The sequence below is a fragment of the Lysobacter sp. S4-A87 genome, assembly GCF_022637455.1.
Classification (GTDB): Bacteria; Pseudomonadota; Gammaproteobacteria; order Xanthomonadales; family Xanthomonadaceae; genus Lysobacter_J.
Genome location: NZ_CP093341.1, coordinates 399,945 through 455,969 on the forward strand (window position 1 = coordinate 399,945; position 56,025 = coordinate 455,969).

The 56,025-nt window shown below is 63.7% G+C and carries 57 protein-coding genes (2 of these 57 running past the window's edge); 29 read left to right on the forward strand and 28 right to left on the reverse strand.

The genetic code is table 11. The features are described 5' to 3' along the window. The 9 genes from MNR01_RS01800 to MNR01_RS01835 all read right to left on the reverse strand — a co-directional run. Positions 1-591, reverse strand: partial view of a hypothetical protein gene (locus MNR01_RS01800; protein WP_241919281.1) — the 5' portion only. 153 nt of this gene lie to the left of the window's left edge; the window shows 591 of its 744 coding nt (coding positions 1-591); the start codon lies at positions 589-591; the stop codon falls past the left edge of the window. Positions 592-749: 158 nt separating this feature from the next. Next, entirely contained in the window at positions 750-2,075 is a 1,326-nt protein-coding gene (locus MNR01_RS01805; protein WP_241919282.1) for a HAMP domain-containing sensor histidine kinase, read from the reverse strand. Continuing rightward, complete coding sequence (locus tag MNR01_RS01810) at positions 2,072-2,812, reverse strand: response regulator (protein WP_241919283.1); 741 nt, start codon at positions 2,810-2,812, stop codon at positions 2,072-2,074. Before MNR01_RS01810 ends, MNR01_RS01805 begins: the two co-directional genes overlap by 4 nt. A 77-nt stretch (positions 2,813-2,889) precedes the next feature. Continuing rightward, a complete protein-coding gene (locus MNR01_RS01815; RefSeq protein ID WP_241919284.1) occupies positions 2,890-3,438 on the reverse strand; it encodes a thioredoxin family protein in 549 nt (182 codons plus the stop codon). 2 nt (positions 3,439-3,440) lie between these two features. Then, positions 3,441-4,163 (reverse strand): cytochrome c biogenesis CcdA family protein, encoded by a 723-nt coding sequence (locus MNR01_RS01820; RefSeq protein WP_241919285.1) that lies wholly within the window; start codon positions 4,161-4,163, stop codon positions 3,441-3,443. Positions 4,164-4,166: 3 nt separating this feature from the next. After that, the gene (locus tag MNR01_RS17450) at positions 4,167-4,298 is read right to left on the reverse strand and encodes a hypothetical protein (protein ID WP_256451857.1); all 132 of its coding nucleotides are present in this window, start codon (positions 4,296-4,298) and stop codon (positions 4,167-4,169) included. A gap of 274 nt (positions 4,299-4,572) precedes the next feature. Beyond that, positions 4,573-4,992, reverse strand: coding sequence for an organic hydroperoxide resistance protein (locus tag MNR01_RS01825; protein WP_241919286.1), 420 nt, complete (start codon positions 4,990-4,992; stop codon positions 4,573-4,575). Positions 4,993-5,176: 184 nt separating this feature from the next. Next, the gene (locus MNR01_RS01830) at positions 5,177-5,509 is read right to left on the reverse strand and encodes a hypothetical protein (protein ID WP_241919287.1); all 333 of its coding nucleotides are present in this window, start codon (positions 5,507-5,509) and stop codon (positions 5,177-5,179) included. A gap of 72 nt (positions 5,510-5,581) precedes the next feature. After that, positions 5,582-6,154 (reverse strand): TetR/AcrR family transcriptional regulator, encoded by a 573-nt coding sequence (locus MNR01_RS01835; RefSeq protein ID WP_241919288.1) that lies wholly within the window; start codon positions 6,152-6,154, stop codon positions 5,582-5,584. Positions 6,155-6,332: 178 nt separating this feature from the next. Between MNR01_RS01835 and MNR01_RS01840 the strand changes: the two genes are divergently transcribed. The 12 genes from MNR01_RS01840 (at position 6,333) to MNR01_RS01895 (ending at position 17,000) form a co-directional block, all read left to right on the forward strand. After that, on the forward strand, positions 6,333-6,851 hold the full coding sequence (locus tag MNR01_RS01840) for a DUF2975 domain-containing protein (protein WP_241919289.1): 519 nt from the start codon (positions 6,333-6,335) through the stop codon (positions 6,849-6,851). 1 nt (position 6,852) lies between these two features. Then, a complete protein-coding gene (locus MNR01_RS01845; RefSeq protein WP_241919290.1) occupies positions 6,853-7,107 on the forward strand; it encodes a helix-turn-helix transcriptional regulator in 255 nt (84 codons plus the stop codon). 91 nt (positions 7,108-7,198) lie between these two features. Continuing rightward, complete coding sequence (locus MNR01_RS01850) at positions 7,199-8,086, forward strand: hypothetical protein (protein ID WP_241919291.1); 888 nt, start codon at positions 7,199-7,201, stop codon at positions 8,084-8,086. A 171-nt stretch (positions 8,087-8,257) separates the two neighbouring features. Then, positions 8,258-8,674, forward strand: coding sequence for a DUF4124 domain-containing protein (locus tag MNR01_RS01855; protein WP_241919292.1), 417 nt, complete (start codon positions 8,258-8,260; stop codon positions 8,672-8,674). Between the two features lie 425 nt (positions 8,675-9,099). Further along, positions 9,100-9,750 carry a thermostable hemolysin gene (locus MNR01_RS01860; RefSeq protein WP_345779022.1) on the forward strand — a complete coding sequence of 217 codons (651 nt, stop codon included), beginning with the start codon at positions 9,100-9,102 and terminating at the stop codon, positions 9,748-9,750. Next, positions 9,747-11,234, forward strand: coding sequence for an AMP-binding protein (locus tag MNR01_RS01865; protein WP_256451858.1), 1,488 nt, complete (start codon positions 9,747-9,749; stop codon positions 11,232-11,234). The genes MNR01_RS01860 and MNR01_RS01865 overlap by 4 nt, the downstream gene beginning before the upstream one ends. Next, complete coding sequence (locus tag MNR01_RS01870; RefSeq protein WP_241919293.1) at positions 11,231-11,905, forward strand: iron-containing redox enzyme family protein; 675 nt, start codon at positions 11,231-11,233, stop codon at positions 11,903-11,905. The genes MNR01_RS01865 and MNR01_RS01870 overlap by 4 nt, the downstream gene beginning before the upstream one ends. Then, a complete protein-coding gene (locus tag MNR01_RS01875) occupies positions 11,902-12,735 on the forward strand; it encodes an SDR family oxidoreductase (protein WP_241919294.1) in 834 nt (277 codons plus the stop codon). Before MNR01_RS01870 ends, MNR01_RS01875 begins: the two co-directional genes overlap by 4 nt. Beyond that, the gene (locus MNR01_RS01880; RefSeq protein ID WP_241919295.1) at positions 12,722-13,378 is read left to right on the forward strand and encodes a hypothetical protein; all 657 of its coding nucleotides are present in this window, start codon (positions 12,722-12,724) and stop codon (positions 13,376-13,378) included. The genes MNR01_RS01875 and MNR01_RS01880 overlap by 14 nt, the downstream gene beginning before the upstream one ends. A gap of 21 nt (positions 13,379-13,399) precedes the next feature. Continuing rightward, on the forward strand, positions 13,400-14,080 hold the full coding sequence (locus MNR01_RS01885; protein ID WP_241919296.1) for a response regulator transcription factor: 681 nt from the start codon (positions 13,400-13,402) through the stop codon (positions 14,078-14,080). A gap of 29 nt (positions 14,081-14,109) precedes the next feature. Next, on the forward strand, positions 14,110-15,477 hold the full coding sequence (locus MNR01_RS01890) for an ATP-binding protein (protein WP_241919297.1): 1,368 nt from the start codon (positions 14,110-14,112) through the stop codon (positions 15,475-15,477). After that, complete coding sequence (locus tag MNR01_RS01895; protein ID WP_241919298.1) at positions 15,474-17,000, forward strand: glycosyltransferase family 39 protein; 1,527 nt, start codon at positions 15,474-15,476, stop codon at positions 16,998-17,000. Before MNR01_RS01890 ends, MNR01_RS01895 begins: the two co-directional genes overlap by 4 nt. 27 nt (positions 17,001-17,027) lie before the next feature. Here MNR01_RS01895 and MNR01_RS01900 read toward each other — a convergent pair whose 3' ends face one another. Beyond that, on the reverse strand, positions 17,028-17,678 hold the full coding sequence (locus tag MNR01_RS01900; RefSeq protein WP_241919299.1) for a BON domain-containing protein: 651 nt from the start codon (positions 17,676-17,678) through the stop codon (positions 17,028-17,030). A gap of 171 nt (positions 17,679-17,849) precedes the next feature. Here MNR01_RS01900 and MNR01_RS01905 point away from each other — a divergent pair, with 171 nt between their 5' ends. The 4 genes from MNR01_RS01905 to MNR01_RS01920 all read left to right on the forward strand — a co-directional run bounded on the left by MNR01_RS01905 (position 17,850) and on the right by MNR01_RS01920 (position 19,977). Then, complete coding sequence (locus MNR01_RS01905; protein WP_241919300.1) at positions 17,850-18,635, forward strand: hypothetical protein; 786 nt, start codon at positions 17,850-17,852, stop codon at positions 18,633-18,635. Between the two features lie 50 nt (positions 18,636-18,685). Next, positions 18,686-18,928 (forward strand): DUF6868 family protein, encoded by a 243-nt coding sequence (locus tag MNR01_RS01910; protein ID WP_241919301.1) that lies wholly within the window; start codon positions 18,686-18,688, stop codon positions 18,926-18,928. A 98-nt stretch (positions 18,929-19,026) separates the two neighbouring features. Further along, entirely contained in the window at positions 19,027-19,491 is a 465-nt protein-coding gene (locus MNR01_RS01915) for a CBS domain-containing protein (protein WP_241919302.1), read from the forward strand. Positions 19,492-19,494: 3 nt separating this feature from the next. After that, complete coding sequence (locus MNR01_RS01920) at positions 19,495-19,977, forward strand: hypothetical protein (protein ID WP_241919303.1); 483 nt, start codon at positions 19,495-19,497, stop codon at positions 19,975-19,977. Positions 19,978-19,981: 4 nt separating this feature from the next. On the opposite strand, the gene MNR01_RS01925 is transcribed toward MNR01_RS01920, so the two are convergent. Then, positions 19,982-20,806: a universal stress protein gene (locus tag MNR01_RS01925; RefSeq protein WP_241919304.1), complete on the reverse strand. Its 825-nt coding sequence runs from the start codon at positions 20,804-20,806 to the stop codon at positions 19,982-19,984. Between the two features lie 192 nt (positions 20,807-20,998). Here MNR01_RS01925 and MNR01_RS01930 point away from each other — a divergent pair, with 192 nt between their 5' ends. Beyond that, positions 20,999-21,685, forward strand: coding sequence for a response regulator (locus tag MNR01_RS01930; protein ID WP_256451885.1), 687 nt, complete (start codon positions 20,999-21,001; stop codon positions 21,683-21,685). Continuing rightward, positions 21,682-23,661: an ATP-binding protein gene (locus MNR01_RS01935; protein WP_241919306.1), complete on the forward strand. Its 1,980-nt coding sequence runs from the start codon at positions 21,682-21,684 to the stop codon at positions 23,659-23,661. Before MNR01_RS01930 ends, MNR01_RS01935 begins: the two co-directional genes overlap by 4 nt. 6 nt (positions 23,662-23,667) lie before the next feature. On the opposite strand, the gene MNR01_RS01940 is transcribed toward MNR01_RS01935, so the two are convergent. Further along, complete coding sequence (locus MNR01_RS01940; protein WP_241919307.1) at positions 23,668-24,396, reverse strand: helix-turn-helix domain-containing protein; 729 nt, start codon at positions 24,394-24,396, stop codon at positions 23,668-23,670. A gap of 185 nt (positions 24,397-24,581) precedes the next feature. Here MNR01_RS01940 and MNR01_RS01945 point away from each other — a divergent pair, with 185 nt between their 5' ends. Then, on the forward strand, positions 24,582-25,355 hold the full coding sequence (locus MNR01_RS01945) for a glucose 1-dehydrogenase (RefSeq protein ID WP_241919308.1): 774 nt from the start codon (positions 24,582-24,584) through the stop codon (positions 25,353-25,355). A gap of 68 nt (positions 25,356-25,423) precedes the next feature. Beyond that, positions 25,424-26,791 (forward strand): divalent metal cation transporter, encoded by a 1,368-nt coding sequence (locus tag MNR01_RS01950; protein WP_241919309.1) that lies wholly within the window; start codon positions 25,424-25,426, stop codon positions 26,789-26,791. 7 nt (positions 26,792-26,798) lie between these two features. Here the strand turns inward: MNR01_RS01950 and MNR01_RS01955 are convergent, their stop codons facing one another. Next, positions 26,799-27,647, reverse strand: coding sequence for a universal stress protein (locus tag MNR01_RS01955; RefSeq protein WP_241919310.1), 849 nt, complete (start codon positions 27,645-27,647; stop codon positions 26,799-26,801). Positions 27,648-27,762: 115 nt separating this feature from the next. Continuing rightward, entirely contained in the window at positions 27,763-28,593 is an 831-nt protein-coding gene (locus MNR01_RS01960) for a universal stress protein (RefSeq protein WP_241919311.1), read from the reverse strand. A 165-nt stretch (positions 28,594-28,758) separates the two neighbouring features. Here MNR01_RS01960 and MNR01_RS01965 point away from each other — a divergent pair, with 165 nt between their 5' ends. Then, a complete protein-coding gene (locus tag MNR01_RS01965) occupies positions 28,759-29,331 on the forward strand; it encodes a GNAT family N-acetyltransferase (RefSeq protein ID WP_241919312.1) in 573 nt (190 codons plus the stop codon). A gap of 60 nt (positions 29,332-29,391) precedes the next feature. Here MNR01_RS01965 and MNR01_RS01970 read toward each other — a convergent pair whose 3' ends face one another. Next, on the reverse strand, positions 29,392-30,234 hold the full coding sequence (locus MNR01_RS01970) for a universal stress protein (RefSeq protein ID WP_241919313.1): 843 nt from the start codon (positions 30,232-30,234) through the stop codon (positions 29,392-29,394). Between MNR01_RS01970 and MNR01_RS01975 the strand changes: the two genes are divergently transcribed. After that, on the forward strand, positions 30,227-30,844 hold the full coding sequence (locus tag MNR01_RS01975) for a universal stress protein (RefSeq protein WP_241919314.1): 618 nt from the start codon (positions 30,227-30,229) through the stop codon (positions 30,842-30,844). The two genes, MNR01_RS01970 and MNR01_RS01975, sit on opposite strands and share 8 nt — an antisense overlap. A gap of 61 nt (positions 30,845-30,905) precedes the next feature. On the opposite strand, the gene MNR01_RS01980 is transcribed toward MNR01_RS01975, so the two are convergent. Next, positions 30,906-31,601, reverse strand: coding sequence for a VIT family protein (locus tag MNR01_RS01980; protein WP_241919315.1), 696 nt, complete (start codon positions 31,599-31,601; stop codon positions 30,906-30,908). A gap of 404 nt (positions 31,602-32,005) precedes the next feature. On the opposite strand from MNR01_RS01980, the gene MNR01_RS01985 reads away from it, so the two are divergent. Beyond that, a complete protein-coding gene (locus tag MNR01_RS01985; RefSeq protein WP_241919316.1) occupies positions 32,006-33,310 on the forward strand; it encodes a BamA/TamA family outer membrane protein in 1,305 nt (434 codons plus the stop codon). Positions 33,311-33,369: 59 nt separating this feature from the next. Here MNR01_RS01985 and MNR01_RS01990 read toward each other — a convergent pair whose 3' ends face one another. Then, positions 33,370-34,257: a cobalamin B12-binding domain-containing protein gene (locus MNR01_RS01990; protein ID WP_241919317.1), complete on the reverse strand. Its 888-nt coding sequence runs from the start codon at positions 34,255-34,257 to the stop codon at positions 33,370-33,372. Positions 34,258-34,375: 118 nt separating this feature from the next. Between MNR01_RS01990 and MNR01_RS01995 the strand changes: the two genes are divergently transcribed. The 3 genes from MNR01_RS01995 (at position 34,376) to MNR01_RS02005 (ending at position 39,095) form a co-directional block, all read left to right on the forward strand. Beyond that, complete coding sequence (locus tag MNR01_RS01995; RefSeq protein ID WP_241919318.1) at positions 34,376-34,924, forward strand: fasciclin domain-containing protein; 549 nt, start codon at positions 34,376-34,378, stop codon at positions 34,922-34,924. Between the two features lie 32 nt (positions 34,925-34,956). Then, entirely contained in the window at positions 34,957-35,178 is a 222-nt protein-coding gene (locus MNR01_RS02000; protein ID WP_241919319.1) for a DUF378 domain-containing protein, read from the forward strand. Positions 35,179-36,251: 1,073 nt separating this feature from the next. Continuing rightward, positions 36,252-39,095 (forward strand): winged helix-turn-helix domain-containing protein, encoded by a 2,844-nt coding sequence (locus MNR01_RS02005; protein ID WP_241919320.1) that lies wholly within the window; start codon positions 36,252-36,254, stop codon positions 39,093-39,095. 3 nt (positions 39,096-39,098) lie between these two features. Here the strand turns inward: MNR01_RS02005 and MNR01_RS02010 are convergent, their stop codons facing one another. Further along, positions 39,099-39,974 (reverse strand): alpha/beta hydrolase, encoded by an 876-nt coding sequence (locus MNR01_RS02010; RefSeq protein ID WP_241919321.1) that lies wholly within the window; start codon positions 39,972-39,974, stop codon positions 39,099-39,101. Positions 39,975-39,984: 10 nt separating this feature from the next. Then, a complete protein-coding gene (locus tag MNR01_RS02015; protein ID WP_256451859.1) occupies positions 39,985-41,049 on the reverse strand; it encodes an oxidoreductase in 1,065 nt (354 codons plus the stop codon). A 320-nt stretch (positions 41,050-41,369) separates the two neighbouring features. Here MNR01_RS02015 and MNR01_RS02020 point away from each other — a divergent pair, with 320 nt between their 5' ends. Continuing rightward, positions 41,370-44,210, forward strand: coding sequence for a winged helix-turn-helix domain-containing protein (locus MNR01_RS02020; RefSeq protein ID WP_241919322.1), 2,841 nt, complete (start codon positions 41,370-41,372; stop codon positions 44,208-44,210). A gap of 41 nt (positions 44,211-44,251) precedes the next feature. On the opposite strand, the gene MNR01_RS02025 is transcribed toward MNR01_RS02020, so the two are convergent. From MNR01_RS02025 to MNR01_RS02050, 6 genes are all read right to left on the reverse strand, one after another. Further along, on the reverse strand, positions 44,252-44,779 hold the full coding sequence (locus MNR01_RS02025) for a type 1 glutamine amidotransferase domain-containing protein (RefSeq protein WP_241919323.1): 528 nt from the start codon (positions 44,777-44,779) through the stop codon (positions 44,252-44,254). 73 nt (positions 44,780-44,852) lie between these two features. Further along, complete coding sequence (locus tag MNR01_RS02030; RefSeq protein WP_241919324.1) at positions 44,853-45,908, reverse strand: NAD(P)-dependent alcohol dehydrogenase; 1,056 nt, start codon at positions 45,906-45,908, stop codon at positions 44,853-44,855. A 142-nt stretch (positions 45,909-46,050) separates the two neighbouring features. Next, positions 46,051-46,533, reverse strand: a complete 483-nt coding sequence (locus tag MNR01_RS02035; protein ID WP_241919325.1) for a heme-binding protein — start codon at positions 46,531-46,533, stop codon at positions 46,051-46,053. 124 nt (positions 46,534-46,657) lie between these two features. Continuing rightward, positions 46,658-48,487: a monovalent cation:proton antiporter-2 (CPA2) family protein gene (locus MNR01_RS02040; RefSeq protein WP_241919326.1), complete on the reverse strand. Its 1,830-nt coding sequence runs from the start codon at positions 48,485-48,487 to the stop codon at positions 46,658-46,660. Positions 48,488-48,550: 63 nt separating this feature from the next. After that, the gene (locus tag MNR01_RS02045) at positions 48,551-49,717 is read right to left on the reverse strand and encodes an L-dopachrome tautomerase-related protein (protein ID WP_241919327.1); all 1,167 of its coding nucleotides are present in this window, start codon (positions 49,715-49,717) and stop codon (positions 48,551-48,553) included. Positions 49,718-49,728: 11 nt separating this feature from the next. After that, positions 49,729-50,634: a glycine betaine ABC transporter substrate-binding protein gene (locus MNR01_RS02050; RefSeq protein WP_241919328.1), complete on the reverse strand. Its 906-nt coding sequence runs from the start codon at positions 50,632-50,634 to the stop codon at positions 49,729-49,731. A 223-nt stretch (positions 50,635-50,857) separates the two neighbouring features. On the opposite strand from MNR01_RS02050, the gene MNR01_RS02055 reads away from it, so the two are divergent. Both MNR01_RS02055 and MNR01_RS02060 read left to right on the forward strand, forming a co-directional pair. Further along, positions 50,858-51,178: a putative quinol monooxygenase gene (locus MNR01_RS02055; RefSeq protein ID WP_241919329.1), complete on the forward strand. Its 321-nt coding sequence runs from the start codon at positions 50,858-50,860 to the stop codon at positions 51,176-51,178. Positions 51,179-51,205: 27 nt separating this feature from the next. Continuing rightward, entirely contained in the window at positions 51,206-52,060 is an 855-nt protein-coding gene (locus MNR01_RS02060) for a VOC family protein (protein ID WP_241919330.1), read from the forward strand. A gap of 333 nt (positions 52,061-52,393) precedes the next feature. On the opposite strand, the gene MNR01_RS02065 is transcribed toward MNR01_RS02060, so the two are convergent. The 3 genes from MNR01_RS02065 to MNR01_RS02075 all read right to left on the reverse strand — a co-directional run. Then, a complete protein-coding gene (locus MNR01_RS02065) occupies positions 52,394-54,094 on the reverse strand; it encodes an alpha/beta hydrolase (protein WP_241919331.1) in 1,701 nt (566 codons plus the stop codon). A 160-nt stretch (positions 54,095-54,254) separates the two neighbouring features. Continuing rightward, the gene (locus MNR01_RS02070; protein WP_241919332.1) at positions 54,255-54,929 is read right to left on the reverse strand and encodes a type 1 glutamine amidotransferase domain-containing protein; all 675 of its coding nucleotides are present in this window, start codon (positions 54,927-54,929) and stop codon (positions 54,255-54,257) included. Positions 54,930-55,265: 336 nt separating this feature from the next. Further along, positions 55,266-56,025: the 3' portion of an aldehyde dehydrogenase family protein gene (locus tag MNR01_RS02075; protein ID WP_241919333.1), read on the reverse strand. It continues 617 nt past the right edge of the window; the window shows 760 of its 1,377 coding nt (coding positions 618-1,377); its start codon lies beyond the right edge, outside the window — the gene reads right to left on this strand; the stop codon is at positions 55,266-55,268.

The following is a 56,025-nucleotide window of genomic DNA, read 5'->3' on the forward strand; positions in this document are numbered from 1 at the left end:
ACCGTCGGTGTCACCGAACGACCCATCTCCTCGCAGGGTCAGCCGCCAGCGCTCCGCGAACGCCCACGTATAGCGGGCACCGAGCATCAGGTCGCTGTATGAATCGTTGGGGTTGAGCACGAGCGGCCCCAGCTGCACGTCATGCGGCTGGAAGGCGACGCTCAGGTCCACGTCGATGTAGCGCAGCCCACCGAACAGCTCGATGCCCTTGAGCCGGCCCTCGCCGGGGCTCCATACCGCCGCCGCTTCGAACAGATAGGAGTCCAGTTGCGAGTCGGTGCTGAGCCGCTCGAAGTCCTTGTTGTCGCCCAGCCCGATGTAGGTGAAGTCGGCGAACATGCCGAACGAATCGTTCTGCACTTCCAGATGCGCCTGGAACGCGCCGTCGATGTCGTCGATCAGGTCCGGAAACCGTGTGCCCCCGGTGCTCACCGGGAACCGCGTGGTCAGGTCCGTGCCGACGCTGGCCGCCCACAGGTAGGGGGCTACCATCCATTCCCATTCACCGTCGTCCTGCGCATGCGAGGGCAGGGGAATGGCAGCCAGGAGCGCCGAGGTTGCGGCGAGAGTCGTGAGGTGGGTCCGCTTCATCTGCGCTCGTCCTCATGGGTGAAGACTCCGACACGCAGGTCCGCGTCGATGCCTGCGTCGCGCTTCTGCCAGCGCCCACGCCGGCAAATTCGACGCAGCTTGCGGTCAGCGGCATTCAGCAGGAGTGAAGGCGCCTGATCGAAGGCGCCTGGGCTGCATCAGGCCGCCGGCAGCGTGATCGTGGCGACGAGTCCACCGCCATCGCGACCACGCAGCTGCAGGCGGGCGCCAATGGCGATGGCCAACTGCTGGGCGATGGCCAGGCCGAGTCCGGCGCCGCCGGTATCGCGGTTGCGCGACGCCTCCAGGCGGTAGAACGGCTCCATGACCGATTCAAGTTCGGCATCGGCAATACCCGGTCCGCGGTCGAGCACGCTGATGGCGACCGTGCCGTCTGCGTCAACCGTCGCGGCCACTTCCGCGGCACCGGCGTACTTCACGGCGTTGTCGATGAGGTTGCCGACGACCCGGCGCAAGGCGCGAGGTCGCGTAGTCACGGGCACGCCGGCGTGCGCGGTGACGCTGACCGACTTGCCGGTGTCCTGGTAGTCCCAGACCAGGCTGTCGAGGAACGCATCGAGGTCAACCTTGAGTGCCGGCTCGACGCCGCCGTGCGCGCTGCGCGCATAGGCGACGCCGTCGCGGACCAGGTGCTGCATCTCGTCGATATCGGCGACCAGTTTGGCGGTCGTGGGTGATTCGTCCATGGCCTCCACTCGCAGCTTCAGTCGCGTGATCGGCGTCTGCAGGTCGTGGGAGATCGCCGACAGGATCTGCAGGCGTTCCTTGAGATGCAGGGCGATCCGGTCCTGCATCGCATTGAAGGCCGACACGGCCTTGGCCACTTCGGTCGGGCCTCCTGTGGGCAGTGGCGGCCCACCGCCGGTCGGGCTCAGCGAATCGGCGGCATCCGCCAGCTGTGCCAGCGGGCGGGTGATCTGGCGCACCGCCAGCCAGGCACATGCCAGCAACAGGATCAGCTGCGCGGCCAGCACGTAGGGCAGCCAACGCGCGACCGGCATCACCGACGGCGTGAGTTCGATGGTGACGGGCGCGCCGTCGCTCAGCGCGAGGTGAACCTGCAGGCGTTCGGGGAGCATGGATGTCGTATTGCCGCGCACCGGATAGCGATCGCCCAGGACGCGGCCGATGAGGCGCGTGATTTCCCGCGCCTGCTCGGTCTCAAGTTCGCCGCCTTGCTGGCCCGGGCCGAGGATGTAGCGGTAGGTCCTGCGCTCGAACTTGGGAATCCAGGGCGGTCGCTCGGCTGCCGGCAGACGGTCGAGCATGGCGATCGACGTGGACACGTCCTTCTCGAGGTTGCCCATCATCATCGACGTCGCAGATTCGTAGCGCTCGTAGAACAGCATTCCGAACGAGAGGCCGTGGGCCACCAGCAGCCCCGTGAACAGGATCAGGTACAACCGCGACGAAATCGTCCGCGGCAACAGGCGCGACCACCCTGTAGGTTCGCTTGCGCTCATGCGCCCTCATCCAGCAGCGTGACGGGCATGCTGAAAACATAGCCCTCGCTGCGCACGGTCTTGATGTAGGCCGGTTCACGCGGATCATCCTTCAGGCGCTGGCGCAGTCGGCTGACCAGCAGATCGATCGAACGGTCGAACAACTCCGCCTCGCGGCCCTGGGTCAGGCTCAGCAACTGGTCGCGGCTCAGTACGCGTTGCGGATGGTCGAGGAACACCCGCAGCAAGCGGAACTCCGCGCCACTGAGCGCAACGGCCGTGCTCTGCGGATCGAGCAGATGGCGGGCGGTGGTGTCCAGCCGCCATTGGCCGAACTCGAGCAGGCGACTGGCCTCGGTGACCTGCAGGTTCGGCGGCAACATGCGCGTGCGACGGATCACTGCATTGATCCGCGCCAGCAACTCCCGCGGCGAGAACGGTTTGGTGACGTAGTCGTCGGCGCCCATCTCCAGCCCGATGATGCGATCGGTGGCGTCGTCGCGCGCGGTCAGCATGATGATCGGAATCGCCTTGTGCTTGCTGGCGCGCAGGTTGCGGCTCAGCACCAGGCCATCGTCACCGGGCATCATCACGTCCAGCACGATCAGGTCGATGGCGTTGGTGTCGAGAATGGCGCGCATCTCGCGGCCTTCCGCCGCCAGCGACGTGCGGAAGCCGTTCTTCTGCAGGTAATCGGCCACCATGGTGCGAATGTCGTGGTCGTCGTCGACGACCAGAATGTGATCTACGTGGTCCATGAAGCAAGTCCTGCTGGGGATGCGATCGGGAAGGCTCAGGTGCCGGCCACCGGGGCACGGCACCGTCCGCCACTGCCTTATTTTGCTTCGAGAAGGCGACGCACCTTGTCTTCGGTTTCGGCGTAATTGCCTTCGCCGAAGTGGTGATAGACCACGTGGCCTTCCCGGTCGACCAGGTACAGCGCCGGCCAATAGCGGTTGTTATACGCTTCCCAGGTTGCGTAGCCGTTGTCCTGCGCCACCGGGTACTCGATGCCGAAGCGCTTGACGGCATCCTCGACATTGCCGCGTATCTTCTCGAAGCCGTACTCCGGCGTATGCACGCCGACCACGACCAGGCCCTGGTCCTTGTAGCGCTCGTGCAGCTGCTTCACATGCGGCAGCACGTGCACGCAATTGATGCAGGAGTAGGTCCAGAAATCGACCAGGACCACCTTGCCGCGCAGCTGCGACATGGTCAGCGGAGCGCTGTTGATCCAATGGTTGATTCCCTGGAATTCCGGGGCGAGCGGGGCGGGGGAAATGCTGGTGCCCGGGACGGGGTCCGCAGCACTGGCGCCTGGCGTACAGGCGACGGCGAGCACGCTCATGCAAAGGGCGGTGAGGATGGGCTTGATCACGTTCATGGTTATAGACCTGTTGAGACTGAGGGGAGCCACTGCGTGGCCCAGGCGGAGAACAGGACGTCGTACTGGAAGAGCTGGAGCGTCGCGACGGCGATCGCGATGGCGCCGAACACACGACGGATGAGCTCCGCGCGACGATTGAGGAAGGCCAGGCGCGAGGTGATCCAATGGCCGCCATAAGCAATGGCCAGCATCGGCAGGCCCGCGCCGACGGCGTAGACGGCAAGCAGCGAGGCGGCCTTGCCCGGCGCCTGTGAACTGGCGGCCAGTGACAGCACCGAGGCCAGGATCGGACCTGCGCACGGCGTCCAGGCCAGCCCGAGCGAGGCCCCCACCAGCAGCGCGGCGACACTGCCGCTGCGGTGCGGACGGGGGCGCGAAGCGTCCGTCCTTGGAGACCGCCACTGCTGCACGCGTGCGACCAGCCAGTTGAACGGCGCCGGCCACAGGCATGCGAGGCCGGCGATCAGAAGCAACCAGATCGATCCGGTGCGGATCACCTGTTGCAGCTCACCGGACGAGGACGACAGCGCGCCGATCAGGATGCCGCTGGCGGCGAAGGTCGCCACGAAGCCGGCAATGATCAGCGCCGGTTCGAACCGGCTGCGTCCCGTGCTGGTGGCCAGCACGATGGGCAGCACCGGCAGGATGCACGGCGACAGGATGGTGGCGATGCCGGCCGCGCCCGCCAACGCGAACTCAAGCCCGACTGCATGCGCGAACATGCCTCAGCCCCCTTCCATGCCGTGGATGTGGACGACCGGGGGCGCCGGTTCCACGTCGTGGTGGCTGGCATGCGCCAGCTCCGGCGACAGGGCGGCGGCGGAGAGCAGGACGAGGGCTAGGGCATTGCGGAACATGTCGGGACCGTCGGTTGGGATCGGGATGCCATTGCATCGCCGCGGTGTATCGCGCGGGTGTCGGGCCGGGTCTGATTTGTATGCAAGGTGTGCGCGCATTGGCGAACCTACGTTTGCTTACAAAGACGCGTCGCTGACCTTGCGGCGACCTGCGCGGCTACGCCACGGGAAATCGCGTGCGTGACGCGGACAGGCGAAACGAGCCGGCCGGTGATCCGGCCGACTCTTCGCTTCAATCAGGGGCCCGCCCGGAATCGGGCGGGCAGGGCAGGGCTCAGACGAGGTTGATCGTCACGCCGATGTTGCCGCGCGTGGCCTTCGAGTACGGGCACGTCTGGTGAGCGGCTTCGACCAGTTCACGGGCGATGACCGGGTCGATGCCAGGCAGGCTGACATTGAGGCGCGCCTGCAGCTGGTAGCCGCCGTCGTTCTGGCCGAGGTCGACTTCGGTGTCGACAGCCAGCTCGGCCGGCAGCTTGATCTTCATGCCGGCGGCGGCCGAGCCGATCGCACCAATGAAGCAGGCCGACCAGCCGGCCGCGAACAACTGCTCGGGATTGGTACCTGCGCCGGACGAGCCGGGCGATGAAAGCTTGATGTCGAGGCGCCCGTCGGAACTCTGCGACGAGCCGTTGCGGCCGCCCGTGGTGTGGGTCTTGCCGGTGTAAAGCACTTTGTCGATCTGCGTGGTCATGGCGATACCTGGTAGCTGAGGGATGAGATGAGCATCGGCTTGCAGGCAACGCGTCGTACGCAAGAAGCAGGTGCAATCCGATGGGCGGTATTCTTCCCTCGCCGTGTTCGCCGGATGTGTCAGGTATCGGCCGTCATGCAAGCTTGTGTGGCAGTGATGCGCGACGACACAGTTCGATACAAACTCAGATTCCCGTCGAACGCGGACGTTGCGGTTCGCGTGCCTGGTGGACGGTCGCCAGCACCATCGTGCGCGGCCTTTCGTTCACCGAATCGACGTGACAGCCCGTGGCCTCTATCGCACTGACCACGTCATCGCCCCAGAACCGGCCTTCGATGCGAACGCTTCGACGCGCCAGGTCGATCTGGATGCGCGCGCCCAGATCGACCCGGAGCAGGGCACGCAGGAGCTCGCTTTCGTCTGCCCGGGCGGTGGCGAGGGTGAGTTCCAGATGTGCGTCGGGCTTGTTCGCACTGGAACGCGGCTGGACGGAGCGGGCGGCGGCGATGGTAGGCATGTGGGTATCCAGTGGGGGTGGACGGATTTCGCTGAGTGTTCACGCACTCATTAATCAGGGCAAAAAAAGGGACTAGCCGGAAGCCACGGCGCGCCAGAACGCCTCGAAACCCGCCGTGCGGTACTGCTCGGCGGCGTCGGGTTCCTTGAGCATGAAGTCCATGGTGGTTTCCGCCAGCGCGACCAGGATCGCGCCGGTGTAGGTCGGCGGATGTTCGCGCAACTGACCCTTTGCCATGCTTTCCTGCAGCATCGAATGGAAGTCAGCAAAGCCCGCGGAGGCGACCGTGCGGGTGTCTTCGGTGATGCGATCGGACACGACCAGCTGCGCCACGACCTTGCGCTTGTCGACGTTGACCAGGCCCCAGTCGACGTACGTCCGCCACACGTGGCGCGCACGCTGCTTGATGTCGGCGGCACGCGGGTAGGTGGAGAGCATGGCCTCGCGCAGCTCGCGCTTGATCTCCAGATAGAGATGGTTGAGCAGCTCGTCCTTGTTGCTGAAGTAGGTGAACAACGTGCCCTCGGCAACACCGGCAACCTTCGCGATCCGTGCCGTGGGGGCATTGATCCCGTCCTCCGCGAACACTTCGATGGCGGCGGCGAGCAGGGCGTTTCGTTTGTCTTCGCTGCGGGGACGGGCCATCGGAGGTGAGTACGAGGTTAGGTGAGTGCGTGCTCAATCATATTCCCGCGGTTTCGCTGGCGCAAGCCCTGGACGCAGGGTTGGCAGGGGAGAGGATAATCATCGTGTGACGATATGCATATTGCTGTTAAACGATGCATGACATATCGTCCAGCGGTAACAACGCAGGAGAGCCACCATGTCCCAAGCCGACTCCACGGCGCTGAGCGTCTCGCGGATCCTCCTCAAGATCCTGCGCATCCTCAACATCGGCACCGGTCTGGGCCTGGTCATTGGCTTGCCGGCCAGCTTCCTGTTCGAGCCGACGTTCTTCGAGTTCTTCAGCAAGAAGCCGCCGAGCATCGACCCGGCGATGCTTCTGCCGGCATTGCGGGTGTGGATGGTGATGGCGTTGCTGATGGTCGCGCTGGTCCATGTGCAGCTTTCACGACTGCTGTCGGTGGTTGCGACCGTTCCCGAGGATCCCTTCGTGCCCGAGAACGCGGCGCGCCTGAAGACCATCGCCTGGTGCATGTTGGGCATCGAACTGCTCAGGCTGACGTTCGGGATACTGGCCGGCACGATGAACGCTGCAGGCTCGAACATCGACTGGAAATTCTCGGCCAGCGGATGGGTGGCCGTCGTCCTGCTGTTCGTGCTGGCGCAGGTCTTCGAAGCGGGAGCGCGTATGCGCGCAGACCTGGACACGATGATCTGACATGGCCATCTTCGTAAAACTCGACGAAGTGCTGCACGACCGGCGCATGACCCTCACCGAACTGTCCGGGAAGGTCGGGATCACCCTCGCCAACCTGTCCATCCTCAAGACCGGCAAGGCGCGTGGCGTTCGCTTCGCGACGCTCGAGGCGATCTGCGAAGCGCTTGATTGCCAGCCCGCAGACCTGCTCGAGTTCCGACGCGGCGGGAAAGGCCAGCAGACGGCTCCCGACCCACCGGGCAGCGAAGAGCCGTAAACGCCGTCGCGTGCCCGGAGTAGGCTGGGCACGCATCTCAACGGCATACTGGATGCACCGCGGGGAGCGGACGGCTAGGGGGGCTTTCATCATGGGTATCAAGGCGTACGCCTTCATGGCGATGCTTGTGTTTGCGTCATCTGCCAACGCCTGCATCAATGCGGTGGGGACCGATCACACCGGACGGACGTTCATGCCGGACTGGTACACCGGCAAGGGGATGACCGACCCCATCTTTCAGCAGACCGCTCGGAACAACTGGCTTGCGGGCGCCGATCGAACCATTCGGGATGCCCGCACGGAGCCCGACTTCGGCCATCTAACCGACCTGGGCGTGCTGTTGATCTACCAGGGGCAATACGCATTGGCGGTCCGCCACTTCCTGTTTGTCGAACGACGCTTTCCGGGACGCCTGGGGACAGCCCTGGAGTTGGCTGGGCACGATGACGTGGCGTTGCGATGGATCCGCATCGGCATCCGCCGCAACCAGGCCGAGCACTACGGCTCGGAATGGCTGCATGCGCGCATCCTCCAGGCCAAGATCGCACTCGCCGCCGACCCGGCCTATCTCACCGGGCGATCGGTGGCCGGCGTGTGGTTCGAGCCGAAGCTGGTGCCTTCGCTGCCTGACAGAACGCCGGCGGGCAACAACGGCAAGCCGGTCGAGCCGTGGAAGCTCAATCAGGCATTGGCCTATCAGCTTTACGAGCGCACCCAGTTCGTGCGGCCGAAGGATCCCATCGTCGCCAATCTCCTGCTCGACTGGGCAACGTTGAACCTCGCGGGTGGCCCCATCGAGAACGCCGACGCGCTGTACGACGCCGCCGTCGCATACGGCGCACCTCGCGATGCGCTGGTGCGAAGCAGGCAGGACTACATCAAGCGAACGCTGGCGCAGGCGCCCAAGGGGAAGACGCCCACGAGCGACGATCGCTGCGCGATCTGCCAGCCGCGCCCTCTGCCGTCACCGCCGCAGTGACGGGGACGAGCCATGCACGGACTGAGGGCCAAAGCGTTGGCTGTGCTCATGGCGGGCATCGCGGCTTGCGATCATTCGGCGAAACCGGAGCGTGTGGACATCACCCGCAAACCGTTCTGCTACGCTGATCACAGTCCATAGGGGGATGGTCGCGTGCTACGACACGGAGTCGTGCTGGTCGCATTGCTGGCCAGCGGAGGCGCTTCGGCGCAGGGGGTCTACAAGTGTGTGAGCAAGGGCGGGGCGGTGAGCTATCAAAGCGATCCGTGCCCTGCGAACGCTGCTCAGCCAAAGTTCTGGTATGCGCAACCTGAGCCGCCGCCGACCTATGAGCAACTTCAGGCACGCGAGTACAAGCGTCAGCGTGACGCGGCTGAATCAGCATATCTCTCGCGACTCGCGGGCACGGATGGCCATTCGCGAGGGCAGGCGTCGGGGCATGTTGTCCAGGTGCAGCAAGGCAAGATTCCCATGGCCTGCGAAAGTGCTAAAGCCAGCCGTGAGGCCGTGTTGAAGGCCGCTGGGCTTAGTCGAACCTATGAGTTGTTGCAGGCGCTTGATGACCGCGTGCGCGAGGCGTGCAGATGATGATCTGTCCGCTTGCTATCGATTGGGGCGATGTGGGTTCTTGGGTTGAGAGCGGCGTAACACTGTTGACCGGTCTGGGCGCAGTGGCCGGGGCGATATTGAGGAAGATGCCACCGGCAGCTGCCCACGCTTGTTAGGTCCGATAAACCGCGCTTATCGGCGGTATGGCATGACACCACAGCCACCCCTTGGGCGTCTGGTCGCGCTCCAACGGGTATCCGGGCTGCCTCGCCCGTCGCTCTCGAGAGGGGCCTATGCATATTGGCGCGACCGGTGCGTTCGTTCGCTGCTGTGTGGGGGCGAGAAGATGGATGCGCCGCGAATCCTCGAGATTGTGACGACAAACGCAGTCTCAACGATTGCCTTACATCTGCCTAACAATGGCCTAATGATGGGTTAATTCGGGGGCACCAGCATGGCGTCCCATGTTGACACGCAAACTCCGACACTCAGATCCAGGCCTTCAGGTCGAGCACGTCGACGCCGGGCACCGTTCCCGAAGCGAGGTCGAGGCGTTCATTGCGCACGTCTATCGTCGTCGCTACGACGCAGATCTACGCTCCTTCCTTCCACACCTGCTGGCATTTCGCGATGGTGGTGGCGACCTGTACGCCGCGGTGGGAGTTCGATACGGCGTCGAGGGCGATCTGTTCGTCGAACAGTACCTCGACGAGCCTGCCCAGACTGCAATTTCCGCGCGGCTGTGCATTCCCGTCGAGCGCAGCGATCTGGTCGAGGTCGGAAACTTCGCCTCGCTCGCGCCAGGCGATGCGCGCACGATCATCACCCGATTGACGCAGGTGCTACACGGCGAAGGGGCTCGCTGGGTGCTGTTCGCTGCGACCAGACAGCTTCGCAACGCCTTCAACAGGCTGCATCTGCGTACGCAGATCCTCGCGCCGGCACGCCCTGATCGCCTGGGGGTCGACTGTCAGGACTGGGGTCGGTACTACGAGGCGCAGCCGCAGGTGGTGTGGGGCGACATTGCGGCCGGTCATGCCCACCTCCACGGCTGGCCCTCGCCGGCAGACATGACCGAAGTCGTGGAGCTGCACGCCTGCGGAGGGTGCGCATGAACCAGTTTGCCCCGCTCTTGTCTGGCCTTGGCAGTGGTCGGGCAAGCATACTTTCCGGCGCCGGCGAGCTGAGCGGGTCCGCAGTTCGAGACATGGCGATGCGTTACGCCCAGCGCCTCGAAGGTGAAGGCGTGAAGGTAGTGGCCAGCCGTCTCGACAACGGGCCGGACTGGTTGGCGCTGGACCTCGCAGTCCGAACGCTCGACCTTGTTCACGTCCCCCTTCCGACGTTCTTCACACCCGGTCAGATCGCCCATTCCATTGCTTCGAGCGGCGCGCAGTGCGTCGTTGCCAGTTCGGCTGACATGATCTTTGCCGCAGTCGGAGGAGAGGCCGTGCGCCTGGGCGAAGGGTTGGCGCTATGGAGGTTGCCCGCCACCAACCGCAACCTGCCCCACGGAACCGCCTGCATCACCTATACCTCGGGCACGACGGCGCAGCCAAAAGGAGTTTGCCTGTCCGGTGAATCGTTGATGACGGTAGCTGGCTCCCTGGTCGAGGCAACGCAGTCATTGGCGACGCGTCGCCACCTGTGCCTGATGCCGATGTCCACCTTGCTTGAGAATGTAGCGGGCCTCTACGCCTCATTGATGGCGAGGTCGGACATAGCCGTTCCCTCGCTGGCGGACATCGGTTACACCGGGGCATCGGGCCTGGACATCGCTCGACTGCTCGGGTGCCTCGACCGGTACCAGCCGGAAAGCGCGATCGTGCTGCCGCAACTGCTGCTGGGCCTGGTAATGGCGGCCGAACAGGGGAATCGGCTGCCGTCTTCGCTCCGCTTTCTCGCGGTAGGCGGGGGCCGGGTAGGAGTGCGCCTGCTACAGCGGGCACAAGCGGTCGGGCTGCCGGTGTATGAAGGCTATGGGCTGACCGAGTGTGCCTCGGTCGTCAGCCTGAACCGCCCCGGCGCGATGCGACCGGGAAGCGTCGGCCGACCGCTGGCGCACGCTCAGGTGCAGGTACGCGATGGCGAGATCTTCGTGGATGGAGCCCGCTGTATTGGCTATCTGGGCGAAGAAGGTCCACCGCCGGGCCCCATCGCCACCGGCGACCTGGGCCACATCGATGACGACGGCTTCGTGCACATTACGGGCCGCCGCAAGAACGTGTTCATCACCGCATATGGACGCAACGTCTCGCCGGAGTGGGTGGAGAGCGAACTGCTTCAGCACCCGCTCGTTGCGCAGGCCATCGTCTGGGGCGAAGCACGTTCGAGCAACATCGCCGTGCTCTGGCCACGACGCGCGGACGCAACCGACGCGGAGATTGCCAAGGCCCTGTCACAGGTCAACGCGGAACTCCCGGACTACGCCCGCATCGGCGCCTTCGTCCGCGCTGACGCGCCATTCACCGCGAGCGCTGGACTGCTCACCAGCAACGGCCGCGTGCGTCGCGAAGCGATCCTGCAGCGCTACTCCCGTCAGATCGCGGAACGCTACGCGCACACCGACCAGAACCTTACTGAAGAGATGCATCCATGACGTTTCACGAAAGACTGCTAGCCGAGACGCAGGCAGAACGCCTGTCCTTGCTGTCCATTCCGATCATCCAGGATGCACTGGCCGGGATCATCCAGCGCCAGGATTACGAAGCCTTCCTGCAGCAGGCCTATCACCATGTCCGCCATACGGTGCCACTGCTGATGGCGTGTGGCTCCCGCTTGCCCGCGCGCCTGGAATGGCTTCGCACGGCGGTGGGTGAGTACATCGAGGAAGAAATGGGTCATCACGAGTGGGTGCTCGATGACCTGGCCGCGTGCGGGCTGGATCGCGATGCCGCGGCGACTTCCTCGCCTTCCGCCGCAACCGAGCTGATGGTCGCGTACGCCTACGACACGATCGCGCGCGGCAATCCGGTCGGATTCTTCGGCATGGTGCTGGTTCTTGAAGGCACCAGCGTGGCTTTGGCCACGCGTGCGGCCGTTGCCATCGAATCCGGTCTCGGGCTGCCGAGAAATGCGTTCTCCTACCTGCTTTCGCATGGCGACCTTGACGTTGAACACGTGGGTTTCTTCGAGGGCCTGATGAATCGCCTGGACGATTCTGACGACCAGGCCGCCGTGATCCACGCGGCTCGGCGCTTCTATCGGCTCTACGGTGACATCTTCCGGGGGCTGCGCGCCGATACCGCGGCCAACAGGGAGGCCGCATGATCGTGCTGTCCGGGCGATGCGTTGTACTCACCGGCGCCAGCGGCGGAATTGGCGCACCTCTTGCCGGGGCACTGGTGCGCCGTGGCGCACACGTGATCGCGGTTGGCCGCCAGGCCGCAGGTCTGGAGGCGCTCGTCGACCAACATGGAGCCCGTGCAATCACTGCCCTGGCCGCCGACGTCACGGATCCGGCAGGTCGACAGCGGGTGGCCAGTGCGGCTCGGAATCACTCTGCATCGCTGCTGGTACTTGCCCACGCCCAGCCCGCATTCGGTTTGTTCGACGAACAGCCAGAGCGCCTGCTTCGGTCCGTGATCGACGCCAACCTGATCGCACCAATGCTGCTGATCCGCGACTTGATGCCGGTGCTTGCCAACCACAGGCAGGCGGCCGTGGTCGCGATCGGATCGACGCTGGGAAATCTGGCGCATCCCGGTTTCGTTGCCTACGGTGCGAGCAAGTTTGGACTGCGCGGCCTGATTGAAGGTCTCGCACGCGAACATGCCGATACCGTGGTGACCTTCCAGCACCTGGCTCCGCGCGCCACGCGCACGGCGTTCAATTCCGCCGCCGCGGAAGCGATGAATCGCGAGTTGGGGGTTACCCACGACGATCCCGCAGAAGTGGCCGAAAGGCTCGCTTGGGCCATCGAGGATGGCGAGAGGCGACTGCAGCTGGGATGGCCCGAATCGTTGTTCGTGCGCATCAACAGCCTCTGGCCTGCTCTGGTTGACAAAAGTTTGAGTAAGAAGCTCGCGATCGTGCGTCGCCACGCGAGCGCACGCAATCCCAACAAAGACCGCCTGGAGGCCACACATGATCAAGCTTGAAGCAAGACTTTTCGGCGCCGCCATGGGCTTGCTGATCGCAATCAACGCTTGGGGCGGGGAACCTGGCCCGGCGGTGACCGCGGTGCAGAAGCGGTGGGACGAGGTGATGTTCGCAATGCCCAAGCCGCAGCGGGAGCACGAGCTGGAATTGCTGGCGAGCCAGGCCGGTACCGCCCGCACCGCCAATCCGCGCGATCCGAATGCGCTGATCTGGGAGGGAATCGTGCTGTCGAGCTGGGCGGGCGAAAAGGGGGGCGTGGGTGCACTGAGCCTGGTGAAGCGCGCCCGTGCCGACTTCGAGCAGGCCATCGCCCTGGACGCCACAGCGATGGAGGGGTCCGCCTATACCAGTCTGGGTTCGCTCTACTACCAGGTGCCCGGGTGGCCTTTGGCGTTCGGGAATGACGACAAGGCGCGGGAATTGCTCCTGAAAGGGCTGAAGATCAACCCGCGCGGCATCGACGCGAACTACTTCTATGGCGATTTCCTCCGCGACCAGAAGGATTGGAAGGGAGCGGAAGCGGCTCTGACGAAGGCCGTTGGCGCGCCTCAGAGGCCCGGGCGGGAGTTGGCCGACCAGGGGCGGCGCAAGGAGGCCCAGGCGCTGCTCGGGACAGTGCGTCAGCAACTTGCCGGCCGTTGAGGACGAGGCCAGACTGCAGTCATGCGAGTGCTTCTCGTAGAAGACGATCCGTCGCTGGGCGAAGGCATCCGGACTGCGTTGCGGCGCGCGGCCTATAGCGTCGACTGGATGCAGGACGGAGTGAAGGCCTTGGCCGCCATTCGCGACGGCGGGTTTGATCTGGTGGTCCTTGATCTTGGCTTGCCCTACATGGATGGCATCGAAGTGATCCGCGCGGCGCGGCGCGCGGGTTCTTCGACGCCAATCCTGGTGCTGAGCGCTCGCGAGCGCGCATCGGATCGCACGCTCGGCCTTGACGTTGGCGCGGACGATTACCTTGGCAAGCCTTTTGACACATCCGAGTTCCTGGCGCGGGTGAGGGCGCTGATGCGGCGTAGCGCAGGTACCGGGAACCCGCTGTTGATCGTTGGGAGGCTGGAATTGGACCCGGCGCGTCTGGCGGTCAGTTGGCGGGGGCGCAACATCGATCTGCCTAGGCGCGAATTCGCCCTGCTGTGGTCGCTGATGGAGAGTCCAGGCCGCGTTGTGACGCGCGAGACGCTGCAGCAGCGGCTGTATGGCTGGGATGAGGATGTCGCCAGCAACGCCGTCGACGTGCACGTCCACCATATCCGCAAGAAGTTGCCACCGACCTTGATCCGCACCGTCCGAGGCGTAGGCTTCGCGCTGGACGAGGCTGTGGCAGCCGACGCGGCGACCTGAGGGATGCGATGACATCGATCCGGAGATTGATGCTGGTGTCGCTGATCGGGACGATGTCCGTTGTGATGGCCGTCGCCGGCTATTTCAGCTACCGGGCCGGGCTCCAGGAGGCCGGCGAGATGTTCGACGCCAAGCTCGCGCACTCGGCGCGCGTGCTGGTGAGCCTGGTTGACCAACCGCTTGACGAGCTGGTTGCCCACGGTCCCGCCGAGCCACTGACCATCAATGTCTGGCACGGCGTCGCAAAAGGCGTCGGGGATGATCTCGTGTTCCCGACTGGCCACGCATATGAAACCAAGTTGGCCTTCCAGGTCCGCGACACGTCCGGCCGCCTGCTGCTCCGCTCCGACAGTGGCCCGGACCACGCACTGGCACCGCTGCAGGCCGGCTATCGCAATGTCACCATTGACGGCCAGAACTGGCGAAGCTTCACGCTGATGGCACCGTCAGGCTACTGGTACCAGGCGGGAGAGCTGTCCGATATTCGCAGCGAGCTGGCCCAGGACATTGCCTTCGGCACGTTGTTGCCCTTGCTGATCGCTCTGCCGGTCATGGCTCTGCTGGTGTGGTTTCTGGTTACGTGGGCTCTGCGCAATGTTGTGAATCTTTCGCGCCAGATCGAACAGCGCGAGGCGGACAACCTGGCTGCACTGGACCTGCAGGCCGTCCCGAAAGAACTGCTGGGTGTGGCGCGGGCCGTCAACGGGCTGATGCAGCGCCTTGATTCGGCGATGAAGCGGGAGCGACGGTTCACGGCAGATGTGGCACACGAACTTCGAACTCCCATCTCGGCCTTGAAGGTGCACGCAGACAACGTGTGCGAGGCCCGCGATGGCGCGGAGCGGGAAGAGGCACAGCGGTTGATGCAACGAAGCGTGACGCGATTGAATCATCTGGTTTCGCAGATGCTCTCGCTCAGTCGTGTCGACGAGGGGGCGGGTCTACGGGCCAACGTCCCGGTCGACATGGACTCGCTGGTTAGCCATCAGGTGATCGAGCACCGGTCGATCGCGGCGAAGCGAGGCATCACCATCGAACTGCATTCAGTTCCGTTGCAGGTGGCCGGCGATCCCATCGCCCTGGACTCACTGGTTCGGAACGTTCTTGACAACGCGGTGCGATACACGCCAGAACACGGGAAAGTTATCGTCACCGTGTCGCCGCACGAGAGCAACGCCAGACTGGAAGTCGAGGACAGCGGCCCCGGCATTCCGCCGGAGGCCAGGCAACGCGTGTTCAACCGGTTCCACCGCGAGCTGGGCACCGGTGTCGAAGGAAACGGTCTCGGGCTCGCGATCGTGCGCAGCGTTCTGATGCTCCATCGAGGACGGGTAGAGCTTGATGCGTCGCCAGGACTGGGTGGCCTGCGCGTCATCGCCGAGATACCGCTCAGGTGATCCTGGAACGCCATGTTACCCTGCTGACATGGCGAGAGCGGATTGCCAGGGCTGCTCATTCCCGGGAAGCGTTCGTGGTGTTGCTCGCTTTGATCGTGGCGTTCGGCTTCCTGGGCGCGCGCGGGATATGGGACCCGGACGAGGGGCGATATACCAACGTCGCTCTGAACATGTTGGATAGTGGCGACTGGATCACGCCGCGGCGGCACCACGAGGTGGGGCACTGGACCAAGCCCCCCATGACCTACTGGGCTATTGCCAGCAGCGTAGCCGTTTTTGGCGCCAGTCCATGGTCTGCCCGACTCCCGTCGGCGCTGTCCTATCTGGTCTGCGTCCTGCTGGTATGGAAGATGGCGGTCCGGCTGGCGCCCGGAAGGCAGGCCGCGGCTGCGACGGTTTACGCCACCATGCTGTTCACGGTGGGGGCGTCGCAGTTCATGACGGCTGACTATCTTCTGGCGGCATTCGCCACCGCGGCGATGTGGGCTTTTGTCGAAGCCAGATTCGGTGATCCGGCCCACGGTTTGAGATGGTTGGTCCTGATGTGGATGTCCTTCGCGGCGGCCTTCCTGACCAAAGGGCCCCCCGGTCTCATGCCCTTGGCGGTAATCATCGTCTTCGACCAGTGCATGCCTGGAAGGGACCGGTTCCGTCTGTTCCGTGGCATGGGCGTCCTGCTGTTCGCAGCGCTTGCGCTTCCGTGGTACGTGGCGGTCATTCGCGGGCATCCAGGCCTTCTCGCATACTTCGTCGGCGAAGAAGTCATCAACCGGATCGCGACCAGCGAGTTCTCGCGCCATGGCCGCTGGTACGACTGGATCTGGATCTACATCCCGACGCTGTTGCTCGGAACTATCCCGTGGACGAGGTGGCTGCTACGGTGGGTCAAGGGGTTGCCGAAGGCAGTGGCCTCCTGGTGGCGGGATCCGGGGCGGCGCGCCCGAGAGGCGCCACAAGTGCTCATTTCGCTGTGGATCGCTCTTCCGCTGCTGATCTTTTGCGTGGCAAGGTCGAGGATGCCACTGTATCTACTTCCGCTCTTCACTCCGCTGGCGCTGGCGCTGGCACTGGCACTGAGAATGCCGCGGGAGTGGCAGGTAACAGCGTCCTGGCGTGCACTTGGTGCCTGGGTGCTGATTATGCTGCTCATGAAGTTCGCAGTCGCAATTTGGCCTACGCACAAGGATGCGTCCCGATGGGCCGAAGCGATACGGGCCAGGACATCAGGGCCATTGAGGGAAGTGATCTTCGTCGAGGACATGGCACGCTACGGCCTTCACCTCCATTTGGGGCCGCACACGGAAGTAGAGAAGATTGCCTTGGCACCGTATCCGCAGCAGGCCATCAACCCTGAATACGACGATCCACTGGCGCGCGAGCTGGGCGAACGGGAGGCGAATACGTTGTGGATATGCAAGCAGGAGACCTTTCCCGAGGTTCGCAGCAGAGCGATGGCATTGGGATATCAGGTCGAACCACTAGGCGAGCCATTCAACGGCAGGGTCTTCTTCACTGCGCGATAGCGTGAGCAGAAATGGGGCGGGACCGGATCAGCGAATCGTCAGGCGATCGACAACCTCGCGAACTCCGGGTGCCGACCAGGCTGCGCGTTCGGCAGCCAGGCGCTCGCTCCATGTATCGACTTCACCATCGAGGCATACCAGTCCGTCAAGGACGTCGACCCGAATCTGTCGTGCTGGAACTTCGCAGTTTCGCCTGAGCGCGTGTTCGATGCTCTTCTTGGCCCGCACCGTCTGCATGGCAGACCGATCGACTGCAATCAGAATGTTGTTGCTGATGCCAGTGATGCCGGACAGGTGCGACAGGGTGCGCTCCGCACCGTCGCGCTGGAACTGCCACCGGACCTCGCCTTTCAGCGTCACCCAGCCCCGCTGGACGATCAGTTCGATGGTGCCCGGTAGCGTGGAGTCCCACGCCAGAAGGGCACGGCCCCGTGCCAGGATCTCCTCGTCGCAAACCTGGCCATCGCCGGGGCGAACGATGATGCCTTGTACTACTGCCTTCACGCCTCTGACCCGCCAGGCGGCGCGTTCGGCGGCAAGCTTCTGGATGTAGGTGCCCACGCAGCCGGCTAGGGTTATGACGCCATTGTCGGCCTTGACGACGATGCTGTTCGTATCGATGCACCGCTCGAACGCCAGCTCCTCGTGCACTCGCTGTCGCAGTTGCTTGTCTTCCATCTTGGGTCTCCGGAACGCTGGCTCCGCCGTGCTGCCGCAAGTACATGCCCACTGGGGGTGGGCGAAGTTGATCTGGATCAGCCTTTCCGCCCGCGCCGATTGCATGACCTGGATCAAGGAGGACGGGGCGGTTTCCTCCACGATCCAATGCTGAACCGCATGGCCACAGGTATGAACGTCGACTCGGTCCCCATCTGGCTCTTCTTCTTCGGCACCATCGCCATGATCATGGCGTCGGTGGAAGCCGGATACCGGCTGGGCCGGGCTTCCCATCGCCGCTCGGCAGACGAGAAGGAGGCGCCCGCCTCGGGCGTGGCGGGGGCCATCCTCGGCCTGACGGCGTTCATGCTCGCTTTTACCTTTGGCATTGCCGCGGAGCGCTACGACTCCAGGAAGGCACTGGTCCGCGATGACGCGAACGCGTTGCGCCTCACCTATCTGCGCTCGGACTTCCTGCAGGAGGCCGACCGCGGCGAGACGCGCGAGCTGCTCCGTAAGTACCTGGATCTTCGCCTGGCCTTCGCCAGTGGCGGCAGCGTTGAGCCCGGCAAGGTTCGCGTGATGCTTGCCCAGTCGGACCAGATCCAGCGGCGCCTTTGGGATATCGCCGTCGCCAACGGCAAGCGCGATCTGAACTCCGACGTGGCCGCGCTGTACGTCGAGTCGCTCAGCGATGTCTTTGCCACGCACGCTTCACGGGTTGCCATTGGCCTGCAGATGCGAATACCGAAGGGCGTCTGGTTGGTTCTGTCCGGGCTGATCGTCTTCGGGACGATGAGCATTGGATATCACGCGGGCGTGTCAGGATCCAGGCGCGCCAAGGCGTCGGTGATCCTCGCACTTTCCTTCGCAATGGTCATCACCGTCATTGCGTCGCTGGATCGGCCCGACGGCTACGTTCGTGTGACCCAGCAGCCGCTGATGGACCTGCGCAGCTTCCTGGCCACGAGCCCTTGAATGTCCATCGTAGGCGTGGCCTGTACAACTCGACACAATGGAGGCAAGTCATGGCCATGAACGAGATCAAGGATTTTCTGCTCTGGTGTGCATGCATCAACTATGCAGTCCTGCTTGTCTGGTTCATTCTCTACGTGCTTGCCAGGGACTGGCTCTATTCCATGCACGGACGCTGGTTCAGGCTGTCGGTAGAAGGATTCGATGCCATCCACTATTCAGGAATGGCGATCTACAAGATCGGCATTCTGTTGCTCAACCTGGTTCCCTTCGCCGCGCTGTGCCTGATCCCGTGATTGTCGCGTGGCATCAGGTCGGAACGTTGACAACGATCAATATCACGGGGCCGAAACCAGCCGACTTTGGTTGCGTGGACGATCCTTGGGAGTGACGTATGCGAGTCGGTGATATCTGTACAGGTGAAGTAGCCTGCATCCAGTTGAATGCGTCAGTCCGGCAGGCTGCGGAAGCCATGCAGCGCTGCCATGTGGGCACTCTGGTTGTCGTCGCAGGCGACGAGCGCGTGCCAGTGGGTATCCTCACGGATCGGGATATCGTGCTGGCGGTGGTTGCCACCGGCATAGATGCGCAGGCGGCGACCGTAGCAAGTGCGATGACCACATCCGTTGCAACGTGTCGCGAGCTGCAGGATCCGTTCGATGCGATCGAGATCATGCGCTATCGCGGCGTTCGCAGGCTGCCTGTGGTGCGCGAGGACGGACGCCTGGTCGGCATGGTCTCTGCCGACGACATCTTCGCGGCTGTCTCCCTTCGCCTGCGCGGGCTCAGCGAAGCAATGCTGAAGGAACAGGTCCGCGAAATGGAGTGCGGACCGCGAAGGGCGATGGGAGGCGGGTGAGGTATGGCCCGCAGCACCTTGATTGCGTACTACTCCAGGAGCGGCCACACCCGCGCGGTCGCCCATGAACTGCGGCAAGCGCTCAATGCGGACATCGAGCGGATCACCGAGCCGCGCCCGCGCCGAGGCGCCTTGGGCGCCCTGCGCACGGTGTTCGATGTGATCACCCGTCGTTCGACGGCCATCGTTCCGGCGCGGCTCGATCCCGCCGGCTACGGCGTGCTTTTGATTGGCGGACCGGTCTGGGCTGGCCGCATGGCGGCGCCGGTGCGCAGCTTTGCCAAGCGCTATGGGGGAGGCGCGCCCCAGGTCGCGTTCTTCTGCACCGAAGACACACACGGTTCCGAGAATGCGTTCGTTGAGCTGGAACTGTTGTGCGGGCGGTCACCGCTGGCCACGCTCGTCGTCGACCGCAGTCACCTGCCTGCCGAGCTGCATTGCCTCGATGCCGCCCGCTTCATCCAGAGCGTCAAGGCTCTGCATTGAGTGGTCAGTGGCGCATCAGTATGGGAAGCGGGCTGTGCTCGAGCATGTAGCGCGAGACGCCGCCCAGGACCCACTCGCTCAACCGCGTGCGTCCGAACGCTCCCAGCACGATCAGGTCGGCATTGACACCCAGTGCCGCGTGCAGGAGTGCGGCGCCGTCAGTCTCGTGGTGGCCCAGCTCGACGGGTTCGCGCACGCACGACAGGCCATGACGTGCGAGCTGGCGCTCCAGGTCGACATGCGGCATTCGTGCTGCAGCCGGTGGCTGCATGTTCTTTCCGACCAATGCCACGATGCGTTTGGCCCGATCCAGGAGGGGAAGTGCCGCATGCAGCGCCCCTGCAGCCGCCTGCGAGCCGTCCCAGGCGACGGCGATGCACTCGCCTTCAGCGGACGACTGGCATCCCTCGGGTACGACGAGGCACGGCGCCTGCGAGGTCACGAGTATTTCAGCCAACGCCGGTTCCGATCCCCATGGCACGCTGTCGCCGGCCGGGAGCACGAGCAGGTCATGCCACCGCGCGAGCGATTGCAGGGCGTAGTTTGCGTCGGTCTGGCAGATCAACAGATCGCTGTGTGAGACGCCCATCGAGGATGCCCAGCTGCCGAAGCGGCGCCTTTTTCCTTCCAGGGCGTCCAGGTCCGGAGGAGGTCGTACCGCCGCCATCGCTACCATTCCGCCGACGTCGCCGGCCATCGCGGCGGCAACAGGGGGGCAGCACAAGGCGCCGGTCAGCGAGGCCTTCAATCTCGCTGACAATCGCCCGGCAAACAGGGCGCTGTAATCCCACTCGTGGTGTGTGGCCAGATGGATGAGCACATCGCGCATAAGGCACTCCCGGTGCAAGGCTGGTCCAAGTCTCGGCCAATCAGAAGCCTGCATCGCTGATCCAGATCAATCTCCGCGACCGATGCGCTTGCCGTCCTGCGTTTGGTAAGCTGGATCCACCCACGAGCCCGAGCCGCCTCCGTGCAAGCTTCCGAGGGTCCCGTCAGCGAAGCCCGGTCACACGTCCTGATCGTGGACGACGATCCTGACGTGAGCGCCCTGCTGGCTCGCTATCTGGCCGGACACGGCTTTCGGACGAGCATCGCCGGTAGCGGTGCCGAGCTGGACCTGGCACTGGGGAACGGTCCGGTGGACCTGATACTGCTCGACCTGGGCCTGCCGGACGAGGATGGCCTGATCGTGTTGCGACGCCTGCAGACGCACGGCATTCCGGTGATCGTGGTTACCGGGCGTGGCGAGCCTGTCGAGCGGGTGGTGGGGCTGGAACTTGGGGCGGACGACTACGTCACCAAGCCGTTCGACTTCAGGGAGTTGCTCGCCCGAATGCGTTCGGTGTTGCGGCGGGTCCAGCCCGAGGAGCGTCCCGCGTCACCTTCACTGCGCGCGGTCGCGTTCGATGGCATGCAGCTGGACACGTCGACGCGTCGGCTGACGGATCGGCAAGGCTGCGCCACGGCACTGACGACCGGCGAGTTTGCGCTCCTGTGCACGCTCCTGGACCATCCGAACCAGACGTTGTCCCGGGACCAGTTGATGAACTGCCTGCACGGGCGCGACGTCGGGCCGTTCGATCGCTCGATCGATGTGCAGATCGGCCGGCTGCGCCGCAAGGTCGAACGCGATCCCGCGTACCCGCAACTGATCCAGTCCGTTCGTGGTGTCGGCTACGTGTTTGCGGCGGCGGTCCGGCAGAAATGAGTCAGGGCAGTCTGCTCGCCCAGTTGTTCGAGATCGTGCCGGATGCGCTGATCCTGGTCGATGATGGCGGCAAAGTCGTACAGGCCAATGCCAATGCCGAGCGTCTTTTCGGCTTCGCCACGGGACGCTTGCTAGGTCTGGAAGTCGAGGCGTTGATGCCGATGGCCTCGCGCCATCGCCACGGACTTCATCGCCAGGATTACATGGCCAGCCCGCGTATTCGCCAGATGGGTGAAACCGGCCAGTCGCTCATCGGTCAACGCCTGGACGGGCAGCAGTTTCCCGTCGAGATCGCCCTGAGTCCCGTGGACACGGAGCATGGGACGCGTTACCTGGCTTCGATCCGTGACGTGTCGGAAAGCCAGCGCGCACGGCAGGCGATCATCCGTGCCCGCTACGATGCGCTGGTCGCGAGGATCGGCCACCTCGCGCTCGAATCGACCGACGAGAACCAGCTCATCCAGACCCTGCCGCCTTTGCTGGCGGCCGAACTGGATGTGGACGTGGTGGCGATGGCACTGATCGGGCTGGACGGCATGATCACCGAGGTTCCCGCTTCCTTCGGCACGGAGCCGGAGGTCATCCGGACATGGACGGCGCGGCAATGGTCCGCGATCAGTCAGGAATTGCTGGGTGATCGGCCAATGTTCCTGCGCGATGTCTCGCTCCTCGCCGAGGACGAGGCGTTCGCGGAGGGCGCGCTTATTCCCCTGCTTGGCAGGGATCGGCCGGCGGGAGTGCTGATCGGGCTGTCGCGGCGGCCGAACGGTCTCGACCACGACGCTCTGCACCTGTTGCAGTCTTCGGCCAACCTGCTGGCGGCGCTGATGCAGCGCCGCCGTACCGAGGAGGAGCTGGCGCACGCGCAGCGACTGGACGCAATCGGCCAGTTGACGGGAGGCGTCGCGCACGATTTCAACAATCTGTTGACGGTCATGTCCGGTTGCCTGCAGTTGCTTGAGATCGAGTGCCAGGATCGGCCAGGTGCGCAGGACCTGATTGCCGGTGGACTGCGTTCGGTGTCGCGTGGTGCGGAGCTCACGACGAAGCTGCTGGCATTCGCGCGTCGCCAGCACCTGACGCCCGGTGGGGTCGTTCCGCACTCGCTGCTGCAAGGGTTGGGTACGATGCTGCAGCGAACGCTGGGCGACATGGTCCGGCTGACCATCGACTGTCCGGACTCGGTGCCGGCCGCCTACGCCGATGTTGCCCATCTCGAGACAGCCTTGGTGAACCTCGTGCTGAATGCCCGCGATGCGTTGCCTGCTGGTGGCGACATCACGCTGTCCGCGCAGGAGCGGTGGGTCACTGCCGGTGATGGACTTCCGGACATGGCACCCGGCCACTATGTCGTCTTCTGCGTCGAAGACAACGGCATTGGTATGTCGGCCGAAACGCTCGCCCGCGCTATCGACCCGTTCTTCACAACCAAGGACTCAGGGCGCGGCAGCGGACTGGGCCTGAGCATGGTGTATGGCTTCGCTCGACAGAGCAATGGCTACCTCGGCATCGATAGCCAACCAGGTCGAGGCACCGCGGTGGCGATCTATCTGCCGGTCGCGCGCTCTGCAGACAGCCCTGCAGCGCCCGCAAGGCCATCCCTGCGCGGCGACGGTGAGACCGTGCTGGTGGTAGAAGACGAGTCCGATGTGCGCGCGGTCGCCATCGCGTTCCTGCAATCGCTGGGTTACAGGCCCCTTTCCGCGGACAGTGCCACGCAGGCGATGGCGGTTTTGTCGGAGAACCCGGACATTTCGCTGCTTTTCAGCGATGTCATCCTCGGGAATGGAATGAACGGGTATGCGCTGGCCCAGTGGGCGAAAAGCCGGCACCCGGGCCTTAGGGTCCTGATGACCTCAGGCTACGACGAGAGCGCCGACGCCGTGGATGCCGATTTACGCGACAGGTTCGAACTGCTTCGCAAGCCCTATCGTCGCGAGGGATTGGCGGAAGCGATCCGGACTTGCCTGTGGTAACAAGCTTCAGTGGGTGGTTTCCTGGCTCAATGAAGCACGCAGACCGGCGGCGTCCAGGATTCGGATCTCTCGCCGGTCCACGCCAATCAGGCCCCTTGCCTGCAGCCGGGTGAGTGCACGCACGACCGTCTCGAGCTGGATCGACAGGAAGTTGCCAACATCCGCACGGGTCATGCGCAGGAACATGCTGCTGGCGCTGAAGCCAAGGGCTTCCAGGCGCGTCGACAGGTCCAGCAGGAAAGAAACCACCCGCTGGTCGGCATTGAGGCTTCCTGTCACCAGCATCCATTTCCAATCGCGCCGGATCTCGCTGGCCAACATCGCCGTCAGCTGCTCCTGGAACTGCGGCAGTCGCTCGCGCAGATCGCCGCAGGGAAGCTCCCAGACCTCACCCACGTCGAGTGCGATCGCGTCGCAAGTGAAGCGCGGCATGTCGAGCGCGTCCATGCCCAGCAGGTCGCCGCGCAGGCGGAATCCAGTGATCTTCTCCCTACCGTCATCGCTGAGGATCCGCGTCTTGAAGAATCCGGCGTGGACCAGGTAGAGAGCGTTGCGCGGCTGTCCGGCGCGGAACAGGTACTGACGTGCACGCACGCGTCGACGCAGCAGGGGCAGGCCAGCCACCAGCGCTTCCAGCCCAGGCAGGTACGGCGCGCAGTGAGTCAATGACGGCGGCGACTCCAGGTTCGGCGGGGCAATCGCGAAGTCGTCTTGTACGGCCTGCATACCTAGCATGACGGCAGCTCCTATGCGGGGATCCCATGCCGACCGTAACTCGCCAATGAAACGCCAGAACCCCGCATCGGTAACGGTTTGTAACGATCAGTAACTGCCACCACCATGATCCAGGTCAATACGGGCGAATCGATCGATGCCAACCTTGGCGCGGATTGTCAGTCCAGGCTGGCGCGGAGGGCGGCATGAATCGGGTCAAAGGCAAAGTCTGCATCGTGACCGGCGCCGCGGTTGGCATCGGTGAGGCGTGCGTGCACCGGCTGGCCCAGGAGGGGGCGACAGTGGCTCTGTTCGACGTCCTGGATGAAGAGGGGGCGGCACTCGCCAACGCGCTGCGAGGGAAGGGCGCGCAGGCCCACTACTGGCACGTCGATGTCGCCACCGAGGCAACAGTAAGCGATGCCATCGATGGCGTGGCCGGTCGCTTCGGCGCGGTGCACGTGCTGGTCAACAACGCCGGGATTGCCGGCGTCACCAAGCCGACGCACGAGGTCACCGAGGCCGAATGGGATCGTGTGCAGGCCGTCAACGTCAAGGGTGTCTTCTTCTGCACCAAGCATGCGATCGCGCATCTGCGCCGCTCTGGCGGTGGCAGCATCATCAACCTCTCCTCAATCTACGGCCTGGTTGGCGCAGCCGATGTGCCGCCCTATCACGCGTCCAAGGGGGCTGTGAGGTTGATGAGCAAGACCGATGCCATGTTCTACGCCAAAGACGGCATTCGGGTGAACTCGATCCATCCTGGCTTCATCTGGACCCCGATGGTCGAGCGGCATCTGCGCGACAGTGGCGCCACCGATATCGAGCAGGCCCGGCGAGAGGTCGGCCTGATGCATCCGCTGGGCCATATGGGCGATCCGGACGATATCGCCTGGGGTGTGGTCTACCTTGCTTGCGATGAGTCCCGTTTCGTCACAGGCAGCGAGCTTGTCATCGACGGTGGATATACCGCGCATTGAACCCAGCGCTACGTGTGGCAGACCGGGTCCGCCGGATCCGAGTCGACCCCGCAAGTAGAGGAGAAGCCATGCGACCCGACCAGGAAGGCGGATCCCTCGTGCACCGGCTTCGAGGGCGATACCAAGCGCCGCCACACGCCGTGGCGCACTTCCGACGCGGCATAGCGCTGCGATTCGCGCAGCTGCGCGCCAGCGGATCAGGCGCCCTCGCCGCGTTCTTTGCCGTGCTTGGGCCTGGATTGCTGGCGGGCTTGTCGGATGACGACCCTGCCGGAATCACGACGTACTCCGTGCTTGGGGCCGATCACGGCTACCGCCTCTTATGGGTCATTCCCGCTTCGACGATCCTGTTGGTCCAGTTCCATCTGATGGCATTGCGAATCGGTGCCGCCAGCGGCAAGGGGTTCGTAGGCGCGATCCGTGCGCGCTGGGGCGATGCGCCGGGCTACTGCGCCGTGGTTGCCCTGCTGCTCGCGAACTTCGGCACCATCTGCGCGGAGTACGCCGGCATCGCGGCCGCGTGTTCCCTCATCGGCATTCCCCCCTGGATCAGTGCTCCAACTGCCGCGGTCCTGATCTCGCTCGTCGTGGTACTTGGGTCGTTTCATCGCGTGGAACGCGTACTCCTGATCGTATCTGCGACGCTCGCGCTCTACATCGTGGACGGTGTACTTGCGGGGCCGGACTGGGGGCTGGTCTGGAGCAGCACCGTGGTTCCCCGTTTGCCAGATGACACCACCGGATGGACCGCCGTCGCAGCCACCCTGGGGACCACACTGGCGCCCTGGGGGCTCGCATTCATCCAGTCGTACTCAGTGGACAAGAAGATCACGATCGCCAACCTGCGCTTCGAGCGTGTCGATGTCGTCATCGGCTCGTTGCTGACAGGCGTGATCGGGCTGGCCATCGCAGTGGCTTGTGCCGCCACCCTTCACCGTGCCGGAGTGCGTATTCGGGATGCAAGTGATGCGGCGATCGCGCTGCGCCCACTCGCCGGCCCCTTCGCAACGGTGATATTCGGTGCGGGTCTGCTGGGCGCATCGCTGCTTGCGGCGGCCATTGTCCCACTCGCTACCGCTTACTCCATTGCCGAGGGGGCTGGCTCACCGGCGTCGTTGGATCTGGATGCGCGCCATTTCCGGTTGTTCTACGTGGCCTTCGTGACCCTCACGACGGTGGCTGCCACCGTTGTCTCGATGCCAAGGGTGCCGCTGATCCCGCTCATCTACGGCAGTCAGGTGATCAACGCGGTCATGCTGCCGCTGCATGTGATCATGCTGCACTTTCTTGCCAAGGATCCGGCTGTCATGGGTGACGCGGCATTGGGTGAGGCGTCGCGCATTGCGTCCCGGGTGAGTATTGCGCTGATTCTGGCGTGCGTGGCTGTGCTTGCATGGAGTTGGACTGGTTCCAACGTGAAAGCAGGTCCAATGTGAAGGCAGATCAATGTGAAAACAGCACCGGCAGCTTTGCGGAGTCAAGAAGATCCCGAGTCGTGCCGCCGAGCACCCATTCACGAAAGCGCGAGTGGCCGTAGCCACCGGCCACCAGCAGTTCGGCGCCTGACTGATTGCAATGGCCAATCAGCTCGGCCGCCACGGATTCGCCCCGCTGCGGAAGAATCAACACGCGCACGTTGATGTCGTGACGAGCAAGGTGGGCGGCAATGTCGGCGCCCGGCTGCTGGCCGTCGTCGCTCAGCTCCGGCGACCCGGATTCGACTTCGACCACGTCTACCGATGCGCAGGTGCGCAGGATTGGCATCGCGTCGTGCAGTGCCCGGGTGGATTCCCGCGTCGGCCGCCACGCCACAACGGCGTGACGCGGCGGGAACGTGGGCTTGCAGCAGGGGGGCACCACCAGCACCGGGCGTCCGGAACCGAGGAGCAAGGCGCCGAAGAGCGCATGGATGGCCAGCCGATCGCCCTTGCTGCCCTCGGCCGAGGTCATCACCACAAGATCGGCGTAGTGCGAATGCAATGCAGATTGCGGCAGCGCACTCGCGGCCATGGACTCGACCATGCGCACATCCGTTGGGACCGGTTCGTCGGCCAGACGTTCGCGCAAGCGGGCAGCCTGGGCTTCTGCCATGGCACGCGTCTCCTCGTAGATCCGTTGCATCGACGAGGCATCCGGTGGCACGCCCCAAGCGCCGGGAACCGGGGCTGGCAGGTAGATCGTCCCCACCACCGCCAGATGAGCATGCGAATGGCCGGCCAGTGCCAGCGCTGCTTCAAGTGCGTTTGCGTCACCGGGCGAATCGGTGAGCGGGACGATGAGATCCTTGAACATGTCGATGCTCCACGGCGAGTATGTGCGCATTACGCGCCGTCCAGGACTTCGCTTCGTGATCTGCATCAACAATCGAAGCTGGCGCACCTGCAGATGGGACCCGATCACTCCCACCCTAGTGGGAGAACAGCACCGGTGTTGTCGCGTGGCGTAGTAGGGTCTGGGTGACGCCGCCGAACACGATCTCCGATGCGCGCGACCTCCCGTAGCCGCCCACCACGATCATGTCGGCGCGCATCTCCTTCGCGTAGTCGACAATGGCCAGGCCGGTCGACGTCCCGGCGTCGTTGCGCCGGACCGGGTTGACCTCTATGCCGTGGTGGCGAAGATGCAGCGCAATCTCCGCGCCCCCGGCATTGTGCATCGGTGGGGACCTGAAACTGCCTTCGACCATCAGCAAATCCACGCTCTCTGCCTGCTCAAGCACCGGCAAGGCGTCGTGCAGCGCGCGCGCAGCCTCACGGCTCGGTTTCCAGGCAACAAGAATCCGACGGAACGAATCGGCAGTGGACTGCGCCGGCACCAGCAGCAGCGGACGTCCGCTTTCCATCATCAGCCCGGCAAACAAGCGGTCCTCATGAGCCTGGAACCTTCGCTCGATTCCCAGGACCGTCACATCCGCGCAGTACGCATGCGCAATTGCCTGTTCGGCCGGCGTCAACCAGTACTGTTCGGACTGGATTACATCGCTCGCGCCGTCCCCATGGGCGAGTTGCTCTCCAATGGTCTTGACCAGTGCCAACGTCGTCGCCTCCGCGCTTTCATGCATGGTGGCGTATACACCGGCGGGGTAGTACGCCCAGGCAGATGGCACGGGAGCAACGATGCTTACGCCTGCAAGCGCGACCAGGCGTGCGTTGCGCGCCACGGCCAGGGCCCGGGCAGCCTGCAGTGCCGGCATGTGGAGGCCGCCAAAGAAACAGGGAAGAAGGATGTCTCTGTACATGAGGACTCTCCGTTTGCCCTCGCAGCTTGCACACAATGACAAGGGGTCAAGTTGACGCAGATCAATGGTGGATTCCTGGTGCTGTGGGTCGAACCTTGATCCATGTCAATGACCTGTGGTCAATGCAATCTAGGCTTGGTGCACACAGTTGATGCGGGGTCCTACATGAACATGCAGCCACCGATCGCCGCGGAGGGTTCCGAGCAGGCATTCCCTCGCTGGCTGGAAACGCTCCGTGACCGAACCAAGGTTCTGATCCGTCCGATAGATGTCCACGACAAGCAGGCCGAACGCGAGTTCATCGAAGGGCTCTCCGACGAAGCCCGTCGCTTCCGCTTTCTTGGTCAGGTGCGCAGCCCAAGCGAGGCATTCCTGAAGCAGCTCACAGATATCGACTATGTCCACCAAGTGGCCTTTGTCGCGGTAGCCAACGAGGACGACCGCGAGCGAATCGTCGGCGTGAGCCGCTATTGCACGGACGCCACTGGTGCTCACAGCGAATGCGCCGTGACCGTAGACGAGCATTGGCAGCACAAGGGATTGGGCACGGTGCTGATGCGCCACCTGATCGCCGTGGCCAAGTCGAGGGGCGTGCGCACCATGTTCTCGATCGACTCGGCCGAGAACGCGCCGATGCGCGAATTGGCTACTTTCCTCGGCTTCAGGAGCAGACTCGACCCCGACGAAGCCAGCCAGGTCATCCACGAGCTGGATCTGACCGGGGCCGAGAAGCGCTGACGCAGAGGGCAGCAGGCAATAGCGAAGGGCATCGGCGTTAGCCGATGCCTTTTACGTTGTTCAGTGAGAAAAGAGCACCGGCAGCCTGGCGTACTGGAGAAGTTCGCGGGTTACCCCACCAAGAACCCATTCACGGAAGCGCGAATGCCCATAACCTCCCACCACCAGAAGCTGCGCATGGGCCTGCTCGCAATGACGCAGCAGTGCCGACGTCACCGCCTCACCTGACTGCTCATGAATCACCACGCGAACCTTGAGGCCGTGCCGGGCAAGATGTGCCGCGATGTCGGCGCCAGGCTGGTCTCCGTCGCCGAGGTCGGTACGCGCCGGTCCCACTTCCAGTACGTCCACTGATTCGGCAAGAAGCAGCAGGGGCAGCGCATCGTGCAGCGCGCGGGTGGCCTCCCGAGTCGGGCGCCAAGCGACGACGGCACGCCGTATTGGCGCCTTGACCGTGTGCGTGGAAGGTACATAGAGGATGGGTCGGCCCGATTCAAGCAGCAGGGTACTGAAGTAAGCGCGAACTGCGGGTGCATCGGGGGAGTCCTCCTCATATCCGCCCATGACCACGAGATCAGCATAGCGCGCATGCAGCGTTGCCGTGCGATCCGGGTTGACGAACAGGGACTCGACTACGCGCACTTCGAAAGGTGCTTCCTGCCGGGCCAGGTGTTCTCGAAACTTCGTCGCCCGGACCTGCGACTCGGACCGGATGACCTCGTAGATCTCGCTCATCGAGGTGCTTGGGGCTATGCCCCACGGACCGGGTGTCGGTAGCGGCAGGTTGACGGGCTCGATCACAGTCAGTCGAGCCCCCCACTGTATCGCATAGGCGGCCGCGGCATCGATGGCCGCGAGGTCACCTGTGACGTTCATCATCGGCACCACAAGGTCCTTGATCATCGCCCGACTCCGGTATTGGTCGGACGCCAATGTCCTCCTGCGTGCCGCGGAGGCATTGATCTGGATCAATGAAGCCCGCCCCGGCATGCCAGGCGACGGCGATGACGTTCAAGCATTGATCCAAGTCAATGCCCAGCCGCAGACGATGGTGAAGATGGACCCATCTGGGCACTCCGAGGAAGCGATCATGCGAATCGTGGTAACAACGGACGGAAGCAAGGCATCTGAGGCCGCTTCCCGTTACGTCGCAAGGCTGGCCTCCGACCTCGCCAAGCTTCCGCAAGTCCTGCTGGTCTATGTGGACGAGCCGTTGCTGCAGCGTGTGGCCGTCGAGTTGGGCGTCAAGGGTGTGGACCGCTACCATCAGGAAAACGGAAAAGCCGTCATGAAGGGCGCCAAATCACGACTCAAGCGCGCGGGCATCAATTATGAGGAACACCTTCTCATAGGCGACCCGGCCGAGGCACTGCTCAAATTCGTGAAGAAGTCGAACTGCGACGTGCTCGTCATGGGATCGCATGGACGCAGTGCGCTCAAAAGCCTGTTTCTTGGGTCCGTCACCATCAAAGTGCTCAGTCGCTCAGAGGTGCCGGTCGTGGTAGTTCGCTGATCCTCGCGCGAGGACGACCGGATGCCAGATCCAGATTGTCGTCCGGTTAGAGCCAACCCAATCAGCCTGTCGACTGCAAGCCGAACAGCTCGCCGATCAGCGCCGTCGTCGCCATTGCCAGGGCGCCCCATACGAGTACCCGCAGCGCTCCCTTGGCGACGGGAGCGCCCCCCATATATGCGGCGGACCCGCCCAGCACCGTGAGAAGAAGGAGCGAAACCCCGGCAATGGCCCAGACGCCATTCTGGCCGGGCAAAAGCACCGCGGTTACGAGTGGGAAGGTGGCTCCGACGCAGAACGAAGCCGCCGAGGAGAGTGCAGCCTGGACGGGGCGTGCCCTCACCAGCTCGGATATGCCAAGTTCATCACGCAGGTGAGCGCTCAATGCGTCGTGGTCGGTCAGCTGCTGGGCAACCGTCTCGGCGATGTCGGCACTGAGCCCACGCTCTTTGTAAATCTCGGCCATCTCGCGCAACTCGGCCTCAGGTTGAGTCAGCAGTTCGCGACGCTCCTTCTCCGTCTCAGCGCGTTCTGCATCCGACTGCGTGCTTACCGACACATACTCACCGGCGGCCATGGACAGCGCGCCCGCAACGACACCGGCCAAGCCGATCACCAGGATGTCATGGCTCGCCGCATTCGCGGTCGATACGCCGATAACCAGGCCACTCGTCGAAATGAGACCGTCGTTGGCCCCCAGAACGGATGCTCGGAGCCATCCCATCTGTTGTCGTCGGTGTCGCTCAAGGTGAAGCATCGGACCCCCAGGGCGCTGGTAGGCGCATGTTTGCAAAAGTGGCCTGAGTTCTACGCCATTTCCGGGAGAGCGGACTGAGTGATTCTCACTCGGGTCGGAGCGTGGATGTCCAGTCGGGTCGGGCCGGGACGGCACTCGCAGTTGACTTGGATCAATGCCGTGAGCAGAGGGGTGCCTAAGGTGTAGCCGTCAGGATCGCCGAGGTGTGCCGTGGTGCCGATCAGGTGGAAAGGAGAGAGCACGAGGCTGGTGGTGTGTACCGCCCTGATCTCGGCCGTGACGGGCTGCGTCTCGCAGATATTCCTTGACGACCAGAGCGCCCCCAGCAGCGACGTATGCGATGCGGCGCCGGCCGATGCATCGTCGACAGGTCATGCGCGCCTGCCAGACGATAGCCGCACGTCATGTACGCCCCGCTGATCCGCTTGTGTCTTCAGGCCGCTGCCACCGCGTTGCTTGGCTGCGCGATGATCCTCACTGCTGGCGCCAGCGAAGCAACCTGGCCGCGAATCGCGGAGATCCGCCTGGTCGGCAACGAAAAGACGCAAGACAAGGTGATCCTGCGCGAACTCGGACTGGCGCCTGGCGATGCCGCCGACCCGGTCGCCATTGACAACGGCCGCCAGGCGGTGCAGGACCTGGGCCTGTTCCGCGAGGTCAAGGCGGCCACGTCGGCGATTGCCGGCGGTGTAATGCTCGAGGTCACGGTGCGTGAGAAATATCACCTTCTGGTGCTGCCTCGCATCGATGCCAGTTCGGACAGCGACTACAGTTATGGGGCGAATCTGCGCTGGAGCAATGTCTGGGGACTCAATCACCGCATGAACGTGACTGTGGAGAAAGGCGAGTTCCCGAACGAGCGTGATCGCCTTGAGGAAACCAGCGCACGCATGAGCTACCGTGCCCCCTACGTGTTTGATACCCCCTACGAACTGCGTGCGCGACTAGAAAGACGCGAACGGGTGACGCCGATCATCGACCCGGCAACGAACTTGGTTACAGACGAGAGCTTTGACGAAACCTTCGACCAGTTCGAGATCGCAATGGCGCGGGACTTTCGCCGCGAGCGCCCACGCAGCGGCTGGATCTTGGGCGGTGGTGCGTTCTGGCAACGCCAAAGCACCGACGGCGAGCTTGCTCCGCCATCCGATGGTCAGGCCTTGGCAGCGGTGGGCACAGCTGACTACGACAATCTGCGGTACCACTTGTACAGTGAAACGGGGCGCCGCTTCAATGCGCGGCTCGAGGTCGCTTCTGAGGGGCTTGGGTCCGATTACGACTACACGCGAACCACCGCCAGCTACTTCCAGTCGCACGCTATGGGGGACGTTCCGCACCAGACACTGCAGCTGCTCGGAAGCGCAGGTGTGCTAACCGGTGGCACCGGTAGCCGCAACGAATTCTCCCTGGGCGGATCGGGTCAGATGCGCGGCTACGACTCCGACTTCCTCGAGGGCAACTACTACTACTACGGGTCGCTGGAGTACCTGCGCCCCGTCAAGTGGGACTGGCTGCGCCTGTTGGCATTCGTCGAGGTTGGCGGAAGCGGCGATGACCGCGAAGGACTACGCGACGGTTCACCGTACGCTGACATAGGTGTCGGCGTACGCATTCGGCTGAGCTGGTTCGTGGGCGTCGAGATCGAATTGGGCTGGGCGTACCCGCTGCGCGGTGGGGAAGGCGCCAACTTCTTTGCCGGTGGAAACTGAGCCGCCTCCCACCGGAAGGGCAGTGGAGCTGCTTGGCGCTGCGAGACGTAGGCCGCCACTCAGCCGCGCCCCGCGTTCGGAACCATGCCCCGCGTGATCGACTGGACATCGCCCACGGCCTGTATCCGCGCCGACGCCAGTTCTTCGGCAAGGTAGCGCGCATTCGTGCCGCCGAGCCACACGGGCACGCCGGGCGCCAGCTCGGCATCGAGCTGGCGCAGTTCCTCCAGAGCGGGGCGGGCCTGCTGTGGGTCCATCGAACTCAGCGCGACGCCGGCCGCGCCGAGCTTGGCCGCGACGCGCGCGATTTCAAGGGACGGCAGTTCGGTGCCGAGGTAAAGCACGGGCATGCCCGCCTCGTGTGCCTGCAGCGCCGCGCCGATCAGGCCCAGCTCGTGGCGTTCCTCAGGAAGCGTCGCGAACAGCACCCTCGGTCGCTGTTCGCGCGGAGGGGGGCTGAGTACCGCGAGCAGGCGCATGCGCAGCAGGCTGCTGACCAGTCGTTCCTGCGCGACCGCGAGCCGGCCGTCAGCCCAGCGCAGGCCTACCTCCCGCAACAGTGGCATGACGACACGCGTCATCAGCACGGTCATCGGTAGCGTGGCGATCGCCACCGAAAGGTCGCGGTCGAACACGTCGACACGGTATTCGGCGATCGCATCGAGCATGCGCGACGGCAGCCCCTCCACGCCGCCGTAGGCCGCCCGCCGGCCGTCGTCGAGCAAGCGGTCGAGGGCATCGTCGTCCAGCGCGGCGAGGTCGCGGATCGGGTGGCCGCGGCCGGTCAAGCGGTGCAAACGCGAGAGCCGCTCGATCATCTCCGGGTCGTAAAGGCGCCGGCCCTGGGCATCCCGGACGGGGTGGATCGCGCCATGCCGACGTTCCCACGCGCGCAGGGTCTCGGTGCTGAGTCCGGCGAGTTCGGCGGCGGCCTTGATGGGGTACATGGGACGAAATGTACATGGCGAAATGTACATGCTCTGTACATGGCTAGCTTGTACAGGTGTCTAACAGCACGGGGGTGAGACTCCGCCTCGTGCCACCCCTTCCTTCTGGAGAACCGCCATGTCCATCCGCCCCCTGCCGAACCGCCTGCGCGTCCTTGCCGTCGCCCTGGTCCTGGCCGTTTCGACGCCGGCCGCCTTCGCGGCGCCCGCCGGTGGCAACGGTGCCGCCAAGAGCAGCGCTCCGGCGCAGTCACGCGCCGACATCGTCGACACCGCCGTCGGCGCCGGACAATTCAAGACCCTCGCTGCCGCGCTCCAGGCGGCCGGCCTGGTCGACACGCTCAAGGGCGCCGGCCCATTCACCGTGTTCGCGCCGACCGATGCCGCCTTCGCCGCGCTGCCGAAAGGCACCGTCGAGAGCCTGCTGAAGCCGGAAAACCACGACAAGCTGGTCGCAATCCTCACCTACCACGTCGTGCCGGGCCGCGTGACCGCGAGCCAGGTGGCGGGGATGGATGCCGCCACCACGGTGCAGGGCGGCGAGCTCGCGATCCGCGCGTCCGGCGGCGCAGTGACCGTCAACGGAGCCCGCGTACTCAGTGCCGACGTGGCCGCGAGCAATGGCGTGATCCACGTCATCGACAAGGTGCTCATTCCGCAGGGCTGATTGCCCAACCCGAACACACGGAGAGATGAACAATGAAAGGTTTGAATCTCGTGACGCTGGTATTGCTGATCGTCGGTGGTTTGAACTGGGGGTTGGTTGGCGCATTCCAGTTCGATCTCGTCGCCGCGTTGTTCGGTGGTCAGGACGCGATGCTCGCACGCGTGGTGTACGTCCTGGTCGGCCTGTCGGCGATGTGGCAGGTCGTCGCGTTGACGCGGCCCGCGTCGCACGCGACCGCAGTACGTAGCCCGTAGCATGCCTGCAGGTTCCGTTGGCGCCGGACGCAATGCGGCCGGCGTTGACGTTCTTCCTTCCGGTGCCGGCTGGCAGGCTGCAGTGCTCGGCTCCGGTCGCCGCGCTAGCGCTAGCGCTACGCGCTTGGGTTCAACGACCACGCAGCGGCAATCGAGCTACGACTGGGTGAGGCATTCGCCGGTCGAGTCACCGAAGCTGTCCGCGACCGGAACGGTACGAAGGTTGAAGAGCGGACCGGATTTTTTGCGGGGCAATACCCAGCTTGCGCGTTGATGAAGCAAGAAGGGCTGAGCGCCGTGGAGGGCTGCGGTCCGGCCGTTGAGCGGACCGAACATTGCAGTGGCGACCTTTTGGCGACATTTGCATTGCTAGTTCCGTGCTGCTTCATCAAGTGAACACAGCCAGCTCCTGGAGGTAGCGCGATATGGACAGGTACGTGAGACGCCACCTCGCGAAGACGATCAACGCGATTGTCCGGTTCCTCAACGGCGTTCTCGCAAAAAGCGCATAAATTCAGTGCTTTAGTGGGGCCGGGACACGGTATTGCGACGGAAATTGTCGACACAATCACGTATCCAACTCTGCGCATACGAGAGGCCCGCCGGTGCGGCGACTGACCAGGCCTTTAGCCGGATCCCGAAAGCGGTCACTGGGACAGGGCCAAGGCGCCGGGCGCTGCGAACGTCCGCTTTCGATACCGAATAGCGGTCCTCCACGCGCTGGTCAGCATCTCGCGAAGCTCGGATTACCTGGGCGGAATCCGTAGCTTCCTAGGGGCGCTAATTGTTGCTAGGTCGCCGACGCCGCCTTCGCCCGGACTGCTCACGGAGCGGGAACGACATGACCTGCGGTGGATCAGCCTTGGCTCCAGCAAAACGTTCTATCGGCATGTTTGTCGGCAAATTCAACAACTTGCATTCGGCTTTTGGCGGGCGGCAATCGAAGATTGCACGTTTCGACCGGTATCAAAGGCCAAGCCGAAGGTTTTGGACACGAACTTGGGCCACATATATATTTAGGCTCACTTCGCGAGTCTCAGCCCGCCTGCGCAGCAGGCCACCGTGGGGCGGACATGAACGAAGTCTTCCGGTTCGGAACTTTCAAGCTAACCCCGGCCACCCGCACGTTGCGCAAGGACGGCAGCGATGTGGCCTTGGGAAGTCGCGCCTTCGACATTCTGGTGGCTCTGGTCGATGGGGAGGGGAAGGTGCTGACGCGGCGGGAGTTGATGGCCTGTGCGTGGTCGGGCCTCGTGGTTGAGGAATCCAATGTCCGCGTGCAGATTGCACATCTTCGCAAGGCACTAGGGTGCGGACAGGGTGGGGCTCGCTTTATCGCCAGTGTCGCGGGCCGGGGCTACTGCTTCGTCGCCGAAGTGGGGCGCGAGCAGGAAGCTCAATCTCCGCGGTTGAATGTCCCCGCAGTTCCGCGTGCAACTCGTGGTCCGGGCGAATCCCCATCGCTCGCCAATGCTCCCGTTGCACAGGATCGTGTTATCGGCCGCGAGGAGAGCGTCGCCGAGTTGGCGTCCCAATTGCTGCAACGGCGTCTGGTGACCGTCGTTGGGGCCGCGGGAATGGGAAAGACCACGGTGGCAGTGCTGGCTGCGCGCTCGCTCGATCACTTCGGTGATGCAATTCACTTCGTTGACCTGAGCATCATCACGCGTGATGACCAAGTGATCGAAGCCCTGTCGTCAGATGCTGCCTATCGGCCCTCCGGAACCGTGAGCGTGCCGGGGCTGGCGGAGTTCCTGGACACGCGCCCGACGCTGGTGGTGTTGGACAACTGCGAACACGTGATCGGTGGCGTCGCATCGCTAAGCAGGCAGTTGCTTGACCGGACGCATCAGTTATCGATCCTGTGCACGAGTCGGGAGGCAGTGCGCCTGTCAGACGAACACGTTTACCTTCTGCGCCCCCTCGCGTCGCCACCCAACACCGGTAGACTCAAAGCCGAACGTGCGAAGGCGTGGTCCGCGATGCAGCTGTTCGTCGAGCGCGCCGAGGAAGGGGGGGCACATGGCGTCCTCAGCGACGAGAGCGCGTCGATGATCGCAGCGATCTGTCGAAGGCTGGGCGGAAATCCTCTGGCGATCGAACTTGTATCCAGCCGAGTTGGCACGTATGGCGTCCAGGGAGTTTCCGAACTACTTTCCAGCCAGTCGGCGCTTCACTGGCAGGGACGACGCGACGCGTCTCCGCGGCATCAGACCGTCGAAGCCCTTCTCGATTGGACCTACGACCTTCTCCCTCCTCGCAACCGGCTGGCGCTGGGTCGGCTTTCGGTGTTCTCCGGCGCCTTTCCACTCGAGTCGGCAATCAACGTCATCAGCGACGAACGGCTCGACGCAGTCCAAGCGGCGGCCGCCATCGCGGACCTTGCGGACAAGTCGCTGGTGAACGTACGGTCCAGGGGAGGTCAAACACGGCTGAGACTACTCGAAACCACGCGCACGTACGCCGCAGAAAAACTAGCGAACGAAAACGATCGCGAAGGTCTCATGCAACGACATGCGTTGCATTACACCGAGTATCTGCGTGGCTGCCAGGCCGCGCTCGATCTCAATCCTGGTGCCACGCCCGAGTTGCGTGAAGACGAACTGGGCAATGTGCGCGCTGCATTGGACTGGTGCTTCTCGACCACACACGATGTCGGGCTTGGCGTGGAACTGAGCGCACTGGCCGTGCCGTCGCTCCTGCAGTACCGTTCGTTCGACGAATGCGCTCGCTGCTGCAGGCGGGCGCTGGATCACATGCCGGCGCATCTGCAAGCCACGGCAATCGAACTGGTCCTGTTGGAAGCCCTCTCGATCGCCTACACCGCATTGGGGTTGTACGGTGAGGATATGGTGTCGGCACTCCAAACCGGTCTGATCATCAGCCGAGCGCAGGGCGACCACCGGGCCACGTTTCATCTGACCGCCGGCTTGCATCACGCGATGCTGGGCACAGGTCGATTTCCGGAATCGATGCGCGTCGCCGAGGAGTACGCGGCAATTGCAAGGAGCGCGGGGTGCGCCTCGGAAACGGTCATCGCACGCTGGATGATCGGCACCTCGCATCATTACATGGGGTCGCATGCAGATGCGGACGAAGAGTTCGCGATCGCGCGAAGGAAGCTGGCGCAGGCTGTTTTCCGGAAACCTCAGTACTTTGACAGCAAGGCGATGCTCAATGCCAACCTTGGCGCGGCGCGCACGAAGCTGGCGCTCGGCCTTCCCAGGCAGGCCCTGCAGCTGTGCATCAAGGCAATCGATGATGCGCGCAGTTCTCCCGATTCACTGTTTCCCTGCGTGACGCTCTTCTTCCCGATATTCCTCTTGAACGATCTCGATCAAACGGCCGAGTCCCTGCTCCAGGATTTGCAGGACGTGCCTGCGGAGTATCGCGTAGGCTTTCGGGTTTCCAACATCGAGATGCTGAAGGGCCTGCTGCTGCGCCACCGGAAGTTGTTCGCCGAGGCGGAAGCGCAGTTGCGGCAATGCCTGCCCGGGGTTCGCATTCCTCCCGCGCGATTCCTCGGTTTGCAGGCAATGTCGGAGATTCTGTGCGTGAACGGAAAGGCGGAGGAAGCGTTCACGTTCATCGAAGAAGCCATCGCGTTGTCCGACAGCAGTGGTGGCTTCTTCAGCCGGCCGGATCTGCTGCGCACCAAGGGCGAAGCCATGATGGCGCTGCCGCAGTTCAGCCCGTCGCAAGTGCACGACTTCCTGGCAGAAGCACTGCATGAGGCCCGTCGGGCGGATGCGCTGGGCTGGGAGATCGGGATCGCATTGGCACTCGCCCGCCTGAAGATTGCGCAAGGCCGACCGCGGGAGGCAAAGACGATACTGCAGGAGGTCTATTCGCGTTTCACAGAAGGGCACGAAACGCGCCTGCTGAAGGAAGCCGCAACGTTGTTGGCCGTCCTTTGAAGTTCACCCGCGAGAACGCGTACCGAATGTTTCTCGTATTCGCTCCATGATGTGTGGCGCATGCGTTTCCAGCGCGAAATGCCCGGTATCCAGAAGCTCCACGCGCGCGTCTGGATTGTCGCGCAGGAACGCATCCGCACCAGGAGGGCGGAAGAACGGATCATGTTCGCCCCAGATGACCAGTGTCGGCACACGATGCTCCCGGAAGAACGCCTGGAATCGTGGATAGAGCGTCAGGTTGGTCCGGTAGTCGTAGAACAGGTCCAGTTGGATCTCATCGTTTCCCGGCCGCTGCAGGAGCATGTGGTCCAGTTGCCAGGTCTCCGGTGCGAGGAGGGTGGGGTCGGCAACGCCGTGTTCGTATTGCCAGCGCGTCCCCTCCAGGGTGAGGATGCCCCGCAAGGCATTGCGATTCTCCGGCGTAGGATGTTCCCAGTACTGACGCGTGGGTCCAAAGGCGTCTCCCAGCCCTTCGAGGTATGCATTTCCATTCTGGCTGATGATGCCCGCCACGCGCTCGGGCAGTTGCAGCGCCAGACGCAAGCCTGCCGGCGCGCCGTAGTCGAAGACGTAGAGAATGTAGCGGTCCATGTCCAGTGCCTCGACAAGGGCTTGCAGCGAGTTGCCCAATGCGTCAAAGGTATAGACGTAGGCGCGCTCGTCCGGAATCTGCGTGAAACCGAATCCAGGTAGGTCCGGTGCGATGACGTGGAACTCGTCGGCAAGTTCCGTCAGCAGGCGCCGGTACATGTGGGAACTGGTCGGGAAGCCGTGGATGAGCAGGAGGGTAGGCGAGGCGGAATCGCCCGATTCGCGATAGAAGAACTCCACGCCATCCGCGCGAACGGTGCGATGGTGGACCGGGAAATGAGCGGACATGTAGGTCTCCTCACACGTGCTGGTATTGGACGGGTGTTTCCACGCTGGCATGCAGCAGCCGCGCCGCGTTCCATGGCCATCGTGGTGACTGCAGGATCGTCCGGGTCAGTGCCACGGCATCGACATGCCCGTTGGCGACGACGGCATCGACGCGCGCATAGTTCGGATCGAGACTGGTGACGATCACCGGAACCGTCACGACACGCTTCACGGCGCGCACCACGACCATCTCCTTTCGCATCGCCGGAGGGGATTCGGGTTGCAGTCCGCCTGCGGTGACGTGGAACGCATTGCAGCCGCGACTTTGCAGTTGAGCGGCGAAGGTCGCTGCCTGTTCGATGCCCCAGCCGCTCCCCGCACCATCGAAGGCCGGCAGCCGGACCGTCACCGGGTAGTGCGAGGGCACTGCGTCGCGAACCGTGTCGAACACCTCCAGGGGGAAACGCATCCGATTCTGCAAGGAACCGCCATAGGAATCGCCCCGCTGGTTCGATCTTGGTGACAGGAACTGATGCAGCAGGAACCCCTCTGCGGAATGGATCTGGATCGAATCCACGCCCGCCTGCGTGGCACGCACCGCCGCGTTTGCGAAGGCCTCTCGGATCTGCCGCAGGTCGGTGCGATCGAGTGCTCGCGGCGCGCCATTGCCGGAGAGATAGGGCAGGGACGAGGGGGCCTGTCGCTGCCATCCACGACCGCTTCCGCCGTCAATGGGCATGCCCCCGTTCCATGGCGCTTCCACCGATCCACGCCGACCCGCATGGCTGAGTTCGATTGCGATGGGCACATCGGACCAGCGCCGAATGCTTTCAATCGTCAGGCTCATTGCCGATGCTGTTTCCTCATTCCACAGCCCCACATCTCCTGGGCTGATGCGGCCTTCCGACAGCACCGCAGTCACTTCGATGAAGAGCAGCCCGGCACCGGACAGTGCCAGGTGCCCCAGATGGATCAGGTGCCAGTCGGTCATGCAACCGTTGTCCGCGGAGTACTGGCACATGGGGCCGATGACCAGGCGATTCAGAAGGACCAGAGTTCCAACACGCAACGGTTCGAACAGATGGGAGCAGGGCACGGTAGGGTCTCCTTCTCACCGTGTGACAACCCATGGCGGCATCGTGGTGCGTTGCCAATGCGCGCCCCGATCCGACGGGATGCCTGGCCCGGCGAGCCGGGACCAGGCGCTCCTGCCAGGCTAGTCTGGTCGGGCGATCACCGGTCGGGAAATTAAAGATCGTCAAAGTCGGTGAATCGGCGGTGCGCGAGGGCCCAGAGCGCGCTTCAATGGCGGCCAGGGCCCGTACTCCCGTGATCTCATCGCATCCTGATATCCGGCCCGGCATCTGCATGAGCCCGCTCGACGCCCGGCGAGCGCGCGGGCAAAGGGAGCACTCAATGAGCGACGCATTCCTGTTCGGTCCCTTCTACCTCGACCCCGGTACGCGCACGCTGACGGAGGCTGGTGGCCCGATCTCCTTGGGGAGCCGCGCCTTCGACATCCTTCTGGCGCTGGTGGAAGCCTCAGGGGATGTGGTGACCCGCAAACAGTTGATGGCGATCGCCTGGCCTGGGCGGATCGTGGAGGAATCCAACATCCGCGTGCAGGTGGCCCATCTTCGAAAAGCGCTGGGGTGCGGCCAGAACGGAGCGCGCTACATCGCGAGCGTAGCTGGTCGCGGGTACTGTTTCGTCGGCGAGGTTGGGCGCCATGCCGCGCGCGACGCGGTGCCAGCGCTTGAACCGCAGACGCCACAGGTAAGCGCGTTAGCCGCCCGTAAGGCATTGCCTCACGTGCCAGCGCCGCTGCAGCGTGCGATCGGTCGCGAGGAGAGCACGGCCGAGCTGGCGACACTGGTCTCGCAGCATCGGCTCGTCAGCGTCGTCGGCCCCGGTGGCAGCGGCAAGACGACACTGGCCATACTGGCCGCCCATGCGCTCGACTTGTTCGGAGATGCGATCTTCTTCGTCGACCTGAGCATGGCCGATGGCGACGAACGCGTGCTGGAGGAGATCGCATCCGCCGTCGCATTCAGGCCATCCGGCAGCGTGACCGTGGCAGGCCTTGCCGAGTTTCTGCGCGGACGCACGGCGCTGCTCCTGCTGGACAACTGCGAGCACGTCATCGCCGGTGTGGCCGCGCTGTGCACGCAGGTCATCGTGCAGGCTCCGGCCATTTCGATCATGTGCACGAGCCGCGAGGCGATCCGCGTCGCCGGCGAGCACGTATATCTTCTTCGTCCCCTGGCTTCGCCCCCTCACACCGGCCAGCTCACCGCGAGGCAGTCTGCGGTCTGGCCCGCCGTGCAGCTTTTCGTGGAGCGCGCAACGGAAGGTGGGGCGGTCGATGTCCTGGGCGACCGAAGTGCGGCAACCATCGCCGCGATCTGCCGCCGCCTGGACGGCAATCCGTTTGCGATCGAACTGGTGGCCAGTCGCGTCGGGACCTACGGCGTGCAGGGGGTGTCGCAGTCGCTGGCGAGCCAGGCGGCGCTGCGCTGGCCAGGGCGCCGAGATGCCTTGCCTCGCCACCAGACCGTCGAAGCCATGCTCGATTGGACTTACCAGCTGCTGCCTCCGCGTGCTCGCCTGGCGCTGCACCGGCTCTCCGTGTTCTCGGGACGCTTTTCGATGGAAGCGGCCATTCAGATCGTCGGCGACGAGCGACTGGATCCTTTGCACTCCGGCGCCGCGATTGCGGACCTTGTGGACAGGTCGCTGGTATCGGCGCGAGTCAAGTCCGGACGGACGCACCTGCGTCTTCTCGACACGACTCGGAGCTACGCCGCCGTGAAATTGGCTGCGGAGCCTGATCGGGACGACGTCGCGCGCCGGCACGCCATCTACTACATGAGTGAGCTTCGCCGTCGTGGTACTGCTTTCGGCTCGCATCCGGGTGAGAGTCCGCGCGACAATGAGGATGAACTGAGTAACGCCCGCATCGCCATTGACTGGTGTTTCGGTAGGACGGGCGATGCAAGTATCGCGGTGGAGATGAGCGCTCTCGCCGCGCCCGTGTTGCTGCAGTGTCGACTTCTCAATGAATGCGAACGCTGCTGCGTGCGTGCGCTCGACCGGCTTCCGGCAGCACTTCGATCGGGTCACGCCGAGCTGGTGCTCCTTGAAGCGCTGGCGGTCACGCATGGGCTGATGGCCCGGTTCGGAGACGACGTGGACGTCGTCCTGCAACGTGCCCTGGATCTCAGCCCGGTACTCGGAGAGCACCGCGTCACGATGCACTTGTGGGCCGCGCGATACGTGAACTTGCTGGGGCTGGCTCGCTTCAGCGAATCGCTACGTCTCGCCGAGCAGTACGCACAGTTGGCCGAGATCGAAGGCAGTGCGACCGATGTCATAGTTGCTGGATGGATGGTCGGCACGTCTCACCACTTGCTAGGTTCGCACCTGTCGGCGGAGCAGTCGTTCAACGCCAGCCGCAGTTTGCAGTCGCAGTCCGGTGTGCGAGCACTGCAGTACTTCGAAGGCAAGGTGAAGATCATGTCGCATATCTGCATGGCGCGGACGAAGTGGATTCTGGGCCAGCCGAAGCAGGCACTGCAGCGCGCTATAGCGACCATCGACGAAGCGAGACTGCAACGAGACACTCTGTTCGGTTGTGTCCAGATGTGCCTTCCAATCTATCTCCTGAACGACATGGATGCCACGGCCGAGGCACTGATAGACGAAGTTCAGCAGGTTTCCAGCGAGTTCCGCATAGGATCGCGCCCGTACAACATCGAGATGGCAAAGGGACTGTTGTTCCAGTATCGCGGGCAACTGGTGGATGCCGAAGTGCAGATGCGCAAGAGCCTGCCGGGACTGAGGGTCGCCTTCCTGCGCTTTGATGCACTGCAAACGACGGCCGAGGTGCTGCTGGCAAATGGGCAGGCGGAGGAGGCCCTCACCCTCATCGATGAAGCGATCCTGCTGTCGGAAGACACGGGCGCGGCCTTCAGTCTCCCGGACCTGCTCAGAACCAAGGCCGAAGTCCTCATGGCCTTGCCCGGCACCCCCCCAGAAAAGGCACCTCGCCTGTTGCGCGAAGCCATGGAGCACGCAGTCGAGCAGGGTATGCTGGGTTGGCAGGTCAAGATTGCGCTCACTATTGCCCGCCTCCAGGCCGCAAAAGGTAGAGGCGATGAGGCGCGCCGCTTGCTTCAGGACGTGTGTTCGCGCTTCACCGAAGGATTTGACACGTCGCTGCTGAGAACGGCCCTCCACGCTTCGGAAACACTGTAGGGTGGGCTGCCGGCGAAGACCGGCAGCGCAGCATGGCGACTTCAGACGCGCTGGAGCGCCTCCACGATCGCCTTGCCGACCAACGCACCCGAAGCCGGATTCTGGCCGGTGATCAGGCGGCCATCGACCACGAGCTTCGGCTGCCACGGCGGCGCCGACGAATGCTCGGCGCCTTCATCCCTGAGCGCGCTTTCGAGATCGAAGGGCACGTCCTTGCGGGCGTAGCCATCTTCTTCAGCGGTGGAGAAGGAGGTGAGTTTGCGGCCCCGAGCCAGTGGGGTGCCGTCCTCCAGTTCGACGCCGAGAAAGGCGCACGGCCCGTGGCATACCGCCGCGACGACCTTGCCAGCGTCCCAGGCTTGTCGCACCGCCTTCTTCACGTCAGGGTCGGTTGCGACATCGGCCATCGGTCCCAGCCCGCCAGGAAAGAAGATGGCGTCGTAGTTGAGGACATCGACGTCCTTGAGGCGCCGGCTGTGGCCGAGGCGACGATAGGCCGCGCTGCCGAGGAAGTCGGACTGGCCCTTGTCCTTTTCATCGAATCCGTCCTCGGGTGGCTTGCCGCTCATGTCGGTGCTCCGGAAAGGGCGGGGCGCGATGCCTCGCGCCACCTGGTTATCGCCAACTACGCCTGACTGTCGATCAGAACTTCAGTACGGCGCGGCCCACCACGTCATTGACGCGGAGTCGGTCGATGTAGGTGTTGATGTCGTCGAACTCGATCGTGGTGATCGTGTGCTGGATCTTTCCACGTGCGGCCAGTGCCATCACTTCTCCAAGGTCGATATTGTTGCCCCAGAACGACCCCTGGATTGTCTGCTCGCGCGAAACTCGTGGGAACAGCGGCACATCGATCTTGTCGCCAACGAATCCGACGTCCACGTAGTGCCCGCTGATGGATAACAGGCTTAGCGCAAGCTGCACCGTCGCCGTCGCGCCGGCGCAATCCAGTACTGCGTCCAGATCGGCCTGGCCAGTCGCCTGTTTGAGCTCCTTGCTTACGTCCGCCGCGCTCTTGTTGCCGATTGTTATGAGGTGGTCGGCGCCGTATTTCTTCGCGACGGCGAGCTTCTCCTCGTTGCGCGCGAAGGCAACCACCTGGCAGCCGTTGCCAAGCTGCTTGGCGTACTGCACCGCATACGCGCCCAGACCGCCGATGCCGAAGATTCCAAGTACCCGATCAGGTCCTAGTGCTCCGCCATCGCGCAGCTTCTTGAGCCCGCGATACGGCGTCAGGCCGGCGTCGGTGAGCGGTGCGATTTCCTCAGGCTTCATCCGCGGGTCGACCTTCACTACATAGCGTGCCGGCACCGGGACGTACTCGGCGAATCCGCCCCACAGACCGAAGCCCGGCCACCGCACGTTCGGGCAGATCTGGGTGTTTCCCTCCAGGCAATGGCGACAGACACCGTCTCCCCACCCGGGGGCGACAACAACGCTGTCACCTTCCTTGAGCCCGAGCCCTTCATTGACCTGTGAACCCATGCGGTCGATCACGCCGGCGATCTCGTGGCCGGGGATGATTGGCATCGGCAGGGTGCCGTAGTTGAGGAAGAACTTGTCGATGAGCAGGACGTCACTGCGACACATGCCGCATGCCTGAACCTTGACAAGCACCTCGTCCGGTTTGATGTCCGGGACAGGAATGTCCTCAAGAACCAGTGGCTTGGTGTACTCATGGATGCGTGCGGCTTTCATGGGGTTCTCCTGTGTTGTCTCGTGGTTCGCTGGGGGAGGGGTCAACCGGATGCGATGACCACCATCTTCTGATTGACAAGCTCCTTGATTCCCGACTCGGACAGCTCTCGTCCGTATCCAGAGCGAGGCCATGTGCCTCTCCTTATTCGATGTCCTGACGCGCGGATCCGCGCTGCGTCGCGCGCGCCAGCTCATTGCGTTGCAAGCGAAGGTTCAGCGCATCAAGCGCTGCCTGTGCTACCTCAATGTCCTGTTCGACGGAGCCCGCGCTACTGCCAACCGCTCCGACGATCTCGTCATTGACGAAGACAGGTATACCGCCGCCGAAGATGACAACCTCTCCCGCATTGCTCTGTCCGATGCCGAACAATTCGGCACCGGGTTGGGCCAGATGGGACAGCAGTTCGGTCGTCTTGGAGAAGATGCGGGCCGTCGTGGCCTTATGGATCGCAAGATCGATGCTGCCAATGAGGGCATCGTCCTGTCGGGTGAACGCGATCAGATGGCCGCCGGCGTCAACGACGGCGATGTTGTACGGGATACCGATTCGCGTTGCCGTCCGCTCGGCGGCGTCCAGCATGTGCTTGGCGTCATCGAGCGTCAGGGTGCGGAGGGTTCGAGGCATGTTCGTGATCCAAAGCTGGGATTCGCGCGCCGTTCTACGGCAATCTTCGTACCATTGCTTTCATCGCCATTGCTCGTAAATCTCTGTAAAGGCAGGATGGAATGCGTGAAAACGGATGTGGCAATCAGTCCTCCAAGCGTGCCGCCACTTCAGCCGCTTGGTTCAATGCCTGGCTTTCGCGCCGCGGAGGCGTCAGCGGAGCGGGGCGGGGACGTTTCGAGAAGCTCATGACAGCGCCGGTGACCCAGTCGCCGCCCGCGAGCTCATACGCGAAGCGGTCGGCATCGCGACGACGCACCTCCCTGGCGATATCCCGCGCCTGCGTCGGCGTGAGGCCAAGTTCGCGGAGCGTTAGCGTGCCAAAACGAAGCGCTGATTCAAAAGTTTCGCGCACTTGGCGGGTGATACCTTCGCCGGCAAGGTGCCAGGCGTGCTCTCGATCGTAGGCGCGCACAATCAGAGTGGCCTGGGGGAACTGAATCTTGCACAGGTCCACGATCTCGTTCGCCACTTCGCACTGGTCGACGCAGATCGCGATGATCTTCGCCTCGTCGGCGCCGGCAGCCTGTAGGACGTCAAGGCGTGTGCCGTCTCCGTAGTAGATCTTGAAGCCGAAGTCCGCCGCTGCCTGGATCATTTCGACGTCGGTGTCGATGATCGTGACATCCACGTCGCGCGCAAGCAGGGGCTGGCTGACCACCTGTCCGAAGCGGCCAAAACCGATCATCAGTACGCTTCCGGATAGCCCCACGGCGCGATCAATGGTGGCGATCGCCTGTGCTTTGCACGCGGGTACGAACCGTCGGACCAGCAAGGTGACCAGAGGTGTCAGCGCCATCGAGAGCACCACCATGGCGGTCAGGCGTGCGTTCGCCTGTGTGCTGATGACGCCGGTGGTACTCGCCGCGGCGTACAGAACGAATGCGAACTCGCCACCCAGGGCCATCAGCGACGCGCGGTCAATGGATTCTCCATGACCGCTGCCCGTCAGGCGGGCTACGGCATAGATGCACAGGCCCTTGGTTGCCATCAGGGCCAGAACGCCCGTCACGATGAGGCCCCAGTCGGCGCGCACAATCGACACGTCCAACGCCATGCCGACGCCGAGGAAGAACAGCCCGAGCAGGATGCCCCGGAACGGTTCGATGTCGGCTTCGAGCTGATGACGGAAGCTGGATTCGGCCAGCAGGACGCCGGCCACGAACGCCCCCATCGCCATCGACAGACCGCCGGCCTGCATGAGAAGAGCCGCACCCAGGACGACCAGAAGCGCCCCCGCCGTAAGGACTTCACGGGCCTTGGAGCCGGCCAGTATCCGGAACAGGGGGTTCAACAACCAGCGTCCCGCAGCGATCAGGGTCAACAGTGCCAGGATTCCGATCAGCATGGACAGGCCGCGGTGCGATGTTGCCGAGGTGGCATGTGCGGGCGCCAACCACGCGACCATCGCCAGCAGTGGCACGATCATCAGGTCCTCGAGCAGAAGGATCGAAACGATGCGCTGACCGTTCGCGCGAGCCAGGTCGCCGCGCTCGGACAGCAGTTGCATCACGATCGCCGTCGAAGTCAAGACGAAGCCGAGCGCACCAATGAACGCGACCCTGAATGGCCAGCCCATCAGCATGCCAGCCGCGGTCAGCGCGATGGCGCAGGTGATGATTTGCAAGGTTCCCAGTCCGAAGATCTGCTGTCGCAGTTCCCACAGGTGCGAGGGGCGCATTTCCAGCCCCACGACGAACAGGAACATCACGACGCCAAGCTCGGCGACGTGGAGGATTGCCTCCGGTTCGGTGAACCAACCCAGCCCGAATGGCCCTACGGCCAAACCGGCGACCAGATAGCCAAGTACCGAACCCAGGCCCAGTCGCCGGAACAGCGGGACCATGATCACCGCTGCGCCGAGCAGGGTGACCGCCTGGATCAGCTGACTGCTGCCGGACGCTTCAAGTGCCATGCTCTTCACCACCACTGTGTCTGAGACGAAGCGTCCTCCGCGACAAGCTCGCCCGGGGCCAAGTCAGCGTCCGGGCTGTCCACGAGTTCCCGTCCAAACGCGCGCTATGAGATAGGGTGGCTGTCCCCGATCCTCCGCGCCGGTGAAGATCGGATTCCGGTGCAGCTGGTTGATCGCGACGTACAGCCAGGAGTCCTGGCCGAAGTGGGCGTTATCGGCCCACAGGAAGCGCGGATCTCGAACCAGCGCGTGCAGCTTTCCGTCCTTTGTCAGCAGGTCAATGCCGTTGTCGGGAAGGTTGGTGATGAAGTGATTGCCTTCCGCATCCGTCGCCGCGCCGTCAGAGAGAGGCTTGGCACCCACGCGCGTGATGCGGTTGCCGATCTCTGCGTCGGTTGCGCCTTCACGGAACAATCGCGCCGGCACTGAATACCAGCTGGTCCCGTTCATGGAACCGAAAAAGATCGTCTCGCCGTCGGCCGAGAGGGTGATCGGATTGACGCCCACGCGCGCAGGTCCCATGCGCCCGCCTGCGCCGGGGAAGAGCAGGGGCTTTCCTTCCACCACGAGCTCGACGTCCTCGGTCTGCAGCGAGGGATGGCCACTGAAGCGCCGGGCGGTGTCCTTGTTCGTATCGACCATGACGATTGCTGGATCGGGCCCGCAGTCGGCGACGTAGACAAAGCCGCGTTCGCCATCGACGGCGAGGTCCTGAAGGATCTGTCCGGCGGGTGCGGTGGTCTTCTTGAAGTCATGCCGAAACGCTAGTTTGCGAGAGGCAATGTCGAACGCCAGCAGTTTCGGTGGTTGTGGAGTCGGCATCCAGTTGCCGTGGTCGATCACCCACAGACGGTCGTGGCTGTCGATCACTACACCGTGCGGCGTGTTCAGGACGTCCTTGCCAGAACCCGGCTTCGCATTCCATGCCGAGTCGGGAAACGGTGCGTAGCTGTCACGTCCGGTCACTTCGATGAGCTGCACGGGGCCGCGTCGCATGCCATGCACGCTCGCGAACATCCGGCCGTCCTTCGATACGGTGACATTGCCTGGTGTGATGTCGAGTTCAGCCACGATCTCGACCTGTCCCACCTTCGGCTGGGACGACGCTGGAGCGACGGTGACGGGGGCGAGACCGGAGGAGGTCAGGTCGGAGGATGCCACCTCGCTCTGCCGCGAACACGCCGCGAGCAGCAGGAGTGCGGTCAAGGTCGCTGCACGGTTGCCGTTCATTGTCCGGTTCCTCAATCGATCGTGATCTCGGGCTCGCCGAGCCAGCGGGCGAGGCGGTGCGGATTGGCTTGGAGCCAGTCCCGGGCCGCTTCCTGGGTCGAGCGGCCATCGACGTTGACCGCCCAATCCATGAGGTTCACGTCTTCGAGGCTGAGCTGCACGCGCGAAAGCACGTCGCGCGTTCGCGAAGGAAGCGCGTCGAAACGCGCCGACGGAGCGACCAGCGCGGCGTGGTTCGTATGACCAAGAACGCCGAGTGGATCGCACAAAACACGCAGCGTGCCAGCGTTGTTCAGGAACTGTGGCGTCCATGTCGGGAATACGAACCAGATGCGCTGCGCGGAGAGGCGTCGGTACGTGTCCAGCCAGAGCGCGGATGATCCCGGTAGAACGCGGTAGATGTCGGCGAGTCCGTAGCGCGCGAGCACCGTTGCGGAGGCCGTCGTGATGGTCGCACCTGGCCCGATCGCCTGGATGTCGCGCGTCATCCGCGCCATGACCTGCGGCGCAGCAAGATCGCCAATCGTCGCGACGGACTCCAGCGGAACATACTCAGGCACGGCCCAGAAGAAACGCGCGCCGTCGTACAGGCGCGCCACTTCGCGTGCCTGGCGGCCGTAGCGCTCCCAGTATTCTGCATGCCCTTCGGGCAGCCACGCAGCGACCATCAGGTCGACGGCGCCCTCCGACAGCAGGGGAAACATCGATTCGTGCGGCCCTTCACGCACCTTTACCTCGTGTCCAAGAAGTTCGAGCACGCGTCGGACTACAGCACCGACCACCGCGTAGAAGCTGAGCGATACCAACCCGAGGACGACGGTATCGCGCTCGCCGCGGGCCCTGGGGGCAGCGAGGCCCGCGACCGCGCCAGCGATCGACCCGAGGACAATTCGGCGCGAGAACGACACATGGGGCATGGCCAGCCTCCTGTGTTCCAAGGCTAACGACGTATCTTCCGCCGCGCGCGTTAAGCGTGGTAAGCCAGCGGTGTCCATTCGCCAACCGCGATTCACGACGATTTACTTTCCGAACCGCCGAGCCGGAGGGACACTGCAACGAAGCTCAAGCACTGGCGAACAGCGGTTCCTCCGCAGGTGCAGAACAATGAACCCCGACCACTGGCTTGAAGGAGCGTACATCGTGAAATCGCGCGCGAAGATCGTGGCGGTGCTGACCGCAAAGGCCGGCAATGAACCGGCGCTGGAGGAGCTGCTGCGCGGCATGGTCGCGCCGAGCCGCGAGGAACCTGGCAACCTTCGCTGGGACATCTGGCAGGACGCCGCGCAGCCGGGCCGCTTCGTGCTGGACGAGCTGTACCGGGACGAATCCGCGGTGGCGGCGCATCGCGCTACTTCGCACTTCCAGCACTACTTGGCGGTGGTCGATACGTTGGCCGAGCGCCAGGCGCATGTCGTGCGTCCTGTCGTGGTCGCCGATCTCGTGCCCGCCACGAAGGGCTAGTAGTTGGTCAGATCCGTGGAGCCCGCGATGGAAACTATTCCCAACGATCATGGGGTCGACACCGCCAGGCGCGACCTGCTGCGTACAACAGGTACGGCTGTGCTAGCCGGACTCACGGCTGCAACGATCCCCGGTGCGCTGTCCGCAGCCCCGCGGGCTCAGGCAGCCGCCACAACGAATGTCCCTGGTTCGCTAGGCGCGAGACTGCAGGGTGTGCAGCATTTCGGGCTCACTGTCCAGAACATGGATCGCGCGTTCGAGTTCTATACTGAGGTGCTTGGCGGTACCGTAGTCATGCGTGATGGCGACTTCCACGGAGATCGCATCCACAACACGTTGCTCACGGACGAGGACATCATCGCGCGCGAGCGTGGTGTCAACCCACGTACACGCGGGATACCGGATCTGCGCCGCGGCACCCAGCGCCTTGACGTCCGATTCGTTCAGTTCGACAACGTCGTAATCGAGCTGCTGCAGTATCGCGACGCCGATCAGCCAATGGGACGCGGCCACAGTTTCGCCGAGCCACGCGAACAGATGAGTCCCGCATTCCCGCGATCGATGCATATCTGCTTCTACCTGCGCGATGATGTCGACTTCAACACCTTCATTCGCGATCTGGAAACTGAATCCGCGAGGCGCGGCATGACGCAGGTCAAGGCCAATCGCGTGATTACAGTCGCCACCGAGCATGAGCGGCGCGCGGCCCCCATCGAGGCGAACTCGCACCGGATCACGCAGGGTCGGTCCGATGGATGGTCATTGATCTACTGCAAGGGACCCGAGGGCGAGCAGCTTGAGTTCGTGCAGGCGCTCGGCCCGGTGAAGCGGACCTTCCAGGAAGCGCTACAGGCACGCCAGCGACCGCTCGCCGATAGATGAGGGCAGGGATGGTCAGCTCCTGAAGCCATTGCGGCGATGCGTGTTATCGCAGAACGGCTTGGTCGACCAAGGCGGAGGTCATGATGGCGTTACCCGAAATCCCTCCGGATGAAAGTGCGGGAGTAGCTGGCGGACGCGCTGCAGAATGCGGAACAGCGGGCCGCACTCGAACGAGAGGTGAAGCTGGTCCGACCGGGGCGCGACCGAGGCGGTGGCAAGTTGAAAGGTGACTATGCGCTTCACCGAGGGTCGAGCCACGGCTCTGCTACGTGCGGTGAACCGTGTACTCACGAGATCGTGAGCCTTCGGCCGTTGGCGCCAACCCGGCCATGATCAGGGGTACTGGCCGACGGCCTCCGCTGTCTCGGTGAGGTCGTCGTGCAGGATGCGGACGACTTCGGCGATCGCATCCGGATGGGAGTACACGTCATGCCCAGACTCGATCACCAACGTCGACGCCGCGCCGGGAATGATCGCACTGGCAAGAGGCACCACTCCGTCGCCTTCTGGCGCGCGCGACGGCAGGCGCCCCGCGATCGTGTGGTATGGGATGCCGACTACGGGCAGTAGCCCTTCGCTCGCGCGCCGCACAGGTTGCGCTGCTTGCAAGGTCGAGATGCTGGTGATTCTGCCTTGCTGGTAGCTAGAGCGAAGTTCGATCTTGACGACCTCCGGATGTTCGCGCGCGATGCGCCTGAGGGCTTGGATCTCGGGCGGAGGCTGACCCGCGAGGCCTTTCACGAGCCGGGCGTACCACCGGTCCGCCAGTGGACTGCCTCGATGGGGCGCGGCCAGAAAAATCGCGCGAGAAACGCCGGGGTAGGGTGAGAACACGAGCAGGCTCTCGGCCGCGGCGACATCGGCCACATCGGCGCGAAGTGCCTCCGGCACGACCGAGAATGCCGCCGACCACAGCGTGTCGCTGGTTTCCGCACACAGTAACCGCGACACCACGCCACCCAGGCTATGGCCGATCAGGACTGCGTCACGCCGCGCCGCATCGTCCCCGTCCGGGTCGAGGACGGCCCAAGCGGCGTCGAGGTAACCGGCAATTCGGCGACGCGTGACGAACAGCGGGTCATCGGTCGAGTAGACCACGTACCAGATCTGGAAATGTCGGCGCAGCTCTTGGTCCCCCCAGACCGCGTTAGTCATAGCGCTCCACGTCAATGGGCTGCTGCCCAGGCCATGCACCATGATCAGCGGACGCTTGCTTGGGTCGTAGTCTTCCATCAGGTACACCCCGGCGCGGCGCGCGACCCCGTTTCCACCCACCAGTCCGAACAATCCCATGCGCCCGATTGGGGAGGACCCCATGACATGCGCGTAGGCCGCCGACGTGTCTTCGGCCAGGGGCACTTGTATGCTGCCGATCACTTTGGGGGTTTCGTCCAACGGGTCGGCGAAAACCAGCCGCGCGTCGGCATCGGGATCGGACTCGATCCAGACGGTGGCGGCTCGAAACACCCCAGAAAATGGCAGCAGGTTGCACAGCGGGCGGTCGCGGCAACGCGGGCTAACGACAGCCACGGGGACACCGAGTCCCGGCCGCACGAAGCGGGTTCCTCCGTATATGCGCATCGACACATCGGAGGCTCTGATGACGCGCACCGATTCGCCGAGGTACTGAGACATGCCGCGAAACTCGATCTGCACAGAGTTGCCGCGAACCCGCACCCGACCCGGGCGCCAATCGCGCCGGTCTTCCAGCGCCCCGGTCAACCAAGCATCGGTGCACGCGTTGGCCATGCTCAACGCACGTGCAGCGTTTTGGTCGGCCTGTAGTGCAGCAAACGCAACACGCGCACAGTCCAGCCACAGGGCGGACGCCTGTCGCGGCGGGGCGCGCGGCGCTCGCTGGGCACGGACGCGCGCCCGTTCTAGCTGGTCGACGCCGGTTGCGGCTGCAGGGAAGGCCCCGCCAGGTCCCGCTTCTGCACAGTTCGCAGTTGCGAGCGCGAATGCCACGATGATCGTGCACGCAACGCGCACGATCCCTTCGGCGATGACGGATCCGGGGCTGATGGGGCTCATCCAGCACCTCGGGCGGGTGGCCCAAGAGTCGCTCCGCCTTGACACCGATGCCAGTAAATCCGTATCTCAAGCGCCACTCATTGGGAGGGCATCGGAAGCTCTCGCCCCACGTGGCCACGACCAACTAGCTACCGATCGCGCATGAAGCCTGGTCGGGTGTTCAAGATTTGAGTAGCGCTTTGACAATTGCCTGACCGACCAAACCGCCGGAAGCAGGGTTCTGACCAGTGATTAAGCGCCCATCAACCACGAGATTGGGCTGCCAGGGTGCAACAGAGGTGTGGTTGGCTCCCTCTTGACGCAGGGCAGTCTCAAGATCAAACGGCACATCCTCTTTCGCATAGTTTTCTTCCTCAGCGGTTGAGAATGAGGTGAGATTCTTGCCCTTCACCAGCGGACTTCCGTCTTCGAGCTTGACGTCCAGAAACGCGCACGGACCGTGACAAACCGCGGCCACGATCTTTCCTGCATCCCAGGCACGCAGTACAGCCCTCTTAACGCCCGGGTCGGTGACTATGTCACCCATCGGGCCGAGACCGCCGGGAAAGAAGACTGCGTCATAGTCCAGGACATCAACTTCCGAGAACTTTCGGCTGCGTGACAGGCGCCTGTAAGCCACGCTCTTCAAGAAATCGGTTTGGGTTGAGTCGTTCTCGTCAAAGCCGTCCTCAGGCGGCTTGCCGCCTTGCAGTGAAGCAAATTCAACTGCAATTCCTGCCTTATCAAGCTCATGGAATGGATGCGCGATCTCGGGGAAGAAGAAGCCTGTCTTGCGATGCTTCGGTCCGATCACAGCCGTGTTCGTGGAAACGAACAGCACGTACTTGACGCTCATGACCAACACCTCGATGTGGAATGACGATTTCGAAATCAGGCTAGGAGGTGCAGTTCAGGACATCAAGTCAAACGTTGGAAAAACCAGTGAAGCCGGGCACTGCGCAGCATCACTGAACGAGCGGGGAAACACGCGCCACGTCTCAAGGTTCTGGCAACGTGGCCGTTGTCGATGCGTGCGCTCCGCTGTTGGATTCCCGCGCCGTAGGGGCAAGCAGGCGGCGTGGATTCAAGGGCTGGCTTTGGTCCGGATAGTGGATTTGCCGACTGTCTTCCGGTGCCGGCCGGGTACGTCATCGGCGTTTCGGGAACTTTGAAGTTCGAGGCTGCCGAGTACCTATCGATGGAACACAATCATCTTCCTAGACGTCATCTCATGCGTGGTGTACGGAACTCCACCCACGCCGTACCCCGATGCGTGCCTACCCGCGAATGGCATCCAATCTACGCGAAAGGCGGTGTGGTCATTGATCATGACCGCGCTGGCATCAAGCCGCTCGGCCGCGTCCAGCGCATGGGCGAGATTCTGGGTAAAGATGCTCGATTGAAAGGAAAATGGCAGCGAGTTCGCTTCTTCTATTGCTGCATCCAGCGTCTCAAACGGCATGACACAGGTAACGGGCCCAAATACTTCCAAGCTGGCCACTTTTGAGGTGCGCGGGGGGTCGAGAATTATCGATGGTCTAAGCGTGGTGTTACTGACGCGGCCGCCTCCGAACTGAAGAGAGCCAGCTTTCTTAGCTTCTTCGATCCAGCTCTCAACCCGATCCACTTCTGCGGGCGCGATCAGCGGGCCTACTTCTGTTTCGGGCAGGGTCGGATCACCGACGCGGAGGGAGGCTACCCGGCCAGTGAATCGGTCCATGAACGGGTCCAATATGTCCCTGTGCACATAGATGCGTTGCACGGACACGCAGACCTGGCCAGCATGGTAGTAGCCTCCTTTCGCCAACGGCTCGATGATCTGATCCAGGTCGACTGACTTGTCGATAATCGCAGGCGCGACGCCACCGTGCTCCAACGCACAGCGCGTTCCAGGCGCCAACTTTGAACGCAAGTACCATCCAACCTTTCCGGAGCCAATAAAACTGAAGAAC

Coding starts and splice junctions, on each gene's coding strand:
- MNR01_RS01910 (WP_241919301.1), top strand. CDS start 18,686: ATGGCCATGAACGAGATCAAGGATTTTCTGCTCTGGTGTGCATGCATC.
- MNR01_RS01955 (WP_241919310.1), bottom strand. CDS start 27,647: ATGTTCAAGGATCTCATCGTCCCGCTCACCGATTCGCCCGGTGACGCA.
- MNR01_RS01945 (WP_241919308.1), top strand. CDS start 24,582: ATGAATCGGGTCAAAGGCAAAGTCTGCATCGTGACCGGCGCCGCGGTT.
- MNR01_RS01985 (WP_241919316.1), top strand. CDS start 32,006: ATGTACGCCCCGCTGATCCGCTTGTGTCTTCAGGCCGCTGCCACCGCG.
- MNR01_RS02065 (WP_241919331.1), bottom strand. CDS start 54,094: ATGAGCCCCATCAGCCCCGGATCCGTCATCGCCGAAGGGATCGTGCGC.
- MNR01_RS02035 (WP_241919325.1), bottom strand. CDS start 46,533: ATGCCTCGAACCCTCCGCACCCTGACGCTCGATGACGCCAAGCACATG.
- MNR01_RS02025 (WP_241919323.1), bottom strand. CDS start 44,779: ATGAGCGGCAAGCCACCCGAGGACGGATTCGATGAAAAGGACAAGGGC.
- MNR01_RS01805 (WP_241919282.1), bottom strand. CDS start 2,075: ATGAGCGCAAGCGAACCTACAGGGTGGTCGCGCCTGTTGCCGCGGACG.
- MNR01_RS02000 (WP_241919319.1), top strand. CDS start 34,957: ATGAAAGGTTTGAATCTCGTGACGCTGGTATTGCTGATCGTCGGTGGT.
- MNR01_RS01995 (WP_241919318.1), top strand. CDS start 34,376: ATGTCCATCCGCCCCCTGCCGAACCGCCTGCGCGTCCTTGCCGTCGCC.
- MNR01_RS02045 (WP_241919327.1), bottom strand. CDS start 49,717: ATGAACGGCAACCGTGCAGCGACCTTGACCGCACTCCTGCTGCTCGCG.
- MNR01_RS02005 (WP_241919320.1), top strand. CDS start 36,252: ATGAACGAAGTCTTCCGGTTCGGAACTTTCAAGCTAACCCCGGCCACC.
- MNR01_RS01890 (WP_241919297.1), top strand. CDS start 14,110: ATGCTGGTGTCGCTGATCGGGACGATGTCCGTTGTGATGGCCGTCGCC.
- MNR01_RS02060 (WP_241919330.1), top strand. CDS start 51,206: ATGGAAACTATTCCCAACGATCATGGGGTCGACACCGCCAGGCGCGAC.
- MNR01_RS01920 (WP_241919303.1), top strand. CDS start 19,495: ATGGCCCGCAGCACCTTGATTGCGTACTACTCCAGGAGCGGCCACACC.
- MNR01_RS01925 (WP_241919304.1), bottom strand. CDS start 20,806: ATGCGCGATGTGCTCATCCATCTGGCCACACACCACGAGTGGGATTAC.
- MNR01_RS02030 (WP_241919324.1), bottom strand. CDS start 45,908: ATGAAAGCCGCACGCATCCATGAGTACACCAAGCCACTGGTTCTTGAG.
- MNR01_RS01885 (WP_241919296.1), top strand. CDS start 13,400: ATGCGAGTGCTTCTCGTAGAAGACGATCCGTCGCTGGGCGAAGGCATC.
- MNR01_RS01825 (WP_241919286.1), bottom strand. CDS start 4,992: ATGACCACGCAGATCGACAAAGTGCTTTACACCGGCAAGACCCACACC.
- MNR01_RS01850 (WP_241919291.1), top strand. CDS start 7,199: ATGGGTATCAAGGCGTACGCCTTCATGGCGATGCTTGTGTTTGCGTCA.
- MNR01_RS01960 (WP_241919311.1), bottom strand. CDS start 28,593: ATGTACAGAGACATCCTTCTTCCCTGTTTCTTTGGCGGCCTCCACATG.
- MNR01_RS02010 (WP_241919321.1), bottom strand. CDS start 39,974: ATGTCCGCTCATTTCCCGGTCCACCATCGCACCGTTCGCGCGGATGGC.
- MNR01_RS01840 (WP_241919289.1), top strand. CDS start 6,333: ATGTCCCAAGCCGACTCCACGGCGCTGAGCGTCTCGCGGATCCTCCTC.
- MNR01_RS02020 (WP_241919322.1), top strand. CDS start 41,370: ATGAGCGACGCATTCCTGTTCGGTCCCTTCTACCTCGACCCCGGTACG.
- MNR01_RS01965 (WP_241919312.1), top strand. CDS start 28,759: ATGAACATGCAGCCACCGATCGCCGCGGAGGGTTCCGAGCAGGCATTC.
- MNR01_RS01835 (WP_241919288.1), bottom strand. CDS start 6,154: ATGGCCCGTCCCCGCAGCGAAGACAAACGAAACGCCCTGCTCGCCGCC.
- MNR01_RS01870 (WP_241919293.1), top strand. CDS start 11,231: ATGACGTTTCACGAAAGACTGCTAGCCGAGACGCAGGCAGAACGCCTG.
- MNR01_RS01845 (WP_241919290.1), top strand. CDS start 6,853: ATGGCCATCTTCGTAAAACTCGACGAAGTGCTGCACGACCGGCGCATG.
- MNR01_RS01990 (WP_241919317.1), bottom strand. CDS start 34,257: ATGTACCCCATCAAGGCCGCCGCCGAACTCGCCGGACTCAGCACCGAG.
- MNR01_RS01970 (WP_241919313.1), bottom strand. CDS start 30,234: ATGATCAAGGACCTTGTGGTGCCGATGATGAACGTCACAGGTGACCTC.
- MNR01_RS01815 (WP_241919284.1), bottom strand. CDS start 3,438: ATGAACGTGATCAAGCCCATCCTCACCGCCCTTTGCATGAGCGTGCTC.
- MNR01_RS01820 (WP_241919285.1), bottom strand. CDS start 4,163: ATGTTCGCGCATGCAGTCGGGCTTGAGTTCGCGTTGGCGGGCGCGGCC.
- MNR01_RS01880 (WP_241919295.1), top strand. CDS start 12,722: ATGATCAAGCTTGAAGCAAGACTTTTCGGCGCCGCCATGGGCTTGCTG.
- MNR01_RS01905 (WP_241919300.1), top strand. CDS start 17,850: ATGAACGTCGACTCGGTCCCCATCTGGCTCTTCTTCTTCGGCACCATC.
- MNR01_RS02070 (WP_241919332.1), bottom strand. CDS start 54,929: ATGAGCGTCAAGTACGTGCTGTTCGTTTCCACGAACACGGCTGTGATC.
- MNR01_RS01860 (WP_345779022.1), top strand. CDS start 9,100: ATGTTGACACGCAAACTCCGACACTCAGATCCAGGCCTTCAGGTCGAG.
- MNR01_RS01935 (WP_241919306.1), top strand. CDS start 21,682: ATGAGTCAGGGCAGTCTGCTCGCCCAGTTGTTCGAGATCGTGCCGGAT.
- MNR01_RS17450 (WP_256451857.1), bottom strand. CDS start 4,298: ATGTTCCGCAATGCCCTAGCCCTCGTCCTGCTCTCCGCCGCCGCCCTG.
- MNR01_RS01900 (WP_241919299.1), bottom strand. CDS start 17,678: ATGGAAGACAAGCAACTGCGACAGCGAGTGCACGAGGAGCTGGCGTTC.
- MNR01_RS01915 (WP_241919302.1), top strand. CDS start 19,027: ATGCGAGTCGGTGATATCTGTACAGGTGAAGTAGCCTGCATCCAGTTG.
- MNR01_RS01830 (WP_241919287.1), bottom strand. CDS start 5,509: ATGCCTACCATCGCCGCCGCCCGCTCCGTCCAGCCGCGTTCCAGTGCG.
- MNR01_RS02050 (WP_241919328.1), bottom strand. CDS start 50,634: ATGCCCCATGTGTCGTTCTCGCGCCGAATTGTCCTCGGGTCGATCGCT.
- MNR01_RS02040 (WP_241919326.1), bottom strand. CDS start 48,487: ATGGCACTTGAAGCGTCCGGCAGCAGTCAGCTGATCCAGGCGGTCACC.
- MNR01_RS01810 (WP_241919283.1), bottom strand. CDS start 2,812: ATGGACCACGTAGATCACATTCTGGTCGTCGACGACGACCACGACATT.
- MNR01_RS01875 (WP_241919294.1), top strand. CDS start 11,902: ATGATCGTGCTGTCCGGGCGATGCGTTGTACTCACCGGCGCCAGCGGC.
- MNR01_RS01940 (WP_241919307.1), bottom strand. CDS start 24,396: ATGCTAGGTATGCAGGCCGTACAAGACGACTTCGCGATTGCCCCGCCG.
- MNR01_RS01980 (WP_241919315.1), bottom strand. CDS start 31,601: ATGCTTCACCTTGAGCGACACCGACGACAACAGATGGGATGGCTCCGA.
- MNR01_RS01865 (WP_256451858.1), top strand. CDS start 9,747: ATGAACCAGTTTGCCCCGCTCTTGTCTGGCCTTGGCAGTGGTCGGGCA.
- MNR01_RS01950 (WP_241919309.1), top strand. CDS start 25,424: ATGCGACCCGACCAGGAAGGCGGATCCCTCGTGCACCGGCTTCGAGGG.